A 57,250-nucleotide genomic window follows, 5' to 3' on the forward strand; every position below is an offset into this window, starting at 1 on the left:
GCCATGGGCGTCGGCTACCCGGATACCCCCGGCATCTGGAACGATGAGCAGGTGCGTGGCTGGAACAACGTCACCAAGGCCGTGCATGCCGCCGGCGGGCGCATCTTCCTGCAACTGTGGCACGTTGGCCGTATTTCCCACCCCAGCTACCTGAACGGCGAGCTGCCGGTTGCCCCTAGCGCGATCCAGCCCAAGGGCCATGTAAGCCTGGTGCGCCCGCTAAGTGACTATCCCACCCCGCGCGCGCTGGAAACCGAGGAAATCAACGACATCGTCGAGGCCTACCGCAGCGGTGCCGAGAACGCCAAGGCTGCCGGTTTCGATGGTGTAGAGATTCACGGCGCCAACGGTTACCTGCTCGACCAGTTCCTGCAAAGCAGCACCAACCAGCGCACCGACCGCTATGGCGGGTCGCTGGAAAACCGTGCACGCCTACTGTTGGAGGTGACCGATGCGGCCATCGAAGTTTGGGGCGCGAACCGCGTAGGCGTGCACTTGGCGCCGCGTGCCGATGCTCACGACATGGGTGATGCCGACCGCGCCGAAACGTTCAGCTATGTGGCTCGCGAGCTGGGCAAGCGGGGCATTGCCTTTATCTGCTCGCGGGAGCGGGAAGCGGATGACAGCATCGGCCCATTGATCAAAGAAGCGTTCGGCGGCTTGTACATCGTCAACGAGCGGTTTGACAAAGCCAGCGCCAATGCGGCCCTGGCCAGTGGCAAGGCCGATGCGGTGGCGTTTGGCGTGCCGTTCATCGCCAACCCCGACCTGCCGGCGCGGCTGGCGGCGGATGCGCCGTTGAACGAGGCGCGGCCTGAGACTTTCTATGGCAAGGGGCCAGTGGGGTATATCGATTATCCGCGGTTGTAATCACGATTGCCGGGGCCGCTTTGCGGCCCTATCGCGACGCTCCTACAGGGGAACGCGATCTCCGGTAGGAGCGGCCTTGTGTCGCGATAGGAGGGCAACGCCCTCCCCTGCCATGTCAGGGCCTGGCACTGATCTGCTGCTGCAAGTTCTGGATCTGGCTCTGCAAGGTATTCAGGTTGCGGGTCATCTGCGCCCGGAAGGCATCGAACTCCTGCACCGACGCACCACCGGACGCTGCCGCAGCCGGGCGGTTGTCGATCTGGCTCTTCAACACCAGGATATCCTGTTCCAGGCCCTGGATTGCCGCGCTCGGGTTGCCCTGCTTCTTCAGTGCCGCCACTTCGCTGCCCAGGCTCTTGAGCTGCCCGTCCAGCTTGCCGCCATCCACCTGCGCGGCTTTCAGCGCGGCAACCTGCTCGTTCAGGCCTTTGAACTGAGCATCCAGCTTGCCGCCATCAACCTGACCCGAACGCAACGCGGCCAGCTCGCCGTTCACCAGCTTCAGCTGCGCCTGCAGCTGGCTTTGCAGCTCGGTCACAGCCTTCTGCTGTTCACGGGTATCAGCCAACACTTGCTCCAGGCGTTTACCCAAGTCACCGGTCTGACCGGCCACACCCTTCTGCAACTGGCGCAACTGCAGCTTCAGCGCCTCGCTACTGCTAGTAACGCCGGATTCGCTGGCCTCCACCTTGCCACTGATCGCCTGCAAACGCCCGGCGGCTTCTTCACTGATGCGGGCAAAGCTCTCCTGGGTCGCCACCAGCTGCTGCTCCATCAGCGAGATCTGCTGGAAGCTCCACCAGCCCAGGCCCGCCAACGCGATGAACGAAGCGCCGAGCAGCGCCCACAACGGCGCCGTGCTGGCCCCGCGGGCGGCTTTCTGGCGGCTGCGCACCACGTGCGCCGGCATCAGTTCGTCATCATCAACGGTGCCCGCCCGCAAGGTAGGCACGTCATCGTAGTCATCGTGAGCATGGTTACGCATGGATACATTCAACCGCGGTAGTCGCAAAGAGGCACGAGTATAAACCGCAAGCGCGGCGTGTTGATGACCATTGTCACGCCAGCGGCTTTACTGCCCAGGCAGCAAATGCTTCCACCAACCGCAGAATTCATCCAGCGCCGTCCACAGGCTGACCTTGGGCTGGTAGTCCAGGTACTGCCGCGCACGGCTGATATCCAGGGTGAAATCACGGCTCATCACCTGCATCCCCAGGCGCGACAGGGTGGGTTGCGGGCGCCCTGGCCACAGCATGCAGGCGGCCTCGCTCACCGCGGCCAGGCTGTAGGCCAGGCCATAGGAACGGTAGCGGGTAACCTGCGGCAGCTGCATCTGGCGCATCACGTAGTTGACCACGTCCCACAGCGGCAACGGCTGGCCATTGCTGATGTTGTAGGCCTGGCCCAGCGCACGGTCATCGGCGAACAAGGCGCTGAGCAGTGCCTCGTTGAGGTTGTGCACGCTGGTGAAGTCGACTTTGTTCAGGCCGTTGCCGATGATTGCCACGCGGCCTTTGCGCTGCATCTGCATCAGCCGCGGGAAGATACTGGCATCGCCGGCACCTGTGACGAAGCGCGGGCGCAGCGCCAGCACTTCAAGGCCGAACTCCTGGGCCCCGAACACTTTTTGCTCCGCCAGGTGCTTGGTTTGCCCATAGTGGTCGTGAAAACGACGCGGCACCTGGTCTTCACGGATGTCCAGGCGCGAGCGGCCATTGAAGTAGATCGACGGCGACGACAGGTGCACCAGGCGCCGCACATGTTCCTTCAGGCAGCCCTCGACCACGTTTTCGGTGACGACCACATTGCCTTGGTAGAAGTCCTGGTAGCGCCCCCAGTTGCCCACCGCGCCGGCACAGTGCACCACAGCCTCCATGCCCTGGCACAGGCGGCGGGCCAGCTCGGGATCACCCAGGTCGCCTGGGATGAACTGGGCGCCGCGCCTGACCAGGTGCTCGACCCCTTCGGCGCGGCGGCCGCTGACCCGCACGTCCAGGCCCTGCTCCAGGGCGAAGCGCGCAAAGCGCCCGCCAATGAAGCCACTCGCGCCGGTGACCAGAATTCGCATGTAAGACTCCGTCTTGCCAAATTTCAGATGCAACTGACGCCAGCCGTGGCTACAAGGGCACCAGCCATTGCTGCGCGGTGTGCCGCAGGTGGTCGGTCAGTTGCGCGAGCAATTGCCCGCCATTGCGCCAATGATGCCAGTACAGCGGCACGTCGATGGGGGTATCGCTGCAGATTTCCACCAACTGCCCGCTGGCCAGCTGCTCCCGAGCCTGCAGTTCGGGCACCAACCCCCAGCCCAGCCCGGCCTCGGTCATGCGCAGGAAGCCTTCGGACGACGGGCACAGGTGGTGCAGGAAACCGTCCTCGATGCCCAGTGATGCCAGGTAACGATGCTGCAGGAAATCATCCGGGCCGTACACGATAGCGGGGGTGCGGGCCAGGCGGCTGGCGACAAAACCCTGGGGGAAATGCCGCGCCATGAAGCCGGGGCTGGCCAACGCCCGGTAGCGCATGGCCCCCAGCAGCAGGCTGCGCGCCCCGGCAACCGGGCGTTCACTGCCACACAGGCAGGCCGCCACCTCGCCGGCACGCATGCGTTTCAGGCCCACTTCCTGGTCTTCTACCACCAGGTCGGTCAGCACGTTCTGCTGCGCACAGAAGTTGCCCACCGCACCGGCCCACCAGGTGGCCAGGCTATCGGCGTTCAGGGCGATGCGCAGGCGCTCCGGCATGCCCTCTTCGTCCAGCGCCGGCACCTGGCGCTGCAAGTCACGTTCAAGCAGGCGCACCTGCTGCACATGGTTGAGCAACTGGCGGCCGACTTCGGTCGGGCTGGGCGGCGTGGCACGCACCAGCACCGGTTGCCCGACCCGCGCTTCAAGCAGCTTGATGCGCTGGGAGATGGCCGACTGCGACAAACCGAGCACTTGCGCGGCACGCTCGAAACCACCCTGTTCGATCACCGCCGCCAAGGCGGCGAGCAACTTGTAGTCGAACATCGATTTTCCTAATGCCTGATCAGCTTTATTTGTTTTTCTTATACAGCGCCAACCACCACAATGGCCAGCATCTTTAGTTTCCTTTATGGAGGGCACGCCATGTGGCAAAGCTATCTCAACGGCATGCTGGTGGCCTTCGGCCTGATCATGGCCATCGGCACCCAGAATGCCTTCGTCCTCGCCCAGAGCCTGCGCCGCGAGCATCACCTGCCGGTAGCGGCGCTGTGCATTGTCTGTGACGCTCTGCTGGTGGCTGCCGGGGTATTCGGCCTGGCCACGGTGCTGGCGCAAAACCCGACCTTGCTGGCCGTTGCGCGCTGGGGCGGCGCGTTGTTCCTCATCTGGTACGGCGCCAAAGCCCTGCGCAGTGCCTTTTCCAAACAAAGCCTGCAGCACCAGGAAGGCCAAGGCATGCGCTCGCGCCGTGCCGTACTGCTCAGTGCGCTGGCGGTAACGCTGCTGAACCCGCACGTCTACCTTGATACGGTGTTGCTGATCGGCTCGCTGGGCGCCCAGCAGACCGAGCCTGGCGCCTATGTGGCCGGGGCGGCCAGTGCCTCGCTGCTGTGGTTCTCGACCTTGGCGATCGGTGCGGCCTGGCTGGCACCGTGGCTGGCCCGCCCGGCGACCTGGCGCATGCTCGACCTGATGGTGGCGGTGATGATGTTCGCGGTGGCGGCGCAATTGATCTTCAACTGAGCTCTGGCCTGCATGGCCCGGCACACATCGGTTGGCCTGGAAACGACCACCACTGGTCGGTACCCGCCAACCGCTGCGGAACCTCTATTCCCTATGTTTGTTGCGTGGTTATGCGCCGGGGCTGGTGCTATGATCGCCCCCTTGCGTCGCAAAGAGTACAAACTCGCCGACGCTCAGAGGGCCGCCCGTGATCGGCCCTGCGCAAACCGCGAACTAGACCTGAATCAGGAGATCCACCATGGCTTTTGAATTGCCGCCGCTGCCGTACGCCCACGATGCCCTGCAGCCGCACATCTCCAAGGAAACCCTGGAGTATCACCACGACAAGCACCACAACACCTATGTCGTGAACCTGAACAACCTGGTCCCAGGCACCGAATTCGAAGGCAAGACCCTGGAAGAGATCGTCAAGACCTCTTCGGGTGGCATCTTCAACAACGCCGCTCAGGTCTGGAACCACACCTTCTACTGGAACTGCCTGTCGCCAAACGGCGGCGGCCAGCCTACCGGTGCCCTGGCTGAAGCCATCAACGCCGCTTTCGGTTCCTTCGACAAGTTCAAGGAAGAGTTCACCAAGACTTCGGTTGGCACCTTCGGTTCCGGCTGGGGCTGGCTGGTGAAGAAAGCTGACGGTTCCCTGGCCCTGGCCAGCACCATCGGCGCCGGTTGCCCGCTGACCAGCGGCGACACCCCACTGCTGACCTGCGACGTCTGGGAACACGCCTACTACATCGACTACCGCAACCTGCGTCCGAAGTACGTCGAGGCGTTCTGGAACCTGGTCAACTGGGCCTTCGTTGCCGAGCAGTTCGAAGGCAAGACCTTCAAGGCCTGAGTCCTTCAGCCCTGAACGTAAAGACCCGGCCATGTGCCGGGTTTTTTTATGCCTGTGCCCGCGCAGAGGCCGGCACGGTTTTGCTTGCTCAGCCCGTATACCGCGCTAACATCAAACCTCTGGAAGATTGACACAGCGCACTCAAGTTGCGGGGTCAGGCAACCGATACACTGCTCATGATCGGCCGGTAGTGTATCGTCATCGTTGATGGCAAAATGATGCCATGCGCATGGATTAAGGAAACCCCATTGAAGCTGGAATTGCGGAACAGCTTGTCGGTCAAGTTGCTCAGGGTCGTGCTGCTGTCGGCGTTGGCGGTTGGCGTCGTGCTCAGCTGTGCGCAAATTGTCTACGACACTTACAAGACCCGCCAGGCCGTGAACAACGATGCCCAGCGCATCCTCGACATGTTCCGCGACCCCTCCACCCAGGCGGTGTACAGCCTCGACCGCGAAATGGGCATGCAGGTGATGGAAGGCCTGTTCCAGGACGAGTCGGTGCGCATGGCGTCCATCGGCCACCCCAACGAAACCATGCTGGCAGAAAAGTCCCGCCCGCTGCAGGACATGTCCATGCGCTGGCTGACCGACCCGATCCTCGGCCAGGAACGCACCTACACCACGCAACTGGTCGGCCGCGGCCCCTACAGCGAATACTACGGCGACCTGAGCATTACCCTGGACACCTCATCCTACGGCGAAGACTTCCTGATCAACGCGGTGATCATCTTCATTTCCGGCGTACTGCGGGCCTTGGCCATGGGCCTGGTGCTGTACCTGGTCTACCACTGGCTCCTGACCAAGCCGCTGTCCAAGATCATCGAGCACCTCACCCAGATCAACCCCGACCGCCCCAGCCAGCACCAGATACCGCTACTCAAGGGCCACGAAAAGAACGAACTGGGCCTCTGGGTCAATACCGCCAACCAGCTGCTGGCATCGATCGAGCGCAATACCCACTTGCGCCATGAAGCCGAAAACAGCCTGCAGCGCATGGCCCAGTACGATTTTCTCACCGGCCTGCCCAACCGCCAGCAACTGCAGCAGCAACTGGACAAGATTCTCGTCGACGGCGGCCGCCTGCAACACCGTGTGGCGGTGCTGTGCGTGGGCCTGGACGACTTCAAGGGCATCAACGAGCAGTTCAGCTACCAGGTCGGTGACCAGCTGCTGCTGGCCCTGGCCGACCGCCTGCGGGCCCACAGCGGCCGCCTGGGCGCTTTGGCGCGGCTGGGCGGTGACCAGTTTGCCCTGGTGCAGGCCAATATCGAGCAGCCCTACGAGGCGGCCGAACTGGCGCAAAGCATCCTCGACGACCTGGAAGTGCCCTTCGACCTCGACCACCACCAGCAGATCCGCCTGCGCGCCACCATCGGCATCACCCTGTTCCCCGAAGACGGCGACAGCACCGAGAAGCTGCTGCAGAAAGCCGAACAGACCATGACCCTGGCCAAGGCCCGTTCGCGCAACCGCTACCAGTTCTACATCGCCAGCGTCGACAGCGAGATGCGTCGCCGGCGCGAGCTGGAAAAGGACCTGCGCGAAGCCCTGCCGCGCAACCAGCTGTACCTGGTGTACCAGCCACAGATCAGCTACCGCGACCACCGCGTGGTCGGCGTCGAGGCGCTGCTGCGCTGGCAGCATCCGGAGCTGGGCATGGTCCCGCCGGACCAGTTCATTCCGCTGGCCGAACAGAACGGCAGCATCATCAGCATCGGCGAATGGGTACTGGACCAGGCCTGCCGGCAACTGCGCGAATGGCACGACCAAGGCTTCAGCGAGCTGCGCATGGCGGTCAACCTGTCCACCGTGCAGCTGCACCACAGTGAACTGCCGCGGGTGGTCAACAACCTTCTCCAGGCCTACCGCCTGCCGCCACGCAGCCTGGAGCTGGAAGTGACCGAGACCGGCCTGATGGAAGACATCAGCACGGCCGCCCAGCACCTGCTGAGCCTGCGCCGCTCCGGGGCGCTGATTGCCATCGACGACTTCGGCACAGGCTATTCGTCGCTCAGCTACCTGAAATCACTGCCGCTGGACAAGATCAAGATCGACAAGAGCTTCGTCCAGGACCTGCTCGACGACGATGACGACGCCACCATCGTTCGCGCCATCATCCAGCTGGGCAAGAGCCTGGGCATGCAGGTGATTGCCGAAGGGGTGGAAACCGCCGAACAGGAAACCTACATCGTTGCCCAGGGCTGCCACGAGGGCCAGGGCTATCACTACAGCAAGCCGCTGTCGGCCCGTGAGCTGACCAGTTTCCTCAAGCAGGCGCAGCGGAATCAGGTTTCGATGCTCTGAGCCGGCCTGCCCGGTTACAGGCTGTGACCGGCAATTACATGAATTGCACGCCCGCCCCTTTACAGCAAATGCAAATCTTTCGCATGATGTTGCGGTTTCGCGTGCCACGGCGCACGGTCCACCCCTTGGTCCAACCACACGATGCAGGAAAACCAATAATGATTCGAATGCCTCTGGCCTCCGCCAGTCTGCTGGCCATTGCCATCGCTCTCGCCGGTTGCGGTGAAAAGGACGACAAAGCCGCCGCGCCGCAAGCCCAGGCACCTGCTGCTGCCGCCAGCACCACCGCTGCTGCGCCAGGGGCTGTCGACGAAGCCGCCGGCAAAGCCGTGGTCAAGCACTACGCCGAAATGGTCTACGCCGTGTACAGCGACTCGCTGAGCACCGCCAAGGCCCTGCAGACTGCAGTCGACGCGTTCCTGGCCAAGCCCAACGACGAAACCCTGAAGGCCGCCAAGGAAGCCTGGTTCGCCTCGCGCGTACCGTACCTGCAGACCGAGGCCTTCCGCTTCGGCAACACCATCATCGACGACTGGGAAGGCCAGGTGAACGCCTGGCCGCTGGACGAAGGCCTGATCGACTACGTCGACAAGAGCTACGAGCACGCCTTGGGCAACCCGGCCGCCGGCGCCAACATCATCGCCAACACCGAGATCCAGGTGGGCGAAGAGAAGGTCGACGTCAAGGACATCACCCCCGAGAAGCTGGCCAGCCTGAACGAACTGGGCGGTTCTGAAGCCAACGTCGCCACCGGCTACCACGCCATCGAGTTCCTGCTCTGGGGCCAGGACCTGAACGGCACCGGCCCAGGCGCTGGTAATCGCCCTGCGTCGGACTACCTGGAAGGCCAGGGCGCCACTGGCGGCCACAACGATCGCCGCCGTGCCTACCTGAAAGCGGTCACCGACCTGCTGGTCAAGGACCTCGAAGAGATGGTCGGCAACTGGGCGCCGAACGTTGCCGACAACTACCGTGCCAAGCTGGAAGCGGAGCCTGTCAACGACGGCCTGCGCAAGATGCTGTTCGGCATGGGCAGCCTGTCGCTGGGCGAACTGGCTGGCGAGCGCATGAAAGTTTCGCTGGAAGCCAACTCGCCGGAAGACGAGCAGGACTGCTTCAGCGACAACACCCACTACTCGCACTTCTATGACGCCAAAGGCATCCGCAACGTCTACCTGGGCGAGTACACCCGCCCGGACGGCACCAAGGTGGCCGGCCCGAGCCTGTCGTCGCTGGTCGCCAAGGCTGACCCGGCCGCCGACGCCACCCTCAAGGCCGACCTGGAAGCCACCGAAGCCAAGATCCAGGTGATCGTCGACCACGCCCTCAAAGGCGAGCACTACGACCAGCTGATCGCCGCCGACAACGCAGCCGGCAACCAGATCGTGCGTGACGCCATCGCCGCCCTGGTCAAGCAGACCGGTGCGATCGAGCAGGCTGCAGGCAAGCTGGGTATTGCCAACCTGAACCCGGACACCGCAGATCACGAATTCTGATCTTGCTGTAGCGGTTCTCAGAAAAGGCGGCCTTCGGGTCGCCTTTTTGGCATCTGGCCCTATCGCAGGCAAGCCAGCGCCCACAGGTACTCAACAGGTTTTGAGGCTGGTGGTTTAGCTGTAAGAGCTGGCTTGCCGGCGATAGGACCCGACCAAGCCACCACAAACACTGGCCAACTGACACCGATTTCATCCAGCAATTGCAAATTGCTCTTATTCAAACACCCCCACTTTGCTAAGCTTGCACGCCGGTTTTCGCTCACGCCCAGGATCCTTGATGTCCTCGTCGCTGTCCCGACTTTCCCCCCTGCTGCTAACCCTTGCCCTCGCCGCCTGTGACGACGCCCCGCGTTTCACCCAGGCCGAGCCCGGCGAAGCGTTGTCGGGTGGCAAGGCGACCGTGCAGCGCAGCGACCGCAACGCCTATTCATTGCCCTCAGCCAACCTCTCGCCCGAGCGGCGCCTGGACTTCGCCGTGGGCAACAGCTTCTTCCGCAACCCCTGGGTGATCGCCCCGTCCACCACCACCGCACGTGATGGCCTGGGCCCGCTGTTCAACACCAACGCCTGCCAGAACTGCCATGTGCGCGATGGCCGTGGCCACCCGCCAGAGCCGGATGACAGCAACGCGGTGGGCATGCTGGTACGCCTGTCGATCCCCGACCAGCCCTACCTGGCCAAAGTCATCGAGCGCCTCGGCGTGGTGCCGGAGCCGGTGTACGGCACCCAGTTGCAGGACATGGCCATCCCTGGCGTGGCGCCAGAAGGCAAGGTGCGGGTGAGTTACACCCAGGAAACCGTGTCATTCAAGGACGGCCACCAGGTCGAGCTGCGCAAGCCAACCCTGCAGATTACCCAGCTCGGCTATGGCGTGATGCACCCCGACACCCGTTTTTCGGCGCGGGTAGCCCCCCCGATGATCGGCCTGGGCCTGCTCGAAGCCATCCCCGAAGCCGACCTGCTGGCCAACGAAGACCCGGACGACCACAACCGCGACGGCATTCGCGGGCGGGCCAACCGGGTGTGGGACGACGCCCAGGGCAAGACCGTGGTCGGTCGCTTCGGCTGGAAGGCCGGGCAGCCCAACGTCAACCAGCAGAACGTGCACGCCTTTGTCGGCGACATGGGCCTGACCAGTACCCTGCAACCCAAGGACGATTGCACCCCTGCCCAGGCCGACTGCCTGGCCGCGCCCAACGGCGACGGTGCCGATGGCGAAAAGGAAGTCAGCGACAACATCCTGCGCCTGGTCACCTTCTACACCCGCAACCTGGCCGTACCGGCCCGCCGCGATGTGAACGCGCCGCAGGTGCTGGCGGGCAAGAACCTGTTCTACCAGGCCGGCTGCCAGGGCTGCCACACTCCGCAGTTCACCACCGCCGCCGATGCCGCCGAGCCAGAGCTGGCCAACCAGGTCATCCGCCCTTACACCGACCTGCTGCTGCATGACATGGGCCCGGGCCTGGCTGACGAACGCACCGAATTTGCCGCCAACGGCCAGGACTGGCGGACCCCGCCCCTGTGGGGCGTGGGCCTGAACGAAACGGTCAGCGGCCACAGCCAGTTCCTGCACGACGGCCGCGCCCGCAACCTGCTTGAAGCCGTGCTCTGGCATGGTGGCGAAGCCGACGCGGCACGCAACTTCGTACTCACTTTCAATGCCGAGCAGCGCGCCGCGTTGCTGGCGTTCCTGAACTCACTTTAAAACGCGCAAAGGAGCCGGGCATGTTCCGACCCAAACTGTTGTTCACCAGCCTCGCCGCACTCGCCCTCGGTGCCTGCTCGCCGCAGGATCCGCAAGCAGTGACCTCTGCCGCCATCGCCAAACAGGTCATTCTGCCCACCTACAGCCGCTGGGTCGAAGCCGATCGCGCGCTGGCCGCCAGCGCGCTGGCCTACTGCGAAGGCAAGGAAAACCTGGACAAGGCCCGCGCCGACTTCCTCAACGCGCAAAAGGCCTGGGCCGAGTTGCAGCCGCTGCTGGTCGGCCCGCTGGCCGAAGGCAACCGCGCCTGGCAGGTACAGTTCTGGCCCGACAAGAAGAACCTGGTCGGCCGCCAGGTCGAACAGCTGGTCAATGGCGACAAGCCGGTCGATGCCACGACCCTGGGCAAGTCCAGCGTGGTGGTTCGTGGCCTGTCGGCCTACGAGTACATCCTGTTCGACAGCAAGCCGGACATCGCCACGGCCGAGCAGAAAGCCCGCTACTGCCCGCTGCTGGTGGCCATCGGTGAACACCAGAAGGTCCTGGCCGAGGAGATCCTCAAGGGCTGGAACAGCACCGACGGCATGCTTTCGCAGATGACCAAGTTCCCGAACCAGCGCTACGCCGATTCCCACGAGGCAATCGCCGACCTGCTGCGCTCCCAGGTCACCGCCCTGGATACCCTGAAGAAGAAGCTGGGTGCGCCGATGGGTCGCCAGAGCAAGGGCATCGCGCAGCCGCTGCAAGCCGAAGCCTGGCGCAGCCACAACTCGCTGAAAAGCCTGGAGGCCACCCTCAAGGCCGCCGAAACCGTTTGGGTCGGGGTCGACAACCAGGGCCTGCGTGGCCTGCTGCCCAGCGATCAGAAAGCGCTGGCGGACAAGATCGACGCCGCCTACGCTACCTCGCTCAAACTGCTGGCCGACAATCAGAAAACCCTCGGTGAGCTGTTGGCCGACGACGCTGGCCAGCAAACCCTCAACCAGATCTACGACAGCCTCAACGTCGTCCACCGCCTGCACGAAGGCGAGCTGGCCAAGGCGTTGAACATCCAGCTGGGCTTCAATGCCAACGACGGTGACTGATCATGCTGCGACGCCAGGCACTCAAAATCGGTAGCGTATTGCTCAGCGCCCTCACCTTGGGCGGCTGGAGCCTGTTCCGCAACAAAGGCAGCGAACCCTTGCTGCTCTCGGCGCGTGACGATGGCGACGGCAAGCACTATGCCGTCGGTTTCCGCCTGGACGGCACCCAGGTGTTCAGTACCCAGGTCGCACAGCGTTGCCATGCCATCATCCACCACCCCGAGCAGCCGATCGCCCTGTTCGTCGCCCGTCGCCCAGGTACCGAAAGCTACCTGGTCGACTTGCGCGACGGGCGCCTGCTGCAAACGGTAGCCTCGCAGCCGAACCGGCACTTCTACGGCCACGCCGTGGTGCACAAAGGCGGCGAATGGCTGTATGCCACCGAGAACGACACCACCGACCCGGGCCGGGGCGTGCTCGGCGTGTACCGCTTCGAAGGTGAACGCCTTGTACACACCGGCGAGATCCCGACCCACGGCATCGGCCCGCACGAGGTGGCCTGGCTGCCCGATGGCGAAACGCTGATCGTGGCCAACGGCGGTATTCGCACCGAAGCCGAAAGCCGGGTGGAGATGAACCTTGACGCCATGCAGCCGAGCCTGGTGCTGATGCAACGCGACGGCACCCTGCTGAGCAAGGAAACCCTGGCCCAGCAGATGAACAGCGTGCGCCACCTGGCGGTGGGCAGCGATGGCACCATCGCCGCCTGCCAGCAGTTCATGGGCGATGCCGATGAAACTGCCGAGCTGCTGGCGATCAAGCGCCCGGGAGAGCCGTTCAAGGCCTTCCCGGTGCCAGAGCGGCAGTTGCAGGCCATGGCCCAGTACACCGCAAGCGTTGCCATCCACAGCGAACTGCGGCTGGTGGCACTGACCGCGCCCCGGGCCAACCGCCTGTTTGTCTGGGACCTGGACAGCGGCGCAGTTCGCCTGGATGCACCCATGCCTGATTGCGCAGGGGTTGGCGCGGTGAAAGACGGCTTTATCGTCACCTCCGGGCAGGGCCGTTGCCGGTTCTACGATTGCCGCAAGGCCGAACTGGTCGGGCAACCGATGAACCTGCCATCCGGCTTCTGGGACAACCATCTGCATCTCGTCTGATTCCCACAGGCACACTCGGTCGTTGTAGGAGCGGCCTTGTGCCGCGAATGGGCCGCAAAGCGGCCCCAGGATTTCTGCATCTGCGTGTTGCTTTCCGGGGCCGCTATGCGGCTCATTCGCGGCGCAAGGCCGCTCCTACAAGGGGCTGTGCAGGCCGCGCCATCGCAATCCATTTCCCGGCCAGCCAAAAACAGTCAATACTTCCCCCATCCACACGTGGGCAGGATCGCCCGTTGTCGTGTCCAGGCTAATAACAACCGTATCCAAGGAACCGGACCTATGCTGCGCCGCCGCATGCTGATCATGTTGGCCGTGGTTCTGCTGATCGTGCTGGCCCTGGGGGGCTACAAGGCTTTCTCGATCTATCAGCAGATCCAGATGTTCACTGCCCCCAAGCCGCCCATCACCGTAGCGGCAGCCTTGGCCGAACAGCGCCAGTGGCAAGAGCGCCTGCCCGCCGTCGGCAGCCTCAAGGCACTGCAAGGTGTGGAGCTGAGCCTGGAGGTGGAAGGTATCGTCAAATCCTTGCACTTCGACTCGGGCCAGCAGGTCAAGGCCGGGCAACTGCTGCTGCAACTCAACGACGAGCAGGAAACTGCCCTGCTCGGCACCGCCCAGGCAGACCTGGGCCTGGCCAAGGTGGATTTTGGCCGTGGCAGCCAACTGGTCGGCGACTCGGCCATCTCCCGTGGCGAGTTCGACCGCCTTAGCTCCCAGTACCGCCGAAACCAGGCGGTGGTCGAGCAGCTCAAGGCGCAGAAGATCAAGAAGAGCATCAATGCCCCGTTCAGCGGCACTATCGGTATCCGCCAGGTGGACATCGGCCAGTACTTGGCCGCCGGCACGATGATCGCCACCCTGCAGGACACGTCCAGCCTGTACGTAGACTTCAATGTGCCGGAGCAGGCCCTGCCGAAGTTGAGCCTGGGCCAGCAGGTGCTGTTGCAGGTGGCCGCCTACCCGGGCCAGACCTTCCCCGCCAGCCTCAGTGCCATCAACCCCAAGGTCGAGGAAACCACGCGCAACCTGCTGGTGCGTGCCACCTTGGCCAACCCCGACGGCAAGCTGCTGCCCGGCATGTTCGCCAACCTGCTGATCCTGCTGCCCAACCCGCAACCGCAAGTGGTAGTGCCGGAAAGCGCCATTACCTACACCCTGTACGGCAACTCGGTGTACGTCGCCGCGCCGAAGAAGGACAAGGACGGCAAGCCAGAAAACGACGACAAGGGCCAACCCCAGCTGGTCGCCGAACAACGCACGGTCCAAACCGGCGAGCGCCGCGACGGCGTGGTGGTGGTCAGCAAGGGCCTGCAAGCGGGCGAACAGGTGGTCACCGCCGGGCAACTGAAGCTCACCCCCGGCGCCGCGATCCGCATCGGCCAGGACAAAGCCCTCAAGCCCGAACAGGGCGCGGCGGGCAAGGACTGACAGGAGGCTGGCATGGCGTTTACCGATCCGTTCATCCGTCGCCCGGTACTGGCCAGCGTGGTCAGCCTGTTGATCCTGCTGCTGGGCTTCCAGGCCTGGAACAAGCTGCAGATCCGCCAGTACCCACAAATGGAAAACGCCCTGATCACGGTAACCACCGCTTACCCCGGGGCAAACGCCGAGACCATCCAGGGCTACATCACCCAGCCACTGCAGCAAAGCCTGGCAAGTGCCGAAGGCATCGACTACATGACCTCGGTGAGCCGGCAGAACTTCTCGATCATTTCCATCTACGCGCGCATCGGTGCCGACAGCGACCGGCTGTTCACCGAGTTGCTGGCCAAGGCCAACGAAGTGCGCAACAAACTCCCTCAGGACTCCGAAGACCCAGTGCTGAGCAAGGAGGCCGCCGATGCCTCGGCGCTGATGTACGTGAGTTTCTACAGCAAGGAAATGAGCAACCCGCAGATCACCGACTACCTGTCACGGGTCATCCAGCCCAAGCTGGCCACGTTGCCAGGCATGGCCGAGGCGGAGATTCTCGGCAACCAGGTGTTTGCCATGCGAATCTGGATCGACCCGGTGAAGCTGGCCGGCTTCGGCCTGTCGGCCACCGACGTGACCAATGCCGTACGCCGCTACAACTTCCTCTCTGCTGCCGGTGAGGTGAAAGGCGAATACGTGGTTACCAGTATCAACGCCAGTACCGAGCTGAAGTCAGCCGAAGCGTTCGCCGCCCTGCCGGTCAAGACCAGCGGCGACAGCCGCGTGCTGCTGGGCGATGTGGCGCGGGTAGAGATGGGCGCAGAAAACTACGACACGGTCAGCTCGTTCGACGGCACGCCATCGGTGTATATCGGCATCAAGGCCACCCCGGCCTCCAACCCGCTGGAAGTGATCAAGGAAGTGCGGCGTATCATGCCTGAGCTGGAAAGCCAGTTGCCCTCGGCGCTGAAGGTGTCGATCGCCTACGACGCCACGCTGTTCATCCAGGCCTCAATCGACGAAGTGATCAAGACCCTCGGTGAAGCGGTATTGATCGTGATCGTGGTGGTGTTCCTGTTCCTCGGTGCCCTTCGCTCGGTGCTGATCCCGGTGGTGACCATTCCCCTGTCGATGATCGGCGTGCTGTTCTTCATGCAGATGATGGGCTACTCGCTGAACCTGCTGACACTGCTGGCGATGGTGCTGGCCATCGGCCTGGTGGTGGACGATGCCATTGTCGTGGTGGAGAACATCCACCGGCACATGGAAGAAGGCAAGTCGCCGTTCGACGCGGCACTGGAGGGCGCCCGCGAGATCGCCATGCCGGTGGTGTCGATGACCATCACCCTGGCCGCCGTGTATGCACCCATCGGCTTCCTCACCGGGCTCACAGGGGCCTTGTTCAAGGAGTTCGCCCTGACCTTGGCCGGGGCGGTGGTCATCTCCGGCATCGTGGCCCTCACCCTGTCGCCGATGATGTGCGCCCTGCTGCTGCGCCAGGAGCAGAACCCCAGCGGCCTCGCCCATCGCCTGGACAAGATCTTCGAGCACCTGAAGGTGCGCTACCAGCGCCTGTTGCACGCCACCCTGGATAGCCGCCCGGTGGTGCTGGTGTTTGCGGTGATCATCCTGTGCCTGATCCCGGTGCTGCTCAAGTTCACCCAGAACGAACTGGCGCCCAACGAAGACCAGGGCGTGATCTTCATGATGAGCAGCTCGCCGCAGCCGGCCAACCTCGATTACCTCAACGCCTATACCGACGAGTTCACCACGCTGTTCAAGGCCTTCCCCGAATACTACTCATCCTTCCAGATCAACGGCTTCAATGGCGTGCAGACGGGTATCGGCGGCTTCCTGCTCAAACCCTGGAACGAGCGCGAGCGCACACAGATGGAGCTGTTGCCACTGGTGCAGGCCAAACTGGAGGAAATCGGCGGCCTGCAGATCTTCGGCTTCAACCTGCCCTCCCTGCCCGGTACCGGTGAGGGCCTGCCGTTCCAGTTCGTGATCAATACCGCAGGTGACTACCCGGCACTGCTGGAAGTGGCCCAGCGCATCAAGACCCGCGCCCAGGAGTCGGGCAAGTTCGCCTTCCTCGACATCGACCTGGCCTTCGACAAGCCCGAAGTGGTGGTCGACATCGACCGGGCAAAAGCAGCGCAGATGGGGGTGTCGATGGACGCCTTGGGCGGCACGCTGGCAACCTTGCTGGGCGAGGCGGAAATCAACCGGTTCACGCTGGAAGGACGCAGCTACAAGGTGATAGCCCAGGTCGAGCGGCTGTACCGTGACAACCCCGGCTGGCTGAACAACTACTACGTGAAGAACGACCAGGGCCAACTGCTGCCGCTGTCGACCCTGATCACCCTCACCGACCGCGCCCGCCCGCGCCAGCTCAACCAGTTTCAGCAGTTGAACTCGGCGATCATCCAGGGCGTGCCCATGGTCAGCCTGGGCGAAGCGCTGAAGACGGTGCAGGACATCGCCCGCGAAGAGGCCCCGGAAGGCTTTGCCTTCGACTACGCCGGCGTGGCCCGCCAGTACGTTCAGGAAGGCAGCGCGCTGTGGGTTACCTTCGGCCTGGCACTGGCGATCATCTTCCTGGTGCTGGCAGCACAGTTTGAAAGTTTCCGCGACCCACTGGTGATCCTGGTGACGGTGCCATTGTCGATCTGCGGGGCGCTGCTGCCGCTGTTCCTGGGTATATCGAGCATGAATATCTACACCCAGGTCGGGCTGGTGACCTTGATCGGGCTGATCAGCAAACACGGCATCCTCATCGTCGAGTTCGCCAACCAGCTGCGTGAGGAACGCGGCCTGAGCGTGCGCGAGGCGATCGAGGAAGCGGCGGCGATTCGCCTGCGGCCAGTGCTGATGACAACGGCGGCAATGGTGTTCGGCATGGTGCCGCTGATTCTGGCGACCGGCGCCGGGGCGGTCAGCCGTTTTGACATCGGGACGGTGATCGCCACCGGGATGTCGATTGGCACGCTGTTTACCTTGTTTGTGCTGCCTTGTATCTACACCCTGTTGGCACACAGGGCGGTGGCTAAAGAACCTGCTGTAGCCTGATCCGGCCCCTTCGCGGGTAAACCCGCTCCCACAGGTACTGCACAGGTTCCGTACCTGAGCTTTACCTGTGCGAGCGGGTTTACCCGCGAAGAGGCCGGTGAGGCAGACACAAAAATGCCAGAGGCCCCGCGATTGCGGGGCCTCTGGCGTTTCTAGCTCACACCGGGTTCAGCCAAATGGCCGCAACCCTTGACGCAGACCGAACAGGAACAACAAAAGGTCCTGATCCGGCGCGACCTTTGCCTGCTGCTGCGGTTTCGCTTCCCGCGGCAACGCGCACTGGTCGGCCATCTCAGCCTTGCTGAACACGGTCGGCCTCGGCTCTTCCCAGGCAGCCACCGCCACGGTGGTCACGGCCAGGCCAGCTACCAGGAACAAAGCTCGAGCTATTTCTAGTTTCATTACCCTAACCCTTTGACAGCGCTGCCAAACGCCATCTTGTAAAAGTAGAGCAGCGTCTGCCATTCCGCGTCATTGAGCGACGAATGGCGGCGCAGCTGGCGCAGGTCGTTACCTGCCGCACGCTGACAACTGATACGCCGCCGGCACTTTTCCAGGTCCAGCAGCGCCACTTCGACGCGCGCTTGCTCGCCTTCGCCAATCACCTTGATGAATACGTGCTTGCCATACAGGCAGCCGTGCTGCCAGTGCCCCAGGTGCATGCGCGCAAGGTTGTCCGCCAGGTCCTTGAGCATGCGCTCATGCACCACCTGCGGGTAACGCTCACGGGCACCTTCGGCATGCCAGTTGTCGAGTTCGATAAACCCGTCCAATGCTTCGCTCACCAGCAGCGCACGCCATTGGTGGTCGGCATCGCGTTCGGCACCACAGAAGACGATGCGCGGTACACGCACGCCCAGTTGCTCGAAGCTGTTCAGCGCATCGAGTTCACGCAATACGGTCGGCCGGCCAAAAGGGTGCAGCAGGCTGCGGTAGATATGCCCGACCTGACGCTTGGCATACAACAGCTTGCCATTGGCATCGTTGAGACGTTGCACACCACTTTCGCCACCGCGGCGCTGGTTAGGTTCCTCCACCCACTCGCCTTGCTGGCGCCAGTAAAAATCGAACCGCGACTCCCCTTTCTGGGCTACAGCCATCAAACACTACCCCTTACGCAATACGTAAACCCGCCACATGGCATAGAACGGCAGGAAGTCGAGGCGTTCCTGGATTCTGAAGCCTGCGGCCCTGAATTCTTCTTCGACCGTTTCGGCCGGTAACACAAAACGGTTCTGGTAATTGTCCTGGTCAGCCTTGGCACTGCGACGCTCTTCGAGTTTTTTTCGGCGCCAGGCCTTGAAGTTGCCATCCACCCACAGGGACAGAATCACACTATCACGGCTAACCCGCTGAAATTCCGAAAGAATGGTCTTTCTGTGGGCGGATTCGCCAATGTGGTGGAACAGTCGCATACAGAAAATGCTGTCCACCGAGTTGTCCGGCAGGTCAATGGCAAACGCAGAAGTCTGCAAAGGGCGTACCCGTGCCACCACTTCTGGCGGTTGGGCGGCGCACGCTGTCTCGATCATCGCCTCGGAGTTGTCGGCGCCGATGATTACCCGATTGGTTTTTTCCGCTAGCAGCGGCCAGAAACGGCCAGCACCGCACGGCAGGTCCAGTACCAGGCCAGGTTCGCCAGCCAATGCCAGGGCGCGACGCGCCAGTTGCTCATCTCGCTTGTGGGAAAGGCGTCGCGCCAGGCCGTCCTGGTGCTTGAGAAAGTACTCACGCGCATGGTCTTTGTCGTACTTCTCGGAAAATTCAAGCTTGATGGGGCTACGCATTGGGCATCTCCTGACTCCAGTGCCGCTCACCTTAGGTAAGCAAGCGTCGGAATCAGGTCATGCCAATGTGAAAAAAATGTTGCGCGCCAATTGACCTGTTACAAACCATTACTCGGCCATGCCGTCGCCTTTGGCAGCGGTATTGCTCAGGTCGACCTGGAAGCGGCAACCATGCGGCAAGGTAGACGTGAGGGTAACGCGCCAGCCCTGGTCATCACAGATCCGCTGCACCAGCGAAAGCCCCAGCCCCAGGCCCTCGCCGCGCCGCTCGTCGCCGCGTACAAATGGCTTGAACATGGCTTCGCGCTGCTCCTCGGGGATGCCCACACCGCTGTCCTCCACACTGAAGCCGTTGGCTTCCAGGCTCAGGCGGATATAGCCGCTGTCGGTGTAGTGCGCAGCATTGCGCAGCAGGTTGCCCATCACCGACTGCAGGAAAGTGGCGTTGTACAGCACCGGGCTCGCGCTGACGCGGCCATCGAAGTACAGGGTCAGGCCCTTTTGCTCAATGGTGTCGCGCCACACGCCGATCAGTTCGTCGGCCACTTCGCGAAGGGTCGCCTGCGAGGCCACCGCGCCCTCATCACGCTGCGCCCGCGCCAGCATCAGGAAGGTCTTGACCAGCTCGCGCATCTCTTCCGTGGCCCGCGCCACGCGCTCCACCTGGCTGCGCGCGCGGGTGTCGAGGTTGGGGTTTTCCATAAGCAGTTCGCAGGACGTTGCCAGCACCATCAACGGCGTGCGCAGCTCATGGCTGACGTCACTGGTGAACAGCCGTTCGCGGGTCAGCGCGTCGCGCAGGCGACCCAGGGTATCGTCGAAGGCCACTGCCAACTGGCCGACTTCGTCTGCGGCATAGTCCGGTGCCAGCGGCGGGGCCAGGCCCAGCAGCTGGTCGCGGTGACGCACCTGGCGGGCCAGGCGGATCACCGGCGCCATCACCCGGCGCGCCACCAGCCAGCCGAGGATGACGGCCAGCACCAGGCTGAGCACGAAGCCCACCACCACCACCGCGAACAGCACGCGCTCGCGCTCTTCGAAGTCGCTCTGGTCCTGCAGCAGTACATACCGGCGGCCATCGACGATCTCGACCATGGCGTGGTACGAGAGCTGGTCGCGAAACACCTCGTGGAAGCCCCGGTCGAGGTGGCGCAGATCCTTGGGCAGCTCGAAGTCGTCACGCCCGCCGCTGAAGTAGAACAGCTGATCGGGGCGTGGCCGGTGGCTCCAGTCGCTGACGCTGTCCATGCGCAGCAGGCGCTGCAGGTCACCGCCCAATACCGAGGAAATCAACCGTTCTTCGACCAGGTGCACAGTGGCAACGATTCCGAAGGCGAACGCCCCGGCCACCAGCGCGCTCATCAAGGCAAAGGCGATGATGATGCGCTGGGCAAGGCTTTGCTTAAACTCCATCGCGGCCCTCGGCGAGGCGATAGCCGACGCCATGGACGGTATGCAGCAACGGTTTTTCAAACGGTTTGTCGATCACCTGACGCAGCTGGTGCACATGGCTGCGCAGGCTGTCGCTGTCAGGGCAGTCGTCGCCCCACAAGGCTTCCTCCAGCACTTCGCGGCGCAGCACGTGCGGGCTTTTCTGCATCAACACTGCCAGCAGCTTGAGGCCGACAGGGTTGAGCTTGAGCAGGCGCCCCTGGCGGGTAACCTCCAGGGTGTCGAGGTCGTAGCTGAGGTCGGACACCTGCAGCGTACGGCGCCCGCCGCCTTGGGCACGGCGCAGCACCGCTTCGATGCGCGCCGCAAGCTCCGACAGCGCGAACGGCTTGAGCAGGTAGTCGTCGGCCCCGGAGCGGAAACCTTGCAGACGGTCGTCCAACTGGTCGCGGGCGGTAAGCATGATCACCGGCGTGTCGCGGCGGGCGTCTTCACGCAGGCGCTTGCACAGGGTGTAGCCATCGATGCCGGGCAGCATGATGTCCAACACGATCAGGTCGTAGTGTTCGGTGGCAGCCAGGTGCAGGCCGGACAAGCCATCCTGGGCGCAGTCAACGGTGTAGCCCTTCATGCCCAGGTAATCGGCCAGGTTGGCCAGGATATCGCGGTTGTCTTCAACCAAAAGAATGCGCATCGGTTTCTCCTGTGCGGCGCTTCTCGCTGTGGTGCGCGGCAGGCGCAGCTTAAGGCCTATACCTGCACGGTGCCAGCCCCCGGAAAAATTCACCGCACTTGACGGTTTTTTCACTGATCCTTCACGGACACAGGATAGCGGGCAGCCGACAATGCCCGATCTTTTTCGTGCCCTGGAGCCGTCATGCCGCAACGAACCCGCCCTCGCCCGATCAACCACTGGCTGTACCTGGGCATACCCTTGGCGACCGCGCTGGCCTTGATCCTGCTGGAGCTGACTTCGGTCGACATGGATGTGGCCAACCTGTTCTTCGACCCCGCTGCCGGACAGTTCATTGGCCGCCACAGCTACCTGCTGGAAAACATCCTGCACGACCGGGTCAAGCAGGTGGTGATCTTGCTCGGGGTGTTGTCGCTGCTGGCGTTTGCCGCCAGTTTCTTCTGGAAGCGCCTGTTCGGCTGGCGCCGCGAGCTGGGCTGCCTGGTGCTGGCACTGGGCCTGTCCACGGCGTTTGTCACGCCGCTGAAAAAAGTCACCCAGGTGCAGTGCCCATGGAGCCTGACCCAGTTTGGCGGCACCGAAACCTACAGCAAGTTGCTGGAGCCGCGGCCAGCCACCGACAAGCCAGGGCTGTGCTGGCCGGGTGGGCATGCAGCGACCGGGTTCTGCCTGTTCGGCCTGTTCTTCATGCTGCGTGATCGCAAGCCACGGTTGGCGCGGGTGGCGCTGGTGGTGGCGTTTGTCGCCGGGTCGGTGCTGTCGGTGGGCAGGATGATGCAGGGGGCGCACTTCCTGTCGCACAATGTGTGGACGGCGGTGTTCTGCTGGTTGATCGGGTTGGGGTCGTATTACCTGGTTCTGTATCGGCGGGGCGTGGTGGAAGCGCCAGCTGTCGAGCGTAGCGTCGCCTGACAGAGGGGCCGCTTTGCGGCCCATTCGCAGCACAAGGCTGCTCCTACAAGGGTACGCGTCGGTGCCGGACTGTACGCGATACCTGTAGGAGCAGCCTTGTGCTGCGAACAGGCCCTCCCAGAAAACAAAACAGCCCCGGTTCTCACGAACCGGGGCTGTTTTATGGTGCAGGGGGTAAGGCTGGCTTACATCATGCCGCCCATGCCACCCATGCCGCCCATGTCTGGCATGCCGCCGCCAGCTGGGGCTTCGCTCGGAGCGTCAGCAATCATGGCTTCGGTGGTGATCATCAGACCGCCAATCGAAGCAGCAGCTTGCAGGGCCGAACGGGTGACCTTGGCTGGGTCCAGGATGCCCATCTCGATCATGTCGCCGTATTCGCCGGTAGCAGCGTTGTAACCGAAGTTACCCGAACCTTGCTTGACCTTGTCAGCGACAACGCTTGGCTCGTCGCCGGCGTTGGCAGTGATCTGGCGCAGCGGCGCTTCAACAGCGCGACGCAGCAGGGCGATACCGACGTTCTGGTCTTCGTTGTCGCCTTTCAGGTCAACGATCGCGTTCAGGGCGCGAACCAGTGCAACACCACCGCCAGGCACCACGCCTTCTTCAACGGCTGCACGGGTAGCGTGCAGGGCGTCTTCAACGCGGGCTTTCTTCTCTTTCATTTCAACTTCGGTGCCGGCACCGACCTTGATCACGGCAACACCGCCAGCCAGCTTGGCCAGACGCTCTTGCAGCTTCTCACGGTCGTAGTCCGAGGAAGTCTCTTCGATCTGGGCACGGATCTGCTTGACGCGAGCCTGGATGTCATCTTCAACGCCAGCGCCGTCGATGATGGTGGTGTTTTCCTTGGACAGGATGACGCGCTTGGCGTTACCCAGGTGCTCCAGGGTAGCGGTTTCCAGGGACAGGCCGATTTCTTCGGAGATGACCTGGCCGCCGGTCAGGACAGCGATGTCCTGCAGCATGGCCTTGCGGCGGTCGCCGAAGCCTGGTGCCTTGACAGCTGCAACCTTGACGATGCCGCGCATGTTGTTGACTACCAGGGTAGCCAGCGCTTCACCTTCAACGTCTTCGGCAACGATCAGCAGTGGGCGGCCGGCCTTGGCAACGGCTTCCAGAACTGGCAGCAGCTCACGGATGTTGGAGATTTTCTTGTCGACCAGCAGCAGCAGCGGGCCTTCCAGCTCGGCAACCATGGTGTCCGGCTTGTTGACGAAGTACGGCGACAGGTAGCCACGGTCGAACTGCATGCCTTCTACGACGGACAGTTCGTTATCCAGGCCCGAGCCTTCTTCAACGGTGATCACGCCTTCTTTACCGACTTTTTCCATGGCTTCGGCAATGATGTTGCCGATGGAGTCGTCAGAGTTGGCGGAGATGGTGCCTACCTGGGCGATGGCCTTGGAGTCGGCGCATGGCTTGGACAGGTTCTTCAGCTCGGCAACAACGGCGGCGGTAGCCTTGTCGATGCCGCGCTTCAGGTCCATCGGGTTCATGCCGGCAGCGACGGCTTTCAGGCCTTCGTTGACGATGGCCTGAGCCAGAACGGTAGCGGTGGTGGTGCCGTCACCGGCAGCGTCGTTGGCCTTGGAAGCAACTTCCTTGACCAGCTGGGCGCCCATGTTTTCGAAGGCGTCTTTCAGCTCGATTTCTTTGGCGACGGAAACGCCGTCCTTGGTGATGGTTGGCGCGCCGAAGCTCTTGGCCAGTACCACGTTACGGCCTTTCGGGCCCAGGGTCGCTTTTACCGCGTCAGCCAGAACGTTGACGCCAACCAGCATTTTCTTACGAGCGGAATCGCCAAATTTTACGTCTTTAGCAGCCATGATCGTTTAATCCTTGGAATTCTTTGGAGTAACGGGAAGTCGGGGAAATCAGCCTTCGACAACGGCGAGGATTTCGTTCTCGGCCATGACCAGCAGGTCTTCGCCATCGACTTTCACGGTGTTGCTGCCCGAGTAAGGGCCGAATACCACTTTGTCACCCACTTTCACGGCCAGCGCGCGAACTTCGCCGTTGTCCAGGATGCGACCGGTGCCGACGGCAACAACTTCGCCGCGGTTTGGTTTTTCAGCGGCCGAACCCGGCAGGACGATACCGCCAGCGGTTTTCGATTCTTCTTCGCTGCGACGGATGACTACGCGGTCATGCAGAGGACGAAGCTTCATTGTCGATCTCTCCCAAATTGTGGTTTTCATCGGCCGGTATCGACACCGGCGGGTTGATGCTGTCCGGCGTTGCCGGGAAGTGGCCCGCGATGGGCGAACCACTTGTGTAATGTCTGGCGTTGCCACCAGAAACCTTGCGGTGACCACATACATGAGGCCGCCAGATTCAATTACAAGGCTTGATATACAAAATTTTTGATCCGGCTGAAAAGATCGGGGCCGCTTGCGCGGCCCCGGAGGTTTTACTTGTCGCGGCGCTCATACTCGCCTTCGATCACGTTTGGACGGTGGCCCCCCTCACGCGGCTGCGCCTGGAACGGGTCATCCTGAAACGCACGCTGGCGCATGGCCTGCGCCTCGGCACGCTCGCGCATCTTGCGCGCGGCCAGGCGGCGGGTGAACGGCAGCAGGCACAGCAGGCCCAGCACGTCGCTGATGAAGCCTGGCAGCAGCAGCAGGCCGCCACCGACGGCCAGCATCATGCCCTGGAACATGTCCTCGGCGGGCAACTCGCCGCGCTGCAGGCTTTCACGGGCGCGCAGTGCGGTGGCCAGGCCGGCCACCCGCATCACCAGCACACCCAGGGCGGAGCCAGCGATGATCAGCAGCAGAGCCGGGAAGAAACCGATTGCCGCGCTGACCTTGACGAAGACGAAAAGCTCCAGCACAGGAAAAACCAGAAACAGCAGTAGAAAAGCACGCATCAAGGGTTCCTCGACGGAAGATAACCTTCCAATAAGACCTCAAATGGATGCCGGCGCTCCGGATTTCAACCCTCGACTTGCGTCGCAAGCGGCCATTGGTCGGCCCGAGCCAGCAAAACCAAGGCTTCCCGGACTTGTGTCGGCGTGTTGCAAGTGGCCGGAAAAGGCAGCCAGTGCACGGCCTGACCAATGCGAAGGTGCATGCCTTCGCTGTCTACCCCAGCCATCTGCGCCGGTGCATGCCGTGGCAAGTCGGTCAGTTCGACGTAATGAGCAATAGCGTTGGCGTGATCGCTGTTCATATGCTCGACCATGCTCGCCTCGGCCTTGCCGGCGAACGGGTTGGCCAAGGTCACCTGATCGAGCCAGTGGATCGCGCCAAAGCCACCAATGTAGCGGTGACGCACTGGCTGCAGCACCCAGAAGTCGAAGTCGTGGGCCTTGTGGTAGTTGGCGGCGTCCGGGAAATAGCGGTAGTAGCGCTCGGCAGCCGCTTCGACAGCAGCCTCGTCGACCAGCTTGTGCGCTTCGGCCATCACGGTCAGGCGCCCTACGGCCTGCACATCCTCAGCCTCGCGCTCACCCACCAGCAGCGAACACTTGGGGTCTTTCTGCAGGTTGTGGGTGTGCTGGGCGATACGGCTGATGAGGATCAGCGGGTTGCCGTTGGCATCGAGGCAATACGGCACGACCGAGCCGAACGGGTAGCCGGGCATCGACTTGGAATGGGTCGAGAGCACGCCGCGGTATTCCTTGAGCAGCAATTCCCGGGCTGGGCGGATGGCGTTGGTACTCACTTGAGGGCGGCTCCTGGCGGCAGACTGGATGGGCACAAGATAGCATTATCAGGCCCACTGCCAATGGGGCTGCTGCGCTGCCCTTTCGCCGGCAAGCCAGCTCCCATAATGACCGCGAAATGGCCAAGCCTGTTCGGTGCCTGTGGGAGCTGGCTTGCCGGCGAAAGGGGCGCAAGGCGCCCCCGGCGATCTACCAGGTAACGCCGAACCCTGCGGTGTAGCGGGTCTTGTCCAGGTCACTTTCACGCGTGCCGGTAATGATGTCCTTCTCGGCCTTGAGGTTGAGCGAGGCCCACTCGGTGACCTTGTAACGCAGGCCAACCTCGGCATCCAGCGAGTAGTCGGCTACGCCGCCCAGCGGCTTGGCGAACTCGCCATTGGTGAACAGCTGCACGTTCTTGCCGATCAGGTAGCGGGTGTAGTCCCACTTCACCGCCGCGGAATAGAAGTTGTCCTTGCCGCCATCCTGGTATTCGAAGTCGGTACGGTTGATCAGCGAGCCCAGCGAGAACGCCCCCAGCTCATCGTCCCAGAACTGGTAACCCGGGCCGGTACCGACGGTGCGCTGGCGGGCCAAGTCTTCGATGCGGTCACGCTTGTATTCCGCACGCCCCTGCCAGAACCACTTCTCGGTGATGAAGCGGTCCAGGGCGTACTCGGCGCTCCAGTTGTCGGTGGTGGTGACGTCGTCCTTGGTCTCGCGGTTGTATTCACCTTCGGCATTGTGCCGCCAGCGGCCATGGCGAGCGGTGGTCTTGAACCCTACGTCGTAATCGTCGGTGTCGTTCTCGGCACGCTTGTAGTCCAGCGCCACATCGACGTTGCCTTTCCACACGAAGTCCTCGACCAGCGGCTTGGGCTTCATGATCTGCTCGATGCTGGCCAGTTCCACGGTCTTGGGCGCTTCGCCATTGGCCAGCGTTACCTTGCCAGGCTCGGCGGCTTTCAGCGACTTGGCTTTTTCACCGGTGTAGGCGTCTTGCTTGACCAGCATCTCCTGGTCGCTTTCCAGGGTCTGGACCTCTTTCCAGTCCAGCGCGATGGAACCGCCATAGGGGGTTTCCAGCAGCAGCTTACCGCCGTCGAAGACTTTGATCTTGCCGCTGAGCCGGTCACCGTTCTTCATCCACACGGTATCGGCCAACACCGGGGAGGCGCACAAGGAGGCAGCTAGCAGGCACAACAAGGATCTAGAATACATAGGCGGACTACGGGTTCGTTTTGACAAAAAAGCCGGGCATTATCCAGATACCGACGACCAGAGCAAGGACAGACCGGGCATAAGGCGTTGAGTTCAACTCTCATTTGCCGGACCATCGGTCCAGTTTCATCTACAGCCCAAGGGGGGCGTGATGTCTGATGGATACGAGCACGCCCTGGACAGCGCCGAGGGCCGACGAACGGTGCTGTATTCGGTACTCGGCCAAGTGCCGCCCGGCAAGGTGGTGAGCTACGGCCAGCTGGCCGAGCAGGCGGGACTGGGCCGCGCGGCACGCTGGGTTGGCCGCACGCTTGGTCAGTTGCCGGCAGATACCCGGCTGCCCTGGCACCGGGTGCTTGGCGCAGGTGGGCGGTTGAGCCTGGCATCAGGGACGCCGTCAGGGGATGAACAACGGGCGCGTTTACGCGCGGAGGGTGTGAATGTAACCAACAATCGTGTGGATATGACGCGCCATGGCTGGCGCCCAATGGAGCACAGCGGTTAGAGTGCGCGCTTTGTTTTCGCAAACTTGAGGCAGATGTTGGCCCATGCCCCGTAAAACCTGGCGCGCTGCGCTTGCTGCCTATGCCAGCCCGTCAACCTTGGTACTTTTGCTGCTTGGTTTCGCCGCCGGCCTGCCCTACATGCTGGTGTTCTCGACCCTGTCCGTGTGGTTGCGCGAAGCTGGCGTTGCCCGTGAGACCATTGGTTACGCCAGCCTGATTGGCCTGGCTTACGCCTTCAAGTGGGTGTGGTCGCCGCTGCTCGACCAATGGCGCCTGCCACTGCTCGGCGGCCTGGGCCGACGGCGGTCGTGGTTGCTGCTGTCGCAAGCGCTGGTGGTGGTCGGGCTGGTTGGCATGAGCCTGTGCGACCCGCAACAGCACCTGTCGTGGTTGATCGCCATGGCGGTGCTGGTAGCGTTCGCCTCCGCCACCCAGGATATCGCCGTCGACGCCTATCGCCTGGAAATCGCCGACGACCAACGCCAGGCCGCGCTCGCCGCCAGCTACATGGCCGGCTACCGGGTGGCAGCGTTGCTCGCCACGGCCGGCGCGCTGTTCTTTGCCGAGTGGTTCGGCTCCACCGGTTTCAGCTACCTGCACAAAGCCTGGGCCGGCACTTATGTCATGTTCGGGGTGATGATGCTCCCCGCCCTGTTCACCACGCTGGTGATGCGCGAGCCGCCAGTGCCCATGCGCACGCAGTTGTCGGCAGCGCGCTACGGCCTGGTGCACCAGTTGGCGTCGGTGTTCGTGCTGATCATCCTCTTGGTGTCGGTACCGGCCAGCTTCACCCAGATGTTCAATACCGGCTGGTCCAGCGTCATTTCCGGTGATGCCACGCCGCTCGACCTGCTGCTGGAAGATCGCGCCTTCCTGCGCCTGATCCTTTATGTGCTGCTGAGCTGGGCGTGCCTGTCCAGCCTGGGCCGTCGCGGCCTGGCCCCGGTGCTGACCCCGGTCAACGACTTCATCACCCGCTACCGCTGGCAGGCCCTGTTGCTGCTTGGCCTGATCGCCACGTATCGCATGTCGGACACCGTGATGGGCGTTATGGCCAACGTGTTCTACATCGACATGGGCTTCACCAAGGACCAGATCGCCAGTGTCAGCAAGATCTTCGGCCTGATCATGACCCTGGTCGGCGCCGGGGTCGGCGGCCTGCTGATCGTGCGCTTCGGCATCATGCCGATCCTGTTCATCGGCGGTGTCGCCTCGGCCGGTACCAACATCCTGTTCCTGATGCTGGCCGACATGGGGCCGAACCTGGAAATGCTGGTGGTGACCATCTCGCTGGACAACTTCAGCTCGGGCATGGCCACGTCGGCCTTTGTGGCCTACCTGTCGAGCCTGACCAACCTGAAGTTCTCGGCGACGCAGTACGCGCTGCTCAGCTCGATCATGCTGCTGCTGCCGCGGCTTATCGGCGGGTATTCAGGGGTTATGGTGGAGAAATTCGGCTACCACGACTTCTTCCTGATCACCGCATTGCTGGGCGTGCCTACGCTGATCCTGATCGCCCTGCAGTGGCGTCAGGAGGCTGGTCGGGGTACGCCGGTGGCAGAGGACAGTTCAGCGGCCGAGCGGCCCTGAAAGGCTTCTATAGCCTGTACCGGCCTCTTCGCAGCGCAAGGCTGCTCCTACAAGTACACCACAGCGTTCAAAACCTGTGACGTGCTTGTAGGAGCAGCCTTGCGCTGCGAAGAGGCCGGGACAGGCAATCAAACATTACTGCGCGACAGCCCCCTCATCAGGCCGCCCACCTACCACAAACCACAGCGGCCACAACGCCAATGCCCCCGCCACACCCGCCGCCAGGGCAAAGTGCAGCAAGCTGGCCCCGGCGCCGATCATCGCCAGCACCGCTCCGCCCAACCCCAGCAAGGCAATGGTGATCATCCCCAGCATGGCCGAGACCAGGCCTTTGCTCTGCTCGCTGGAGAACAGCGTCATGCGGTACAGCACCGCGTTGGCCACACCCAGCCCCAGCGCGTACAGCGACATGCCCGCCACCACACTGGTAACGCTCGGCCAGTACCAGGTCGCCAGCACCATCAGGCACAGGCCGGCCAGGTAGGGCCACAGCGCGCCCCGCACCAGGGCAGGCAGCGGGTAGCGATCGGCGATGCGGTTGATGATCAGGTTACCGAGGATCAGCCCGCCAAATACCGGCAGCTGCCACAAGGCGTAAGCCATCGTGCTCAGCCCCTCATCGTGAATGAGCAGCACCGGCGACAGGCCGATCCAGCCAATCAGCGGCAAACCGACCAGGCCCAAGGCAGCGCTGCCCGCGACAAAACGGCGGTTGGCCAGCAACTGACCATAGCCAGCCAGCAGTGGCAGCAGGTGAATCGGCGTAAACGCCAGGCGCGAGCCGTCACGGCGTTCCACACCGAGGGTTTCCGGCATCAGGCGGTACAACAGCCCCCAGACCAGCACTGAGCCGATTGCAAAGGCCACGAACAGCCAGCGCCAGTCCAGCCACTGCAGCAGCAAGGTGCCCACTAGCGGCCCGAGCAGGGGTGACAGCAAGGCGATATTGGCCAGCAAAGCCATCATGCGCACGGCGTCAGCCTCGCTGAAAGCTTCGTTCAGGGCGGGATAGCTGACTGTGACCACAAAGCCCAGGCCGATGCCCTGCAGCAGGCGCAGCAGGTTGAACAGGCCAATGTCGTGGACCCAGAAGCTGGCCAGGCAGGCCAGGCCGAAGAATGCGCAGCCAACCAGCAGGAGCGGGCGCCGGCCATACCGGTCGGCCAGCGGGCCGATCAACCATTGCAGTACCACGCCCCCCAGCAGGTACAGGTTGAGGGCATGGGGAATGTATTCGGGGCTGGCGTTCAGGTCGCTCACCACCACCGGCATGGCGGGCATGACCGCGTCGCTGGCCAGGTAGGTGAGCAGTTCGAACAGGGCCAGGGTCAGGCCGAACAGCAAAGCGCGCAGCGGGGTGATGTACAGCAGTGGTTTCATGATGGCATATCGGGTGTGGCAGGTGGGGCCAGGGTATATGCCAGAAAAGCCGAGCAATTGCTGTGAACAAGTGTAAAAACTGGGGCCGCTTCGCGCCCCTTCGCGGGCTTGCCCGCTCCCACACGGATTGCGGAATCTCTGTGGGAGCGGGCAAGCCCGCGAAGGGGCGCGAAGCGGCCCCGGTCGATGACAAAGCGGTATTACTGCGCTGCAGTCTCTTGCACCACACGGATCACCCGCTGTGGAAACGGAATGTCGATCCCTTCGGCCTTCAACCGGTCACGCGCATGCTCGTTGAGCATGAACATCACGTCCCAGTAATCGGACGTCTTGGTCCACAAGCGCAGCGAGACGGTAATCGAGCTGTCGCCCAGCGTCGCCACTACAGCCTGCGGTGCCGGGTCGGGCAGGACACGCGGATCCTTGGCCAGCTCCAGCAGCACGTTGCGGGCCTTTTGCAAGTCGGCCTCGTAGTCCACACCCACATCGAACACCACCTTGCGCGTCGGCTGGCGGTTGGTGTTGGTGATGATGCCGTTGGACAGGCTGCCGTTAGGCATGATCACAGTCTTGTTGTCACCGGTACGCAGCACGGTGTGGAAGATCTGGATGCTGTCGACGGTGCCGGCAACGCCCTGCGCCTCGATCCAGTCACCGATACGGAACGGGCGGAACATCAGAATCAGCACACCGCCGGCGAAGTTCGCCAGGCTGCCCTGCAAGGCCAGGCCGATGGCCAGACCAGCGGCACCGATGGCGGCAACGAACGAGGTGGTCTCGATGCCGATCATCGACGCCACGCTGACCATCAGCAGCACCTTCAGCACGATGTTCGCAAGGGTGCTGATGAAGCCCTGCAGCGCCAGGTCGGCGTTGCGCAGGCCAACCAGCTTGCCGAGGCGGGCGCTGACCTTGTTGATGATCCACCAGCCGACCGCCAGGGTCAGCAGCGCCAGCAGCACGCGGCTGCCGTACTCCATGATCAACGGGATCCAGGTCTGGGATTGGCGGACGAGCTGATCGACTTCAGCGTTCAAATCCATATTCATCTCCTGATGCCGAGCGGCAAGTACACGGTAGAACAGGCTGCGCGCATTTACACAGTCCCGGCCCCCATGGACATCATTACGCCATCGGGGTTCCGGGCAGCACCTGCATTAGTCGCGGAAGTTGTTGAACTGCAGCGGCATGTCGAATTCCTTGGTGCGCAGCAGAGCAATGGCTTCCTGCAAGTCGTCACGCTTCTTGCCAGTTACACGCACCTGCTCGCCCTGGATGGCGGCCTGTACTTTCAGCTTGCCATCCTTGATGGTGGCAACGATCTTTTTCGCCAGGTCCTTGTCGATGCCTTCGCGGAACTTGGCTTCCTGCTTCTTTTCCTTGCCGGATGGGTACGGGTCCTGGGTTTCCAGGCATTTCACGTCGATCTTGCGCTTGACCAGTGCAAGGCGCAGGATTTCCAGCATCGCTTCGAGCTGGAACTCTTCCTCGGCGGTCAGCAGAACGGTCTGATCTTTTTCCTTGAACTCGAAGGTGCCCTTGCCTTTCAGGTCGTAACGGCGATCAAGTTCCTTGATGGCGTTATCAACGGCGTTCTGCACTTCGTGCTTGTCCAGTTCCGATACCACGTCGAACGAAGGCATGGTTGTTCTCCAAAAAATAAAGCGCGCTCGGTCTGAAGATGGAGCACGCTGAGTTAGACGGTTAAAATGCGGGCTCATTATAACGGGTTGCGAAACGCATATGAGCAGCACCTGGCATATTCTCGGCGCCGGCAGCCTCGGTAGCCTGTGGGCCTGCCGCCTGGCGCGCGCGGGTAAGGCCGTGCGCCTGATCCTGCGTGACGGGCAACGCCTGCACGCCTATCAGCAGTCCGGCGGCCTGACCCTGGTCGAACAGGACCAGCCCCGCCACTACGCCATCCCCGCCGAAACCGCCCAGGCGCAGGGCCCCATCCACCGCCTGCTGGTGGCCTGCAAGGCCTACGACGCGGCGCAGGCCATTGCCGGTGTGGCACCGCGGCTGGCCGAGGGTGCCGAAGTGCTGTTGCTGCAGAACGGCCTGGGCAGCCAGGACGAAGTGGCCGACCTGGTACCCCACGCACGCTGCATCTTCGCTTCCAGCACCGAAGGTGCCTTTCGCGAGGGGGAGTGGCAGGTGCGCTTTGCCGGCCACGGTTTCAACTGGCTGGGCGACCCACGCAACCCTGCAATGCCCGCCTGGTTCGATGACCTGCACGAAGCCGGTATCCCTGCCGAATGGACGGTGGACATCCTCACCCGCCTATGGCGCAAGCTGGCCCTCAACTGCGCCATCAACCCGCTGACCGTGCTGCACGAATGCCAGAACGGCGGCCTGCTGGGGCACCTGGGAGAAGTCGATGCGCTGTGCGCCGAACTGGTCCAGTTGCTGCGGCGCTGCGGCCAGCCGGAAGCGGCAGATGAGCTGAGCGAAGAAGTACAGCGGGTGATCCTTGCCACCGCGGCCAACTACTCTTCCATGTACCAGGACGTCCGCGCGGGCCGACGCACCGAGGTGCACTACCTGCTCGGCCATGCCTGCCGAGCGGCCGGGCGCCATGGCCTGCAATTGCCACTGCTGGAACGCTTGCAACAGCGCCTGGTCGATAACTTGCGCACGCGTGGCTTGCCCTGCGACTGACGCGGCCCTTTCAACCGGATACGGACATTGCCTAGCCCATGACCTTGCGCCAACGCCTGGAAAACCTCCCGGTCGGGCAGAAGCTGCTGGCGGCCCTGCTGGTATTGCTGGTGACCATCCTGCTGGTGGCCAACCTCACCTTCATCAGCGCCGCCTACTGGATCACCCAGGAAAGCATGGCCCCCCAGGCACTGCAGACCATCGGCCGGCTGGTAGCCAACCCGCAGCTTGCCGCCCGCGCCGGCGACACCCCGGAAACCGCCAGCGCCCTGCTCAAGGAACTGGACAGCTACACGCCACTACGCGCCGCCGCCGTCTACGGCGGCGATGGGCGTATGCTGGCGCAGTTGCAGCATGGCGAGCCGCTGGCCCTGCCCAAGCGTTTTCGCAACATCGACGGCTGGCGCCTGATGGAGTTTCGCAGCACCCAGCTGATCCGCATACCGCGCGACGCCAACCCGCCGGCGCACATGCTGCTGGTGGCCAGCAGCGAGCTGCCCACGGCGTTCTACACCGGCACCCTAAGCGCCAGCATGGGCATCCTGGTGTTCAGCATCCTGCTGTGGATTGTGGTCGCCCGGCAGATAAAGCGCCTGATCACCCAACCGATCAACCAGCTTGAAGAGCTCAGCCGCCAGGTTACCCGCGAAGAGAGCTATGCCCTGCGCGCCAAGCGCGGCAACGACGACGAAATCGGCAGCCTGGCCGAAGCCTTCAACACCATGCTCTCGCGCATCGAAGGCCGCGAGCAGCAGCTGAAACGCGCGCGGGACGAATTCCAGAGCGCCTACGACCAGGCCCAGGGCCTGGCCGAGGAAACCCGCCATACCAACCGCAAGCTTGAGCTGGAAGTGCAGGTGCGCAGCAAGATCGAGAAAAAACTCACAGGCTTCCAGAACTACCTCAACAGCATCATCGACTCGATGCCCTCGGCGCTGATCGCCCTCGACGAACAGCTTTACGTGACCCAGTGGAACCACGAAGCCACGGTGCTTTCCGGTACGCCACTGGACGAAGCGCTGAACCAGCCGGTGTTCATCGCCTTCGAGCCGCTCAAGCCGTTTTTGCCGCAGTTGAAGGAAACCGTGGAAAAGCACCGGGTAGCGAAGATCGAGCGGGTCACCTGGGCCAAGGGCGATGACCTGCGCCACTACGCCCTGACCTTCTACCCGCTGACCGGCGGCGGTGGGCGCGGGGTGGTCATCCGCATCGACGACATTACCCAGCGCCTGTCGCTGGAAGAGATGATGGTGCAATCCGAGAAGATGCTCTCGGTCGGTGGCCTGGCAGCAGGCATGGCCCACGAGATCAACAACCCGCTGGGCGCCATCCTGCACAACGTGCAGAACATTCGCCGGCGCCTGTCGCCCGAGTTGCCGCGCAACCAGGAGCAGGCCGAAGAACTGGACATCGACCTGGCCACGGTCAACCGCTACCTGGAAAGCCGCGAGGTGCCACAACTGCTCGATGGCATTCAGCAGGCAGGCGCCAGGGCAGCGAAGATCGTCACCCACATGCTCAGCTTCAGCCGCCGCAGCAACCGCCAGCTGGCGCCGTGCGACCTGCCGGCACTGATCGACCAGGCGGTGGACATTGCCGGCAATGACTTTGACCTGACCATCGGCTTCGACTTCAAGGGCCAGGCCATCGTGCGCCAGTTCGACCCTGAACTGGGGCCCGTGCCCTGCACGGCCAACGAACTGGAACAGGTACTGCTCAACCTGCTGAAAAACGCGGCGCAGGCCATCCACGTGCGGCCACAGCCCTGCGAGCCCGGGCGCATTACCCTGCGCACCCGGCTAAACCCGCCATGGGCGGAAATCCAGGTTGAGGACAACGGCGTCGGCATGCCCGAGGCCGTGCGCAAACGCACCTTCGAGCCGTTCTTCACCACCAAGGAAATCGGCCAGGGCACTGGCCTGGGCCTGTCGGTTTCGTATTTCATCATCACCAACAACCACAAGGGGCAGATGGAAGTGCAGTCCACGCCCGGCCAGGGCACCTGCTTTACCCTGCGCCTGCCCCTCGTCCAGCCGGCGACGCCGGCCAACACGGAGAAGTGACATGGGCTATCGCCTGTCGAAGATCTACACACGCACCGGCGACAAGGGCGAAACCGGCCTGGGCGACGGACGCCGGGTGCCCAAGGACCACCCACGGATCGAGGCGATTGGCGAGGTGGACAGCCTGAACAGCCAGTTAGGCCTACTGCTGGCGGGCCTGGACGAGCAAGGCCTGGACGAGGTGAGCACCGTGCTGGTGCCGTGTCAGCACCGCTTGTTCGACCTGGGGGGTGAGCTGGCGATGCCGAGCTACCAGGCGTTGACCCTGGCAGAGGTGGAGCGCCTGGAGGCGGCCATCGATGTGTGGAACGAAGAGCTGGGGCCGTTGAAGAACTTCATCTTGCCCAGTGGTTCGGCGCTGGTGGCGCAGGCGCATGTGTGCCGCAGCCTGGCGCGCAGTGCGGAGCGGCGGTGCCAGCAGTTGAATGCCGTGGAGCCACTGGAAGGCGTTGGCTTGGCGTATATCAACCGGCTTTCCGATCTACTGTTCGTGGCGGCGCGGATCATCGGGCGGCGCCAGGGGGTGGCTGAGGTTTTGTGGCAGCCTGCGCCAAAGCCTGAGGGCTGATATTACCGGGGCTGCTTTGCAGCCCCCTTACTCAGGCCTCGGGCCAGAACGCCCGGATACCGGCTACACCCTGTGCACCGGCTTCCCAGGCATGCTCGCGCTCACCCGGCCCTACCCCACCCAGCAGGTAAACCGGCTTGTTGAACCCGGCAATCAACCGCTGCGCCTCATCCCATCCCAACGGCACCGCCTCTGGGTGAGTCTGAGTCGCCTGCAACGGCGACAAAGTGACAAAGTCCACGCCCATCTGTTCAGCAAGCGCCAGCTCCTCGGCGCTGTGGCAGGACGCCGCCAGCCAGCGCTCCTTGGGGAACGGCCGGCCCTTGGCAGCGTACTTGCGCAACTGCGCTGCCGTCAGGTGCCAACCGGCCGACGGGAAATCACCCAGCCATTCCAGCGGCCCCTTTAGCATCAGTTGCGCCTTGCCCCCACACAACCCCACGGCATCCACCGCCACATCACGGTACTTGGGGTCGTACATGTCCGGCGCCCGCAACTGGATCAGGCGAGTACCATTGGCCACCGCCTTCTGGATGCCCTTGAGCATCTGTGGCACTTCCAGGCCATCCGGGGTAATCAGGTATTGGTCCGGCAGACGCGCGGCAGCCACGATCGGCTTGTTGGCCTCGGGGAACTCGTATTGCGCCAGGTCCCGTGGCGACACCCACTCCAGCGGCTGCCCTTCTGCGCCATGAGGCTCGCCCGTGAACGCTTCGACTTCGCGCACGTCCAGCAGCACCTGTTTATCCGGGTAGTCATGGCTGACCTTGATCAGCGCACGCGAGCGGGTCACCTCGATGCCCAGCTCCTCGCGTAGCTCACGGGCCAGCGCCGCTTCCACGCCTTCACCCTCTTCCACCTTGCCACCGGGAAACTCCCACAGGCCGCCCTGGTGCTGGGTATCGGCCCTGCGTGCAATAAGAATGCGGCCATAAGTACCGCGAATGACCGCCGCTACAACATGTATCCGTTTCACCCTTCACGCTCCGCCAGGCCGGCCTGCTGCCACGCCTGGAAGGCTGGCCACTGATAAATGGTTTCGATGTAGGCTGCCGCCTCTGCCGGCACCTCCACGCGGTAGGTGCGCAGGCGCACGGCCACCGGGGCGAAGAAGGCATCGGCCAGGCTCGGCTTGCCGAACAGGAACGGGCCGCTGTCGTTGGCCACCACGCGGCATTCGGACCACAGCGCGACGATACGGTCGATGTCGACCTGCACGTCCAGCGGCATATTGTCCAGGGCCTGGTCACGCGACAGGTCGAACGGCATGGCACCGCGCAGGGCGAAGAAACCGCTGTGCATCTGCGCGCAAGCCGAACGGGCCTGGGCGCGGGCGGCTGCGTCGACAGGCCACAGCTGGGCCTCGGGGTGCTGTTCGTTGAGGTATTCGGCGATGGCCAGGGAATCGGCGATCACACCGTGCTCGCTCTTGAGCAGCGGCACCTTGCCGGTGGAGGAAAAAGCGAGGATGCGCTGGCGGGTATCAGGCTGGTTCAGCTTGATCAGGGTTTCTTCGTAGGGCACGCCAGCCAGCTCGAGGGCCAGGGCGCCACGCAGCGACCAGGAGGAATACAGCTTGTCGCCGATGATCAGGTGATAGCTCATTGTTCGGCTCCATCGGTTTGGAATGCTGGGGCTGCTTTGCAGCCCCATTTTCGATCAGGTACGGTACTCGGCGTTGATCTTCACGTACTCGTGGGACAGATCGGTGGTCCAGATGGTTTCGCTGCACTGGCCACGGCCCAGCTCGATGCGGATGGTGATCTCTTCCTGGGCCATCACTGCCGAACCCTGCGCTTCGGTGTAGCTCGGGTTGCGGCCGCCTTTGCTGGCGATGCATACGCTGTCCAGGTACACGTCGATCAGGCTGACATCCAGCTCCGGCACGCCAGCGCGGCCAACGGCGGCCAGAATGCGGCCCCAGTTCGGGTCGGAGGCGAACAGTGCGGTCTTGATCAGTGGCGAGTGGGCCACGGCATAGCCGACGTCCAGACATTCCTGGTGGTTGCCACCACCGTTGACCTGCACGGTCACGAACTTGGTCGCGCCTTCGCCGTCACGGACGATGGCCTGGGCCACCTCCATGCACACTTCGAACACGGCCTTTTTCAGGGCTTCGAACAGCGCGCCGCTGGCTTCGGTCACTTCCGGCAGGTTGGCCTTGCCAGTTGCAATCAACATGCAGCAGTCGTTGGTCGAGGTGTCGCCGTCGATGGTGATGCGGTTGAACGACTTGTTGGCGCCGTCCAGCATCAGGTCCTTGAGCACTGCCGGGGCAACCTTGGCGTCGGTAGCGATGTAGCCGAGCATGGTGGCCATGTTCGGGCGGATCATGCCTGCACCCTTGCTGATGCCAGTGACGGTAACAGTCACGCCATCATGCTGGAACTGACGGCTGGCACCCTTGGGCAGGGTGTCGGTGGTCATGATGCCGGTGGCAGCTTCAGCCCAGTGGTTTTCCGACAGGTTGTCGAGGGCGGCCTGCAGTGCACCTTCGATCTTCTCGACCGGCAGTGGCTCGCCGATCACGCCGGTAGAGAACGGCAGTACAGACTCGGCCGGCACGCCAGCCAGCTCGGCCAGCTTGGCGCAGGTACGTTCGGCGGCGGCCAGGCCTGGCGCGCCGGTGCCTGCGTTGGCGTTACCGGTGTTGGTCAGCAGGTAGCGCACGGTGCCCTGTACACGCTGCTTGGACAGGATCACCGGCGCTGCGCAGAAGGCGTTGAGGGTGAACACGCCAGCCACGCTGGAGCCTTCGGCACAGCGCATGACCACCACATCCTTGCGCCCCGGGCGCTTGATGCCGGCAGAAGCGATGCCGAGTTCAAAACCCGGAACCGGGTGCAGGGTAGGCAAAGGACCAAGACCAACAGCCATTAGAGCGCTCCTAGAAAAACGGTGAAGTGATGATGGAAGAGCGGGGCCGCTTCGCGCCCCATTCGCGGCACAAGGCCGCTCCTACAGGGGCATCGCAACCATTGGGTCGGGCGCGGTCCCTGTAGGAGCGGCCTTGTGCCGCGAATGGGCCGCAAAGCGGCCCCCGGTTTGTGACGTTACAGCAAATGAATCAGATCACTCGATCTGCCCGTGGCAATGCTTGAACTTCTTGCCCGAACCGCACCAGCACGGCTCGTTGCGGCCCAGCTTCTGGTCGTTGCGCACTGGCGCTGCGACGACCGCCGCTTCGGCGCCCTCCTCGCTCAGTTGCTCGCTTTCCAGACCCGGGGCAGGGGCATGCTGGAACTGCATGCGGCTGGCCAGTTCCTCGGCCTCGCGGCGCAGGCGGGCTTCTTCTTCGATCGGATCTTCGCGGCGAACCTGAACGTGCGACAGCACGCGGATGGTGTCGCGCTTGATCGACTCGAGAAGCTCCTGGAACAGGCTGAACGACTCGCGCTTGTACTCCTGCTTCGGGTTCTTCTGCGCATAGCCACGCAGGTGAATACCGTGACGCAGGTGGTCCATGGTCGACAGGTGGTCTTTCCACAGGTCGTCCAGCACGCGCAGCAGAATCTGCTTCTCGAAGGTACGCAGGGCGTCGATACCGGCCTGGTCTTCCTTCTCGGTGTAGGCGGTGGTGATCTCGTTCAGCAGCTTCTCGCGCAGGGTCTCCTCGTAGAGGTGATCGTCCTCGTCGAGCCACTGCTGGATCGGCAGCTTAATGGCGAAATCGCTGGCCAACGCAGCTTCCAGGCCGACCACATCCCACTGCTCGGGCAGCGACTGCGGCGGGATGTGCTGGCTGATGGTAGCGTCCAGTACTTCCTGGCGGAATTCTGCGATGGTGTCGCCGATGTTCTCGGCGGCCAGCAGGCTGTTGCGCATGTGGTAGATCACCTTGCGCTGCTCGTTGGCCACGTCGTCGTATTCGAGCAATTGCTTACGGATGTCGAAGTTACGGCCTTCGACCTTGCGCTGGGCCTTCTCGATGGCGTTGGTGACCATGCGGTGTTCGATGGCCTCGCCCGACTGCATGCCCAGTGCCTTCATGAAGTTCTTCACCCGGTCAGAGGCAAAGATGCGCATCAGGCTGTCTTCCAGCGACAGGTAGAAGCGGCTGGAACCCGGGTCACCCTGACGGCCCGAACGGCCACGCAGCTGATTGTCGATACGGCGCGATTCGTGGCGCTCGGAAGCGATCACGTGCAAGCCGCCCGACTCGATCACTTGCTGGTGACGTTTCTGCCAGTCCGACTTGATCTGGGCGATCTGCTCGGGTGTCGGGTTTTCCAGGGTGGCCACTTCAGCCTCCCAGTTACCGCCCAACAGGATGTCGGTACCACGACCGGCCATGTTGGTGGCGATGGTCAGTGCGCCTGGCGCACCGGCCTGCGCGATGATCTCGGCTTCCTTCTCGTGGTACTTGGCGTTCAGTACCTTGTGCTCGATGCCTTCCTTGAGCAGCAGGTTCGACATGTGCTCGGAGGTTTCGATGGTGGCAGTACCCACCAGCACCGGGCGGCCGTGGGTCATGCTTTCCTTGATGTCGGCGATGATCGCGGCGTATTTCTCGTCGGCAGTCAGGTACACCAGGTCGTTGAAGTCTTTACGTGCCAGCGGCTTGTTCGGCGGGATCACCATCACGTTGAGGCCGTAGATGGACTGGAACTCGAACGCTTCGGTGTCGGCGGTCCCGGTCATGCCGGACAGCTTGGTGTACAGGCGGAAGTAGTTCTGGAAGGTGGTCGAAGCCAGGGTCTGGCTCTCGGCCTGGATATTCAGGTTCTCTTTCGCCTCGATGGCCTGGTGCAGGCCCTCGGACAGGCGACGGCCTGGCATGGTACGGCCGGTGTGCTCGTCAATCAGCAGGACCTGGCCGTCCTGGACGATGTATTCGACGTTGCGGTGGAACAGCTTGTGCGCGCGCAGGCCAGCGTAAACGTGGGTCAGCAGGCCCAGGTTGTGCGAGGAATACAGGCTCTCGCCCTCGGCCAGCAGGCCGGCCTGGGTGAGCATCTCTTCGATGAACTGGTGACCGGCTTCGTTGAGCTCGACCTGGCGGCTCTTCTCGTCGATGGTGAAGTGGCCTTCCTGGGTGACCTGGCCTTCGACTTCTTCGATGTGCTGGGTCAGGCGCGGGATCAGGCGGTTGATCTCGATGTACAGCTTGGAGCTGTCTTCAGCCTGGCCGGAAATGATGAGCGGGGTGCGCGCCTCATCGATGAGGATGGAGTCGACTTCGTCGATTACCGAGAAGTTGAGTTCACGCTGGAACTTCTCTTCCTGGCTGAACGCCATGTTGTCGCGCAGGTAGTCGAAACCGAATTCGTTGTTGGTGCCGTAGGTAATGTCGGACGCATAGGCGGCGCGCTTTTCTTCCGGCGGCTGGAAGGCCGAAACGATACCTACCGACAGGCCGAGGAATTCGTACAGCGGGCGCATCCAGTTGGCGTCACGGCGAGCCAGGTAGTCGTTGACGGTGACCACGTGCACGCCCTTGCCGGACAGTGCGTTGAGGTACACGGCCAAGGTACCGACCAAGGTCTTGCCTTCACCGGTACGCATTTCTGCGATCATACCCTCGTGCAGGGTCATGCCACCGATCAGCTGCACATCGAAGTGGCGCATGCCCATTACGCGCTTGCCGGCCTCTCGGGCCACGGCGAAGGCTTCAGGCAGCAATTGGTCCAGTGTCTCGCCTTTGGCCAAACGCTCCTTGAACTCTGCGGTCTTGCCCCGCAGTTGCTCGTCGGAGAGGGCCACCATCTTCTCTTCGAAGGCATTGACGATACTCACCGTCTTGAGCATGCGTTTCACTTCACGCTCGTTCTTGCTTCCAAAAAGTTTTTTTAACAAAGGCGCAAACATATCGGCAGGATCTTCCACACGTAGGGATGGAGGGCGGCCCCATGAGTCGCCCGTGCAGCCCTGAGGCCGCATGCGAACGAGCATTCTACCCGGAAACGATGGTGAGGAAAGTGGTGGATTTCCACGATGCTATTACAGCGTTTTGGCAGGGGCCTGTCTTAGATAGGGGCATTTTCCCTGAGTTCAAGCCTTGGCAACATGAAAGCTATCGAGAATTAGTCTTATCTTCTATTGCCCGCGAAGAGGCCGGCACAGGCTATAGAGGTGTTAAACTGCTGCCCTTGCAACCTCATGCGTACCCCATGGCCTACAAACCCTCCCCTGCCCAGCCACCCTCCGCACTGCTGCGCCAGGTGCGCCCGTTGCGCCTGCTGCTGAACCAGGCCGAACGCCTGGAGCACCTGCAGCGCCTGCTGGAAAGCCAGCTGCAACCAGCTGCCCGGGAGCACTGCCATGTGGCATCGTGGCGCGATGGCACTTTGTTGCTGGTGGTTACCGACGGCCATTGGGCAACCCGCCTGCGCTACCAGCAGAAGCGCCTGCTGGCAGCATTACAAGCCATGGAAGCATTCGGCAACCTCAGGCGCATCCTCTACAAGGTGCAGCCACCGCTGGTGCCAGCCAAGCGAGGTGGGCATGCTGCAGAGCTGTCGATCAGCGCCGCCGAAAGCCTGCGCGACACCGCCGAGGGCATCACCGACCCCAAGCTGCGCGCAGCGCTGGAACGGTTGGCCGCCCACGCCAGGAACAAGCCATAAAAAAGGCCACCCGAAGGTGGCCTTAATGAACTAGAGAGTGTTCGAACTTACACGGCCGCAACAGGGCGCATGTACGAGATCGGTGCCGTGCTGGCATCTTCGAAAGTGACCACTTCCCAGGCATCGGTTTCTGCAATCAGCTTGCGCAGCAGCTGGTTGTTCAGCGCGTGGCCGGACTTGAAGCCCTTGAACTCGCCAATCAGGCTGTTGCCCAGCAGGTAAAGGTCGCCAATGGCGTCGAGGATCTTGTGCTTGACGAACTCGTCTTCGTAACGAAGGCCGTCCTCGTTGAGCACGCCGTCCTCATCGACCACGATGGCGTTCTCGACACTGCCACCCAGCGCAAGGTTGTGCTTGCGCAGGTACTCGATGTCACGCATGAAGCCGAAAGTACGCGCGCGGCTGACTTCTTTCACAAACGAGGTGCTGGAGAAATCGACGCTGGCGCTCTGGGTCCGGTTGCGAAGCACCGGGTGATCGAAGTCGATCTCGAAGCTCACCTTGAAACCTTCGAAAGGCAGGAACGTGGCGCGCTTGTCGCCCTCTTCCACGGTTACCTCACGCAGGATGCGGATGAACTTCTTGGCTGCGTCCTGTTCTTCCAGGCCGGCAGACTGAATCAGGAATACAAAGGGTCCGGCGCTGCCATCCATGATCGGCACTTCCGAGGCGGAGAGCTCGACGTAGGCGTTATCGATGCCCAGGCCCGCCATGGCGGAGAGCAAGTGCTCGACCGTATCGACCTTGACGTCACCGTTGACCAGCGTCGTCGACATGGTTGTCTCGCCGACGTTGGCCGCACGCGCAGGGATTTCGACCACAGGGTCGAGATCGGCGCGGCGGAAGACGATGCCGGTGTCAACAGGTGCAGGCTTGAGGGTCAGGTAAACCTTCTCCCCGGAGTGCAGACCGACACCTGTGGCACGGATGGTATTCTTCAGGGTGCGTTGTTTAATCATGGCATTGGCCGCTTCAGCGCAAATTGCGAACAGGTATCAACAAAGGCTGGGGATGATAACAGACCCAACCTTTGATGAATACCAATCACCTTTATACCCCTGATAAATTCCATTAATCAGCCTGACGACGCAGGAATGCCGGGATATCGAGGTAGTCCAGGTCATCCTGAGGGTTCAGTTTAGCGGCTGCGGCAGCACCTGCATGCGCCTGGTTGCGCATCACGGTCGGGCGCTCCAGGTCGCGGTAGTTGACCGCTGGCTGCTCCTGGCGAACCGGTGCAGGATTGGACGCTTCGTACGCTTGCTGGGCAGTCTGCAGGGTATTGTCGACCACCTTCACAGGCTTCTCGATGCGCGCGCCCAGGCCAGTGGCCACAACGGTCACGTGCAGTTCGTCGCGCATGTCCGGGTCGATCACGGTGCCGACCTTGACCATGGCGTGGTCAGAGGCGAAGGCTTCGATGATGCTACCCACATCGGAGTACTCACCCAGCGACAGGTCCGGGCCTGCGGTGATGTTCACCAGGATGCCACGGGCGCCCTGCAGGTTGACGTCTTCCAGCAGCGGGTTGCGAATCGCCGCCTCGGTGGCTTCACGCGCACGGTTCGGGCCGCTGGCACAGCCAGTACCCATCATCGCCATGCCCATTTCACCCATCACGGTACGCACGTCGGCGAAGTCGACGTTGATCATGCCAGGGCGTTTGATGATGTCGGAGATACCGCGAACGGCACCGGCCAGTACATCGTCGGCCTTGGCGAAGGCGGACAGCAGGCTGGCATCCTTGCCCAGGATTGTCAGCAGTTTCTCGTTGGGAATGGTGATCAACGAGTCGACGCTTTCAGCCAGCATGCGGATGCCTTCATCGGCGATCTGCATACGTTTGCGGCCTTCGAACGGGAACGGACGGGTCACCACGGCTACGGTGAGAATGCCCATTTCCTTGGCCACTTCGGCAATGATCGGCGCTGCACCTGTACCGGTACCGCCACCCATGCCAGTGGTGATGAACACCATGTTGGTGCCCTGCAGCACTTCGGCGATGCGCTCACGGTCTTCCAGCGCAGCCTGACGGCCGACTTCCGGATTGGCACCGGCACCCAGGCCCTTGGTCACACCAGTGCCCAATTGCAGGATGGTGCGCGCGCCAATACTTTTCAGCGCCTGGGCATCAGTGTTGGCGCAGATGAATTCCACGCCTTCGATGCTGCTCTTGACCATGTGGTTGACGGCGTTGCCGCCACCACCACCAACGCCGATCACCTTGATGACCGGACTTTGCGGGACGTTGTCTACGAGCTCGAACATTTTCCCTCTCCTTACAGTTCTCTAGTTGTTGCGCCTACCACTACTGCTTTGAAACTTAGAAGTTGCCCTGGACCCACTTCTTGAAGCGCTCAAGCACTGGGGCCTTCGGTTCATCGCCATAGCTGTTGTTGCTGCTGTTGGTGTTACCGGTCAGGATCAGGTCCTCGGACTGCTTCAGCAGACCGTAAGTGAGCAAGCCCACACCGGTGGAATAGATCGGGTTGCGAACCACGTCGCTCAGCCCCCGAACGCTGTGCGGTACGCCCAGGCGTACCGGCATGTGGAAGATTTCCTCGGCCAGTTCCACGGCACCTTCCATCTTCGCGGTGCCGCCGGTGAGGACGATGCCGGCTGGCACCAGGTCCTCGTAGCCGCTGCGGCGCAGCTCGGCCTGGATCAGGGTGAAGAGCTCGTCGTAACGTGGCTCCACCACCTCGGCCAGGGCCTGGCGCGACAGCTCGCGCGGTGGGCGGTCGCCCACGCTCGGCACCTTGATGGTCTCGCCGGCGCCAGCCAGTTTGGCCAGGGCGCAGGCGTAGCGGATCTTGATTTCTTCGGCGTACTGGGTAGGGGTACGCAGGGCCATGGCGATATCGTTGGTCACCTGGTCGCCAGCAATCGGGATGACTGCGGTGTGACGGATGGCGCCCTCGGTGAAGATGGCGATGTCAGTGGTGCCGCCACCGATGTCCACCAGGCACACGCCCAGTTCTTTTTCATCGTCGGTCAGCACCGAGTAGGCCGAGGCCAGCTGCTCAAGGATGATGTCGTCGATTTCCAGGCCGCAGCGGCGTACGCATTTCTCGATGTTCTGCGCCGCGTTGACTGCGCAGGTGACCACGTGGACCTTGGCTTCCAGGCGCACGCCGGACATGCCCAGCGGCTCGCGCACGCCTTCCTGGTTGTCGATCACGTAGTCCTGCGGCAGGGTGTGCAGCACACGCTGGTCGGCCGGAATCGCCACGGCCTGGGCGGCGTCGAGTACACGTTCCAGGTCGGCCAGGCTGACCTCGCGGTCGCGGATGGCGACGATGCCGTGGGAGTTCAGGCTGCGGATGTGGTTGCCGGCTACCCCGACGAAGGCCGAGTGGATACGGCAGCCGGCCATCAGCTGCGCCTCTTCCACGGCGCGCTGGATCGACTGCACGGTGGACTCGATGTTCACCACCACGCCTTTCTTCAGGCCGCGGGACGGATGGGTGCCGATCCCGACGATTTCCAGGGTACCGTCTTCGCCCACTTCGCCCACCAGCGCCACCACCTTGGAGGTGCCAATGTCCAGCCCGACGATCATTTTGCCGCTATGCGCGTTTGCCATGGTCCTGCCTCTCTCTAATTCTTCGCAACGGCGGGTTGGGCCGTCGTCGGTGCAATCGGTTCCCGCCAACCAACGGCAAGTCCGTTGGAATAACGCAGATCAATGCGGGCGATAGTGGTGATCTGGTCTTTGAGTGTCTTGTCATAAATGGCAATGAAACGGCGCATCTTCTCCACCAGATGGTCACGCCCCAACAGCAGCTCGATGCCTGGCCCGGCGCTGCTTGCACCGGTGGTCAGGAACCAGCTGCCTCGCTCGCGCAGCTCCAGGCGAGCAATGGAAAAGCCCATGGGGCGCAGCATCTGGCTCAATACCTGGTACTGCTGCATGACTTGTTGCTGAGCACGCTGGGGCCCGGCCAACTGCGGCAGGTGCTCGTAGTTGGCCAGTTCGCGCGGGGTGAAGGCCTGGCCCTGGTTGTTGAGCAAGGCTTCGTCACCCCAGCGCGCCACCGGCAGCTGTTCTTCCAGGCGGATCACCACCTCGTCAGGCCACACCCGGCGCACTTCGGCGTGGGCGATCCATGGCATCTGTTCGAGCTCCGCACGCATCGCTGGCAGGTCGACGCTGAAGAAGCTTGCCGCCACGTAGGGCGCGATGCGCTGCTGCACCGACTGCTGGCTGATGTAGCTGAGGTCGCCTTGCACGTCGATCTTGGTGATCGGCCGGTCGGCATACGGCATCAGGCGAATGGCGCCTTCGTAGGCACCAAAGCCGGCCGCCACCAGCAGCACCGGCCACAGCAGGCGCTTGAGGCCTCCCAGGCTTGGCCGCGGCAGGCGCGCCGATACGGGCTCGTCGGCCACCAGCCGGCTGGCACCACGCGGCACCGGCTTGCTACGGCCGGTAACGGGTTGCTGCTGACGTATCATCGCGCCTTGCATGGTTGTTAACCTCGCGTCGTCACGCTTTCAGCCAGGATTGCCAGCACCAGTTGCTGGAAGTCCAGGCCAGCCGCGCGGGCCGCCATTGGCACCAGGCTATGATCAGTCATGCCCGGTGCGGTGTTGACTTCGAGCAGCCAGAACCGGCCCTGCTCGTCCTGCATCACGTCCAGCCGCCCCCAGCCTTCGATGCCGATGGCATCACAGGCGCGTGCGGTCAGGTCGATCAGTTCCTGTTCCTTGACGCTATCCAGGCCGCACGGGATGCGGTACTGGGTATCGTTGGCGATGTACTTGGCGTCGTAGTCGTAGAACACGTGCGGCGTACCCAGGGCGATCGGCGGCAGCACCTGGCCGCGCAAGACCGCGATGGTGAACTCCGGGCCGTGGATCCACTGTTCCACCAGTACCTGGGAATCGTATTTGGCGGCGTCCTGCCAGGCGGCGACCAGTTCCTGGGCGCTGTTCACCTTGGCCATGCCGATGCTAGAGCCTTCATGGGCGGGTTTGACGATAAGCGGGAAGCCCAGTTCCGTACTGGCCAACAAACAATCGTTTTCGCTCGCCAACACCGCGTGACGCGGGGTCGGAATGCCCAGGCTCTGCCACACCTGCTTGGTGCGCAGCTTGTCCATGGCCAGCGCCGAGGCAAGGATGCCACTGCCGGTGTAAGGGATGCCCAGGCACTCCAGCAGGCCTTGCATGCTGCCGTCTTCACCGCCACGGCCGTGCAGGATGATGAAGGCGCGGTCGATCTTTTCGCTTTGCAGGCGCGTGAGCAGGTCGTCACCGACGTCGATGGCGACCACGTCGACACCGGCAGTGGTCAGCGCGTCGATCACCGCCGCACCGGACTTCAGCGACACTTCACGCTCGGCGCTTTTGCCACCGTACAGCACGGCGACGCGGCCGAACGCCTTGACGTCCAGGGTCGAGTGCAGTTTTTCGTAGGCGCTGGTCATTTCGACTTCTCCTGCTTGGCGCCAGCGAACAGCGGGCTTTTCATCAATTGCGGGGCCAAGCCGCCGACATCGCCGGCACCCTGGCAGATCAGGATGTCGCCAGCGCGCAGCAGTGGCTTGACCAGCGGTGCCAGCTCGGCGCCGCGCTCGATGTAGATCGGGTCCAGCTTGCCGCGCTGGCGGATGCTGTGACACAGCTGACGGCTGTCGGCACCCGGGATCGGCTCTTCGCCCGCCGGGTAGACCTCCATCAGCAGCAGCACGTTGGCATCGCCCAGCACCTGGACGAAATCGTCGTACAGGTCGCGGGTGCGGCTGTAGCGGTGGGGCTGGTAGACGATCACCAGGCGGCGGCTTGGCCAGCCACCGCGCACGGCCTTGATCACCGCAGCCACTTCGGTCGGGTGGTGGCCGTAGTCGTCGACCAGCATCACGCTGCCGCCTTCCACCGGCAGCTCGCCGTACACCTGGAACCGGCGACCGACACCCTGGAAGCCGGACAGGCCCTGGACGATGGCTTCGTCGCTGATGCCTTCGTCGGTGGCGATGGCGATGGTGGCCAGTGCGTTGAGCACGTTGTGGTTGCCAGGCATGTTCACCGACACTTCCAGCGGCTCGCAGTCACGGCGCAGCACGGTGAAGTGGGTCTGCATGCCCTGCTGGCGCACGTTGATGGCGCGAATGTCGGCCTCTTCGCTGAAGCCGTAGGTCACCGTCGGGCGTTTCACCTGTGGCAGGATTTCGCGCACCACCGGGTCGTCCAGGCACATCACCGCCAAGCCGTAGAACGGCAGGTTGTGCAGGAACTCGACGAAGGTTTTCTTCAGCTTGTTGAAGTCACCTTCGTAGGTCGCCATGTGGTCGGCGTCGATGTTTGTGACCACGGCCACCATCGGCTGCAGGTGCAGGAAGCTCGCATCGCTTTCGTCTGCTTCGGCGATCAGGTAGCGACTGGTGCCCAGCTGGGCATTGGTACCGGCAGCGGTCAGGCGGCCACCGATAACGAAAGTCGGGTCCAGGCCACCGGCAGCGAACACCGACGCCAGCAGGCTGGTGGTGGTGGTCTTGCCGTGGGTACCGGCAACGGCCACACCATGACGGTAGCGCATCAGTTCGGCGAGCATTTCGGCACGCGGCACTACCGGAATGCGTCGCTCGAGGGCGGTAGCCACTTCCGGGTTGGCCGGGTTGATGGCACTGGACACGACGAGCACGTCAGCGGTAGCGGCGTTCTCGGCGCGGTGGCCGACGAAGATCTCGGCGCCGAACGATTCCAGGCGCTCGGTCACCGGCGAAGCTTTCAGGTCCGAACCGGACACTTCATAGCCCAGGTTCAGCAACACTTCGGCAATGCCGCACATGCCCACGCCGCCGATACCGACGAAGTGAATACGGCGGATACGGCCCATCTTCGGATGGGGCATGGCTTTCTGGCTTTCAACCATGGGCCACCTCCAGGCAGATATCGACCACGGTGCTGGTTGCAGCAGGTTTGGCCAGGCGCCGTGCGGTGCCTGCCATGACGTTGAGTTTCTCGGGTTGCATCAGCACCTCGTTCAGGCGTTCAGCGAGCTGCGCTGCGCCAGTTGTCGCTTGTGGCATCAGGAAGGCAGCGCCTTCGCGGGCCAGATATTGGGCGTTGTGGGTCTGGTGGTCGTCGATGGCGTGGGGCAAAGGCACCAGCATCGAAGGCAGGCCTGCTGCCGCCAGCTCGCTGACGGTCAGGGCACCGGCCCGGCACACCACCATGTCGGCCCAGCCATAGGCTTGAGCCATGTCCTTGATGAAGGGCTCTACCTGAGCCTCGACGCCCGCCTCGTGATAACGCTCGGCGGTGATTGGCGCGTGTTGCTTACCGGCCTGGTGGAACACCTCTGGCCGCAGCGCGGCAGGGACCTCGGACAGGGCCTTAGGCAACAATTTGTTCAATGGTTCCGCACCCAGGCTGCCACCGAGCACCAGCAGGCGCGCACGGCGCTGGGCCAGGGGCGCGCGTTGTGCATCCATGAACAGCTCCGGGCGCACCGGGTTGCCGGTGGTGCGACGCTTGTCGCTGGCCTCGAAGGTGTTCGGGAAAGCTTCGCAGACCCGCGCCGAGAGTGGCACCAGCAACCGATTGGCGGTACCGGCACGGGCGTTCTGCTCGTGGATCACCAGCGGCACGCCGCACAGCCGCGCGGCCACACCGCCGGGGCCGGTCACGTAGCCGCCAAAGCCCAGCACGCAGACCGGCTTGAGCTGGCGAATGATGCGTCGCGCCTGCAGCACGGCCTTGATAAGGGTGAATGGCGCCTTGAGCAATGACAGTTTGCTTTTGCCGCGCAGGCCGCTGACCTGGATCAGGTGCAGTGGCAGGCCAGCCTGTGGCACCAGCTCGTTCTCGATGCCACGCGGGGTGCCCAGCCAGTGCACGGTAAAACCACGCGCCTGGAATTCACGGGCGCAGGCCAGGGCCGGGAATACGTGGCCCCCGGTGCCGCCCGCCATGATCAGTATGTTCTTGCCGTCAGCGGCCATGACTGGTCTCCTCGGCAAAATCGCTTTCGCTGAACTCGTGTTCCTCGCTGCCCAGGTGCGTGCGGCTCTCCCACTCGATACGCAGCAACAGGCCTACGCAGGCGCAACAGATCACCAGCGAACTGCCCCCGTAACTGAGGAACGGCAGCGTCAGGCCCTTGGTTGGCAGCAGGCCGACGTTCACCCCGATGTTGATCAGGAACTGGCCGATCCACAGGAACGCCAGGCCGAAGGCCACATAGGCGGCAAAGAACTGCTTGGCCTTCTCGGCCCACAGGCCGATGTACAGGGCACGCACGGTCACGAACACGAACAGTGCAATGGTCAGCAGCGAACCGACCACACCCAGCTCTTCGGCCAGTACCGAGAACACGAAGTCGGTGTGCGCTTCGGGCAGGTAGAACTGCTTCTGCACGCTGTTGCCCAGGCCAACACCCAGCCACTCGCCACGGCCGAAGGCGATCAGCGCCTGGGTCAGCTGGTAACCCGAGCCGAACTGGTCGGACCACGGGTCGGTGAAGGTGATAAGCCGCGCCATCCGGTAGGGCTGCGCCTGTACCAGCACAAACACCGCCAGCACCGCCAACACCACCATGAGGCTGAAGCGGAACAGCCCAACCCCGCCGAGGAACAGCATGGCCGCCGCCGCGCCCATCATCACCACGGTGGCACCGAAGTCCGGCTCCATCAGCAGCAGGGCGGCCATGGGCAGCAGCACGATGAACGGCTTGAAGAAGCCCATCCAGGTTTCGCGCACTTCGGTCTGCCGGCGCACCAGGTAACCCGCCAGGTAGACGACCACGAACACCTTGGCGATTTCCGAAGGCTGGACGTTGAAGAAGCTGAAGCCGATCCAGCGCATGGAGCCGTTCACTTCGCGACCGATACCCGGCACCAGCACCAGCACCAGCAGGCCGAAGGCGCCCAGCAGCATCATGAAGCCCATGCGCTGCCAGGTGGCGATCGGCACCAGCATGGTCGCGCCGCAGGCAACCAGGCCAAGGAACACGTAAACCAGGTGGCGGAACATGTGGTAAAGCGGGTTGCCCGACTGCACCGCGGCCACTTCCGAGGACGCCGAGGTGATCATCACCAGGCCCAGGCCAAGCAAGGCCAGGCAGCCGGCGAGCATCGGGAAGTCCAGGTCGATGCCACGACCGCTGATCAGCGGCGACGGGTAGGGCTTGAAGATGCCGAAGATCATGCAAGACCTCCCGCTGCCTGGGCAAACAGGCGCCCGCGCTCTTCAAAGTTCTTGAACATGTCGAGGCTGGCGCACGCCGGCGACAGCAGCACCGCATCGCCGGCCAGGGCCAGTTCGGCACACTGCTGCACGGCGTCCTCGAGGGTCTTGACCCGTACCAGCGGCACGTCATTACCCAACGCTTCGGCCAGGCGCTCGGCATCACGGCCAAGCAATACCACGGCGCGGCAGAAGCGCTTGACGGGCTCGCGCAACGCAGTGAATTCAGCACCTTTGCCGTCGCCACCGGCGATCAGCACCAACTTGCCTTCGATATCGGCACCCAGGCCTTCGATGGCGGCCAGGGCAGCACCGACGTTGGTGGCCTTGGAGTCGTCGTACCAGTTCACGCCATTACGCTCGCGCACCCACTGGCACCGGTGGGCCAGGCCACCGAACTCACGCAGGGCTTCGAGCATGGGCTCGAACGGCAGGCCAGCGGCATGCCCCAGGGCCAGTGCCGCCAGGGCGTTGGACTGGTTGTGGGCACCGCGAACCTTCAGCTCGCGCGCCGGCATCAGCGCCTGGAATTCGAACGCCAGGTATTTTTCACCGTCCACTTCACGCAGGCCAAAGGCCTTGAAGTCGGGTTGGTTGAGGCCGAAGGTCCAGCATGGGCGGCCTTCCACCGGCAGTGGCCGGCTCAGGGCGTCCTGGCGGTTGACCACCACCTGGCGGGCACCGCGGAAAATCCGGTGCTTGGCCAGGTGGTAGGCCGGCAGGCCGCTGTAGCGGTCCATGTGGTCTTCGCTGATGTTCAGCACAGTGGCCACTTCTGCGTTGAGCTGGTCGGTGGTTTCCAGTTGGAAACTGGACAGCTCCAGCACGTACAGCTCGACGTCATCAGCCAGCAAGTCCAGCGCCGGGGTACCGAGGTTGCCGCCCACCGCCACGCGCTTGCCGGCCTTGGCGGCCATTTCGCCGACCAGAGTGGTCACGGTGCTCTTGGCGTTGGAACCGCTGATGGCAACGATCGGCGCCTTGGCGTGCCGGGCGAACAGCTCGATGTCACCGGACAGCTTCACGCCACGCGCGGCTGCCTGCTGCAGGGCCGGGGTGGCCAGGGCCAGGCCAGGGCTCACGTACAGCTCGTTGGCGCGGCACAGGAAGTCCACGTCCAGCTCGCCACAGCGCACTTCCACCTGCGGGTAATCACGGCGCAGGGTGTCCAGTTCCGGCGGTAGCTCGCGCGTGTCGGCGACCGCAAAGGCAATGCCCCGGTTCGCCAGGAAGCGAACCAGGGACATGCCGCTCTTGCCGAGGCCGACAACGATGCGGAATTGGTCGGAAGCGATCAAAGACACGCTCATCTACCTCAGTTTCAGGGTTGCAAGGCCAATCAGCACCAGAATCACGGTGATGATCCAGAAGCGGACGATCACCCGAGGCTCTGGCCAGCCCTTGAGTTCAAAATGGTGGTGGATCGGCGCCATGCGGAACACGCGCTTGCCGGTCAGCTTGAAGGAGGCGACCTGGATCACCACCGACAAGGTTTCCACCACGAAGATGCCGCCCATGATGAACAGCACGATTTCCTGGCGGACGATCACGGCGATGGTGCCCAGCGCGGCGCCCAGCGCCAGCGCGCCGACGTCACCCATGAAGACTTGTGCCGGGTAGGTGTTGAACCACAGGAAGCCCAGGCCGGCACCGATCAGCGCGCCGCAGAACACGATCAGCTCGCCCGAGCCCGGTACGTAAGGGATCAGCAGGTATTCGGCGAACTTCACGTTACCCGACAGGTAGCAGAAGATGCCCAGGGCGCCGCCGACCATCACCGTCGGCATGATTGCCAGGCCGTCGAGGCCATCGGTAAGGTTGACCGCGTTGCTGGAGCCGACAATGACGAAGTAGGTCAATACGACGAAGCCGACGCCCAGCGGGATGGTGACATCCTTGATGAACGGCAGGATCAGCGTGGTCTCGACGCTGGTCGGCGCGGTCTTGTACAGGAACACGGCTGCAGCCAGGCCGAACACCGACTGCCAGAAGTACTTCCAGCGGCTTGGCAGCCCACGGGAGTTCTTTTCGATCACCTTGCGGTAGTCGTCAACCCAGCCGATCGCGCCGAATGCCAGGGTAACGATCAGCACCACCCACACATAGCGGTTGGACAGATCAGCCCACAGCAGTGTGCTGATGGCGATGGCCGACAGGATCAGAGCACCACCCATGGTCGGGGTGCCGGACTTGGACAGGTGCGATTGCGGGCCGTCGTTACGCACGGCCTGGCCGATCTGGCGAATTTGCAGGGTACGGATCATCCACGGCCCCAGCCACAGCGCCAGGGACAACGCGGTCAGTACACCAAGGATCCCGCGCAGGGACAGGTACTGGAAGACCGCGAAGCCTTTGTGGAACTGTTGCAGATACTCGGCCAACAGCAGCAGCATTAATGTTTCTCCCCGCTGGCACCGCACAATGCCGCCACGACGTTTTCCATCGCAGCGCTGCGCGAGCCCTTGATCAAGATAGTGGTATCGCTGGCATTTTCGGCGCTAACCGCGTCGATCAGCTCAGCTTGAGTAGCGAAATGACGGCCATTGGCGCCGAACGCCTTGACCGCATGTGTCATGTTGGAACCCACTGCGTACAGGGCGTCGACCTTGCCACGCGCGTAGTCACCCACCTGACGGTGGCCTTCTTCCGCCCATTGCCCTAATTCGCCGATATCCCCAAGCACCAGGACGGTGCGTCCGGAAAAGCCGGCGAGTATATCAATGGCTGCGCACATGGAGGTGGGATTTGCGTTGTAACTGTCATCGATCACCCGCACGCCGTTAGGCGCGATCTGCGCCACGGTGCGGCCCTTGACCGGCTGCACGGCATTCAGGCCGGCGGCGATGCCGCTCAGGCTCAGACCAACGGCATGGGCCGCGGCTGCGGCGGCCAGGGCGTTGCTGACGTTGTGCTCACCCAGCACGTTGAGTTGCACAGCCACCGAGTCACCGGCGCCATGCAGCGTGAACGACGGGCAGCCACGGGCATCGCGACCAATGTCGCTGGCGTAGAAGTCAGCCTTGATATCGCTGCGGGCGAAACTGATGACCTTGTGCGCACCGGCACGGGCTTTCCAGGTATCGAAAGCCTTGTCGTCCAGATTCAGAATGGCCGTACCGCCCTCGCCCAGGCCTTCGAGGATTTCGCCCTTGGCTTCGACGATTTTTTCTGGGCCGCCGAACTCGCCGACATGGGCGGTACCGGCGTTGTTGATAATGACCACCTGTGGCCGGGTAAGGCCGACGGTGTAGCGAATTTCACCAATGCGCGACGCACCCAGCTCGATCACCGCAACGCTGTGCTCCGGGGCGATTTCCAGCAGGGTCAGCGGTGCGCCGAGGTCATTGTTCAGGTTGCCGCGGGTGGCGTGCACCAGGCCACGGGTGCGCAGGATGCTGGCAAGCATTTCCTTCACCGTGGTCTTGCCACTGGAACCGGTAATGGCCACTACGGGCTTGTCGAAAGCAGCGCGGTTCAGGGCACCGAGCTGACCCAGTGCTACCCGGCAATCCTTGACCAGCAGTTGGGGCAGGTCGACACCGGCCACTTCACGCTCGACCAGCGCAGCAACCGCGCCCTTGGCTTTAACGTCAGCCAGGTAGTCATGGCCATCGAAACGTGGGCCGGCCAAGGCGACGAACAGCTGCCCGGTGCTGACGCTGCGGCTGTCGATGCTGACGCCGGTGAAGGTGGCGTCGGCACCGACTTGTTGACCACTCAGTGCTGTGGTCAGCTGGCTGAGTGTCATCGGCTTAAGCATGTGGAGCCTCCCAGGCTTCAAGGGCCTTCTCGGCTTCGATCAGGTCGGAGAAGTCATGGCGCTCGCCATTGATCTCCTGGTAATCCTCATGCCCCTTCCCGGCCAGCACGATCACATCGTTGGCAGCGGCTGAGGCGATCAGGTGCGCAATGGCTTCGCCACGGCCGGCGACGAACTCGACGTCGTCAGGCTTGGTGAAACCGGGGCGGATGTCATCGAAGATGCGCAGCGGGTCTTCCGTGCGCGGGTTGTCGTCGGTGACCAACACGCGGTCGGCCAGGCGCTCGGCGACTTCAGCCATCAAAGGGCGCTTGCCGCGGTCACGGTCGCCGCCGCAGCCGAACAGGCACAACAGCTTGCCGTGAGCATGCGGGCGCAGGGCTTCAAGGACTTTTTCCAGGGCGTCCGGGGTGTGTGCGTAGTCGACCACCACCAGCGGCTTTTGGCCGCCACCCAAGCGCTGCATGCGGCCTACCGGCCCTTGCAGTCGCGGGGTGACCTCCAGGATTTCGTCCAGCGCGTAATCCAGCGCCAGCAGGGTTGCCACGGCGGCCAGCATGTTGCTCAGGTTGAAGCGGCCCAGCAGCTGGCTGCGCAGGGTGCGCTCACCCTGGGCGGTGACCAGCGTGGCGCGCACGCCATCGTCAGTGAACACGGCTTCGCGGCAGAACAGCGAGGCTTCCGGGTTTTCCAGGCTGTAGCTGAGCAGCCGGGTCTCGACAAGGTCGACACTCGGGCGGCAAGCAAAGTCTTCGGCCAGGCGACGACCAAAGTCGTCATCCAGGTTGACCACCTGGCAACGCAGGTTCGGCCAGGCGAACAGCTTGGCCTTGGCCGCCTCATAGGCTTGCATGCTGCCGTGGTAGTCCAGGTGATCACGGGACAGGTTGGTCATGACCGCGATGTCGAACGCCAATGCGGCGACACGCCCCTGCTCCAGGGCGTGGGAGGAAACCTCCATGGCCACGGCCTTGGCGCCCTGCTTTTTCAGGTCGTAAAGGGTCGACTGCACGGCAATCGGGTCTGGCGTGGTAAGCCGACCACTTTGCAGGTCACCGTAGAAACCGGTACCCAAAGTGCCAATAAGGCCGCAGCGCTGGCCAAGCACATCAAGCGCCTGGGCTACCAACTGGGTGACGCTGGTCTTGCCGTTGGTACCGGTCACGCCCACCAGGTTCAGCTGGCGGCTGGGCTCGCCATAGAAGCGCCCGGCGATGTCCGACAGCTGCGCGATCAGGCCCTTGACCGGAATCAGCGGCACATCGGTCAACGGCAGAACGTTGGCGCCATGCTCTTCATAGGCCACGGCGGCAGCGCCACGGGCCAAGGCATCGGCGATATGCTCGCGGCCATCGACCTTGGCACCCGGCACGGCCAGGAACAGATCGCCCGGGCGCACATTGCGGCTGTCCAGGGTCAGTTCACGAATCAGCGGGTCGCGGCTGGCGTGAGCGAAAAGTTTGCTTAATGGCATTGTCATCATCCACGCCCTCCCTTGGCGGCTGCTGCATTGACTTGCGACTGTTCGGCGGGTGCTGGTGGCGGCAGGTTGTCTGGCGGCACGTTCATCAAACGCAGGGTGCCGGACATGACCTTGCTGAAGACCGGCGCCGAAACCAGGCCACCGAAATAACCACCCTTGCCCGGCTCGTCGATGACCACGACGATGGCGTAGCGCGGGTCACTCATTGGCCCGAAGCCTGCAAACAGCGAGCGGTAG

At 63.1% G+C, this 57,250-nt stretch carries 50 protein-coding genes (2 of these 50 cut by a window edge); 17 read left to right on the top strand and 33 right to left on the bottom strand.

Annotated features, from left to right (window positions below; translation table 11 throughout):
• Positions 1 to 870: the 3' portion of an alkene reductase gene (locus tag SB765_RS09480; protein WP_016498089.1), read on the top strand. It extends 180 nt beyond the left edge of the window; only the last 870 of its 1,050 coding nucleotides appear in the window; the start codon falls outside the window, past its left edge; it ends in the stop codon at positions 868 to 870.
• A gap of 115 nt (positions 871 to 985) precedes the next feature.
• Here the strand turns inward: SB765_RS09480 and SB765_RS09485 are convergent, their stop codons facing one another.
• The 3 genes from SB765_RS09485 to SB765_RS09495 form a co-directional block, all read right to left on the bottom strand.
• Positions 986 to 1,855 (bottom strand): ATPase, encoded by an 870-nt coding sequence (locus tag SB765_RS09485; protein ID WP_341796692.1) that lies wholly within the window; start codon positions 1,853 to 1,855, stop codon positions 986 to 988.
• 87 nt (positions 1,856 to 1,942) lie between these two features.
• On the bottom strand, positions 1,943 to 2,938 hold the full coding sequence (locus SB765_RS09490) for an NAD-dependent epimerase/dehydratase family protein (RefSeq protein WP_410931237.1): 996 nt from the start codon (positions 2,936 to 2,938) through the stop codon (positions 1,943 to 1,945).
• A gap of 49 nt (positions 2,939 to 2,987) precedes the next feature.
• On the bottom strand, positions 2,988 to 3,878 hold the full coding sequence (locus SB765_RS09495; RefSeq protein WP_016498086.1) for a LysR family transcriptional regulator ArgP: 891 nt from the start codon (positions 3,876 to 3,878) through the stop codon (positions 2,988 to 2,990).
• Between the two features lie 99 nt (positions 3,879 to 3,977).
• Between SB765_RS09495 and SB765_RS09500 the strand changes: the two genes are divergently transcribed.
• The 9 genes from SB765_RS09500 (at position 3,978) to SB765_RS09540 (ending at position 17,586) form a co-directional block, all read left to right on the top strand.
• The gene (locus tag SB765_RS09500; RefSeq protein ID WP_049273246.1) at positions 3,978 to 4,577 is read left to right on the top strand and encodes a LysE/ArgO family amino acid transporter; all 600 of its coding nucleotides are present in this window, start codon (positions 3,978 to 3,980) and stop codon (positions 4,575 to 4,577) included.
• A gap of 238 nt (positions 4,578 to 4,815) precedes the next feature.
• Positions 4,816 to 5,412, top strand: coding sequence for a superoxide dismutase (locus SB765_RS09505; protein ID WP_341796694.1), 597 nt, complete (start codon positions 4,816 to 4,818; stop codon positions 5,410 to 5,412).
• A 248-nt stretch (positions 5,413 to 5,660) separates the two neighbouring features.
• Positions 5,661 to 7,715: a putative bifunctional diguanylate cyclase/phosphodiesterase gene (locus SB765_RS09510; protein ID WP_016498084.1), complete on the top strand. Its 2,055-nt coding sequence runs from the start codon at positions 5,661 to 5,663 to the stop codon at positions 7,713 to 7,715.
• A 158-nt stretch (positions 7,716 to 7,873) separates the two neighbouring features.
• Positions 7,874 to 9,211, top strand: coding sequence for an imelysin family protein (locus SB765_RS09515; RefSeq protein WP_341796695.1), 1,338 nt, complete (start codon positions 7,874 to 7,876; stop codon positions 9,209 to 9,211).
• A gap of 277 nt (positions 9,212 to 9,488) precedes the next feature.
• Positions 9,489 to 10,916: a di-heme oxidoredictase family protein gene (locus SB765_RS09520; RefSeq protein WP_016498082.1), complete on the top strand. Its 1,428-nt coding sequence runs from the start codon at positions 9,489 to 9,491 to the stop codon at positions 10,914 to 10,916.
• Between the two features lie 20 nt (positions 10,917 to 10,936).
• Entirely contained in the window at positions 10,937 to 12,001 is a 1,065-nt protein-coding gene (locus SB765_RS09525; protein WP_341796696.1) for an imelysin family protein, read from the top strand.
• Between the two features lie 2 nt (positions 12,002 to 12,003).
• Positions 12,004 to 13,101, top strand: coding sequence for a DUF1513 domain-containing protein (locus SB765_RS09530; RefSeq protein WP_341796697.1), 1,098 nt, complete (start codon positions 12,004 to 12,006; stop codon positions 13,099 to 13,101).
• A gap of 279 nt (positions 13,102 to 13,380) precedes the next feature.
• Positions 13,381 to 14,529 (top strand): efflux RND transporter periplasmic adaptor subunit, encoded by a 1,149-nt coding sequence (locus tag SB765_RS09535; RefSeq protein ID WP_341796698.1) that lies wholly within the window; start codon positions 13,381 to 13,383, stop codon positions 14,527 to 14,529.
• Between the two features lie 12 nt (positions 14,530 to 14,541).
• Positions 14,542 to 17,586: a multidrug efflux RND transporter permease subunit gene (locus SB765_RS09540; protein WP_341796699.1), complete on the top strand. Its 3,045-nt coding sequence runs from the start codon at positions 14,542 to 14,544 to the stop codon at positions 17,584 to 17,586.
• A 168-nt stretch (positions 17,587 to 17,754) separates the two neighbouring features.
• Here SB765_RS09540 and SB765_RS09545 read toward each other — a convergent pair whose 3' ends face one another.
• The 5 genes from SB765_RS09545 to colR all read right to left on the bottom strand — a co-directional run bounded on the left by SB765_RS09545 (position 17,755) and on the right by colR (position 21,459).
• Positions 17,755 to 17,988, bottom strand: coding sequence for a hypothetical protein (locus SB765_RS09545; RefSeq protein ID WP_341796700.1), 234 nt, complete (start codon positions 17,986 to 17,988; stop codon positions 17,755 to 17,757).
• Positions 17,988 to 18,686, bottom strand: coding sequence for a lipopolysaccharide kinase InaA family protein (locus SB765_RS09550; RefSeq protein WP_016498075.1), 699 nt, complete (start codon positions 18,684 to 18,686; stop codon positions 17,988 to 17,990). The genes SB765_RS09545 and SB765_RS09550 overlap by 1 nt, the downstream gene beginning before the upstream one ends.
• Positions 18,687 to 18,692: 6 nt before the next feature.
• The gene (locus SB765_RS09555; RefSeq protein ID WP_410931238.1) at positions 18,693 to 19,373 is read right to left on the bottom strand and encodes a class I SAM-dependent methyltransferase; all 681 of its coding nucleotides are present in this window, start codon (positions 19,371 to 19,373) and stop codon (positions 18,693 to 18,695) included.
• 108 nt (positions 19,374 to 19,481) lie between these two features.
• The gene (locus SB765_RS09560) at positions 19,482 to 20,786 is read right to left on the bottom strand and encodes a sensor histidine kinase (protein ID WP_084966573.1); all 1,305 of its coding nucleotides are present in this window, start codon (positions 20,784 to 20,786) and stop codon (positions 19,482 to 19,484) included.
• Positions 20,776 to 21,459 carry a two-component system response regulator ColR gene (colR, locus tag SB765_RS09565; RefSeq protein WP_016488935.1) on the bottom strand — a complete coding sequence of 228 codons (684 nt, stop codon included), beginning with the start codon at positions 21,457 to 21,459 and terminating at the stop codon, positions 20,776 to 20,778. Before colR ends, SB765_RS09560 begins: the two co-directional genes overlap by 11 nt.
• Before the next feature lie 183 nt (positions 21,460 to 21,642).
• Here colR and SB765_RS09570 point away from each other — a divergent pair, with 183 nt between their 5' ends.
• On the top strand, positions 21,643 to 22,371 hold the full coding sequence (locus SB765_RS09570; RefSeq protein ID WP_341796703.1) for a phosphatase PAP2 family protein: 729 nt from the start codon (positions 21,643 to 21,645) through the stop codon (positions 22,369 to 22,371).
• A 185-nt stretch (positions 22,372 to 22,556) separates the two neighbouring features.
• On the opposite strand, the gene groL is transcribed toward SB765_RS09570, so the two are convergent.
• The 5 genes from groL to SB765_RS09595 form a co-directional block, all read right to left on the bottom strand.
• A complete protein-coding gene (groL, locus tag SB765_RS09575) occupies positions 22,557 to 24,200 on the bottom strand; it encodes a chaperonin GroEL (RefSeq protein WP_016498071.1) in 1,644 nt (547 codons plus the stop codon).
• A 48-nt stretch (positions 24,201 to 24,248) separates the two neighbouring features.
• The gene (locus SB765_RS09580; protein ID WP_016488938.1) at positions 24,249 to 24,542 is read right to left on the bottom strand and encodes a co-chaperone GroES; all 294 of its coding nucleotides are present in this window, start codon (positions 24,540 to 24,542) and stop codon (positions 24,249 to 24,251) included.
• A gap of 242 nt (positions 24,543 to 24,784) precedes the next feature.
• A complete protein-coding gene (locus SB765_RS09585; RefSeq protein ID WP_341796704.1) occupies positions 24,785 to 25,246 on the bottom strand; it encodes an FxsA family protein in 462 nt (153 codons plus the stop codon).
• Positions 25,247 to 25,311: 65 nt separating this feature from the next.
• Complete coding sequence (locus SB765_RS09590; RefSeq protein ID WP_410931239.1) at positions 25,312 to 26,043, bottom strand: HugZ family protein; 732 nt, start codon at positions 26,041 to 26,043, stop codon at positions 25,312 to 25,314.
• A 190-nt stretch (positions 26,044 to 26,233) separates the two neighbouring features.
• Entirely contained in the window at positions 26,234 to 27,244 is a 1,011-nt protein-coding gene (locus SB765_RS09595; RefSeq protein WP_041167566.1) for a DUF481 domain-containing protein, read from the bottom strand.
• Between the two features lie 151 nt (positions 27,245 to 27,395).
• Between SB765_RS09595 and SB765_RS09600 the strand changes: the two genes are divergently transcribed.
• On the top strand, positions 27,396 to 27,749 hold the full coding sequence (locus SB765_RS09600; protein WP_016498067.1) for an MGMT family protein: 354 nt from the start codon (positions 27,396 to 27,398) through the stop codon (positions 27,747 to 27,749).
• 43 nt (positions 27,750 to 27,792) lie between these two features.
• Positions 27,793 to 29,340 carry an AmpG family muropeptide MFS transporter gene (locus tag SB765_RS09605; RefSeq protein ID WP_016498066.1) on the top strand — a complete coding sequence of 516 codons (1,548 nt, stop codon included), beginning with the start codon at positions 27,793 to 27,795 and terminating at the stop codon, positions 29,338 to 29,340.
• Between the two features lie 135 nt (positions 29,341 to 29,475).
• On the opposite strand, the gene SB765_RS09610 is transcribed toward SB765_RS09605, so the two are convergent.
• From SB765_RS09610 to SB765_RS09620, 3 genes are all read right to left on the bottom strand, one after another.
• A complete protein-coding gene (locus SB765_RS09610) occupies positions 29,476 to 30,720 on the bottom strand; it encodes an MFS transporter (protein ID WP_341796705.1) in 1,245 nt (414 codons plus the stop codon).
• Positions 30,721 to 30,920: 200 nt separating this feature from the next.
• Complete coding sequence (locus tag SB765_RS09615) at positions 30,921 to 31,763, bottom strand: mechanosensitive ion channel family protein (RefSeq protein WP_016498064.1); 843 nt, start codon at positions 31,761 to 31,763, stop codon at positions 30,921 to 30,923.
• A 114-nt stretch (positions 31,764 to 31,877) separates the two neighbouring features.
• Entirely contained in the window at positions 31,878 to 32,363 is a 486-nt protein-coding gene (locus SB765_RS09620) for a YajQ family cyclic di-GMP-binding protein (RefSeq protein WP_016498063.1), read from the bottom strand.
• Positions 32,364 to 32,463: 100 nt separating this feature from the next.
• Here SB765_RS09620 and SB765_RS09625 point away from each other — a divergent pair, with 100 nt between their 5' ends.
• Genes SB765_RS09625 through SB765_RS09635 form a run of 3 tightly spaced genes read left to right on the top strand, consistent with a single transcriptional unit; the run spans position 32,464 to position 36,012 of the window.
• Entirely contained in the window at positions 32,464 to 33,381 is a 918-nt protein-coding gene (locus SB765_RS09625) for a putative 2-dehydropantoate 2-reductase (protein ID WP_410931240.1), read from the top strand.
• A 38-nt stretch (positions 33,382 to 33,419) separates the two neighbouring features.
• Positions 33,420 to 35,444 (top strand): ATP-binding protein, encoded by a 2,025-nt coding sequence (locus tag SB765_RS09630; RefSeq protein ID WP_341796707.1) that lies wholly within the window; start codon positions 33,420 to 33,422, stop codon positions 35,442 to 35,444.
• Position 35,445: 1 nt separating this feature from the next.
• A complete protein-coding gene (locus tag SB765_RS09635; RefSeq protein WP_016498060.1) occupies positions 35,446 to 36,012 on the top strand; it encodes a cob(I)yrinic acid a,c-diamide adenosyltransferase in 567 nt (188 codons plus the stop codon).
• A gap of 31 nt (positions 36,013 to 36,043) precedes the next feature.
• Here the strand turns inward: SB765_RS09635 and SB765_RS09640 are convergent, their stop codons facing one another.
• From SB765_RS09640 to secA, 4 genes are all read right to left on the bottom strand, one after another.
• Entirely contained in the window at positions 36,044 to 36,988 is a 945-nt protein-coding gene (locus SB765_RS09640) for a Nudix family hydrolase (RefSeq protein ID WP_410931241.1), read from the bottom strand.
• Positions 36,985 to 37,617 carry a glutathione S-transferase family protein gene (locus SB765_RS09645; protein WP_410931242.1) on the bottom strand — a complete coding sequence of 211 codons (633 nt, stop codon included), beginning with the start codon at positions 37,615 to 37,617 and terminating at the stop codon, positions 36,985 to 36,987. The genes SB765_RS09640 and SB765_RS09645 overlap by 4 nt, the downstream gene beginning before the upstream one ends.
• Before the next feature lie 54 nt (positions 37,618 to 37,671).
• Positions 37,672 to 38,889, bottom strand: coding sequence for a bifunctional glutamate N-acetyltransferase/amino-acid acetyltransferase ArgJ (gene argJ / locus SB765_RS09650; RefSeq protein WP_132842384.1), 1,218 nt, complete (start codon positions 38,887 to 38,889; stop codon positions 37,672 to 37,674).
• Between the two features lie 195 nt (positions 38,890 to 39,084).
• On the bottom strand, positions 39,085 to 41,820 hold the full coding sequence (gene secA, locus SB765_RS09655; RefSeq protein WP_341796710.1) for a preprotein translocase subunit SecA: 2,736 nt from the start codon (positions 41,818 to 41,820) through the stop codon (positions 39,085 to 39,087).
• 302 nt (positions 41,821 to 42,122) lie between these two features.
• Between secA and SB765_RS09660 the strand changes: the two genes are divergently transcribed.
• Positions 42,123 to 42,578: a DUF721 domain-containing protein gene (locus SB765_RS09660; protein WP_043198044.1), complete on the top strand. Its 456-nt coding sequence runs from the start codon at positions 42,123 to 42,125 to the stop codon at positions 42,576 to 42,578.
• 47 nt (positions 42,579 to 42,625) lie between these two features.
• Here SB765_RS09660 and lpxC read toward each other — a convergent pair whose 3' ends face one another.
• The 13 genes from lpxC to SB765_RS09725 form a co-directional block, all read right to left on the bottom strand.
• Positions 42,626 to 43,537 carry a UDP-3-O-acyl-N-acetylglucosamine deacetylase gene (gene lpxC / locus SB765_RS09665; protein WP_003251873.1) on the bottom strand — a complete coding sequence of 304 codons (912 nt, stop codon included), beginning with the start codon at positions 43,535 to 43,537 and terminating at the stop codon, positions 42,626 to 42,628.
• Between the two features lie 112 nt (positions 43,538 to 43,649).
• Positions 43,650 to 44,846, bottom strand: a complete 1,197-nt coding sequence (gene ftsZ, locus SB765_RS09670; protein WP_016488958.1) for a cell division protein FtsZ — start codon at positions 44,844 to 44,846, stop codon at positions 43,650 to 43,652.
• Positions 44,847 to 44,901: 55 nt separating this feature from the next.
• Entirely contained in the window at positions 44,902 to 46,164 is a 1,263-nt protein-coding gene (ftsA, locus tag SB765_RS09675; protein ID WP_016488959.1) for a cell division protein FtsA, read from the bottom strand.
• A 14-nt stretch (positions 46,165 to 46,178) separates the two neighbouring features.
• Positions 46,179 to 47,048, bottom strand: a complete 870-nt coding sequence (locus SB765_RS09680) for a cell division protein FtsQ/DivIB (protein WP_016498051.1) — start codon at positions 47,046 to 47,048, stop codon at positions 46,179 to 46,181.
• A gap of 5 nt (positions 47,049 to 47,053) precedes the next feature.
• Positions 47,054 to 48,010, bottom strand: coding sequence for a D-alanine--D-alanine ligase (locus tag SB765_RS09685; RefSeq protein ID WP_063422306.1), 957 nt, complete (start codon positions 48,008 to 48,010; stop codon positions 47,054 to 47,056).
• Positions 48,007 to 49,455, bottom strand: a complete 1,449-nt coding sequence (gene murC / locus SB765_RS09690) for a UDP-N-acetylmuramate--L-alanine ligase (protein WP_016498049.1) — start codon at positions 49,453 to 49,455, stop codon at positions 48,007 to 48,009. The genes SB765_RS09685 and murC overlap by 4 nt, the downstream gene beginning before the upstream one ends.
• On the bottom strand, positions 49,448 to 50,527 hold the full coding sequence (murG, locus tag SB765_RS09695) for an undecaprenyldiphospho-muramoylpentapeptide beta-N-acetylglucosaminyltransferase (protein WP_059395143.1): 1,080 nt from the start codon (positions 50,525 to 50,527) through the stop codon (positions 49,448 to 49,450). Before murG ends, murC begins: the two co-directional genes overlap by 8 nt.
• Positions 50,517 to 51,731 carry a putative lipid II flippase FtsW gene (ftsW, locus tag SB765_RS09700; RefSeq protein WP_016488963.1) on the bottom strand — a complete coding sequence of 405 codons (1,215 nt, stop codon included), beginning with the start codon at positions 51,729 to 51,731 and terminating at the stop codon, positions 50,517 to 50,519. The genes murG and ftsW overlap by 11 nt, the downstream gene beginning before the upstream one ends.
• The gene (murD, locus tag SB765_RS09705; protein ID WP_341796712.1) at positions 51,728 to 53,074 is read right to left on the bottom strand and encodes a UDP-N-acetylmuramoyl-L-alanine--D-glutamate ligase; all 1,347 of its coding nucleotides are present in this window, start codon (positions 53,072 to 53,074) and stop codon (positions 51,728 to 51,730) included. The genes ftsW and murD overlap by 4 nt, the downstream gene beginning before the upstream one ends.
• 6 nt (positions 53,075 to 53,080) lie before the next feature.
• The gene (gene mraY / locus SB765_RS09710) at positions 53,081 to 54,163 is read right to left on the bottom strand and encodes a phospho-N-acetylmuramoyl-pentapeptide-transferase (RefSeq protein ID WP_016498046.1); all 1,083 of its coding nucleotides are present in this window, start codon (positions 54,161 to 54,163) and stop codon (positions 53,081 to 53,083) included.
• A complete protein-coding gene (locus SB765_RS09715) occupies positions 54,163 to 55,530 on the bottom strand; it encodes a UDP-N-acetylmuramoyl-tripeptide--D-alanyl-D-alanine ligase (protein WP_341796713.1) in 1,368 nt (455 codons plus the stop codon). The genes mraY and SB765_RS09715 overlap by 1 nt, the downstream gene beginning before the upstream one ends.
• Positions 55,523 to 57,013 (bottom strand): UDP-N-acetylmuramoyl-L-alanyl-D-glutamate--2,6-diaminopimelate ligase, encoded by a 1,491-nt coding sequence (locus SB765_RS09720; RefSeq protein WP_410910906.1) that lies wholly within the window; start codon positions 57,011 to 57,013, stop codon positions 55,523 to 55,525. Before SB765_RS09720 ends, SB765_RS09715 begins: the two co-directional genes overlap by 8 nt.
• On the bottom strand, positions 57,010 to 57,250 hold the 3' portion of the coding sequence (locus SB765_RS09725) for a peptidoglycan D,D-transpeptidase FtsI family protein (protein WP_162471779.1). It continues 1,499 nt past the right edge of the window; 241 of the gene's 1,740 nt are visible here — the last part of the coding sequence; its start codon lies off the right edge, out of view; it ends in the stop codon at positions 57,010 to 57,012. The genes SB765_RS09720 and SB765_RS09725 overlap by 4 nt, the downstream gene beginning before the upstream one ends.

The organism is Pseudomonas sp. SIMBA_067 (assembly GCF_046534675.1).
Classification (GTDB): domain Bacteria; phylum Pseudomonadota; class Gammaproteobacteria; order Pseudomonadales; family Pseudomonadaceae; genus Aquipseudomonas; species Aquipseudomonas putida.

What these genes read in the sequence shown, in the direction of transcription:
- SB765_RS09485 (WP_341796692.1), bottom strand. Translation starts at nt 1,855, where the DNA reads ATGCGTAACCATGCTCACGATGACTACGATGACGTGCCTACCTTGCGG.
- SB765_RS09490 (WP_410931237.1), bottom strand. Translation starts at nt 2,938, where the DNA reads ATGCGAATTCTGGTCACCGGCGCGAGTGGCTTCATTGGCGGGCGCTTT.
- SB765_RS09495 (WP_016498086.1), bottom strand. Translation starts at nt 3,878, where the DNA reads ATGTTCGACTACAAGTTGCTCGCCGCCTTGGCGGCGGTGATCGAACAG.
- SB765_RS09500 (WP_049273246.1), top strand. Translation starts at nt 3,978, where the DNA reads ATGTGGCAAAGCTATCTCAACGGCATGCTGGTGGCCTTCGGCCTGATC.
- SB765_RS09505 (WP_341796694.1), top strand. Translation starts at nt 4,816, where the DNA reads ATGGCTTTTGAATTGCCGCCGCTGCCGTACGCCCACGATGCCCTGCAG.
- SB765_RS09515 (WP_341796695.1), top strand. Translation starts at nt 7,874, where the DNA reads ATGATTCGAATGCCTCTGGCCTCCGCCAGTCTGCTGGCCATTGCCATC.
- SB765_RS09520 (WP_016498082.1), top strand. Translation starts at nt 9,489, where the DNA reads ATGTCCTCGTCGCTGTCCCGACTTTCCCCCCTGCTGCTAACCCTTGCC.
- SB765_RS09525 (WP_341796696.1), top strand. Translation starts at nt 10,937, where the DNA reads ATGTTCCGACCCAAACTGTTGTTCACCAGCCTCGCCGCACTCGCCCTC.
- SB765_RS09530 (WP_341796697.1), top strand. Translation starts at nt 12,004, where the DNA reads ATGCTGCGACGCCAGGCACTCAAAATCGGTAGCGTATTGCTCAGCGCC.
- SB765_RS09535 (WP_341796698.1), top strand. Translation starts at nt 13,381, where the DNA reads ATGCTGCGCCGCCGCATGCTGATCATGTTGGCCGTGGTTCTGCTGATC.
- SB765_RS09540 (WP_341796699.1), top strand. Translation starts at nt 14,542, where the DNA reads ATGGCGTTTACCGATCCGTTCATCCGTCGCCCGGTACTGGCCAGCGTG.
- SB765_RS09545 (WP_341796700.1), bottom strand. Translation starts at nt 17,988, where the DNA reads ATGAAACTAGAAATAGCTCGAGCTTTGTTCCTGGTAGCTGGCCTGGCC.
- SB765_RS09550 (WP_016498075.1), bottom strand. Translation starts at nt 18,686, where the DNA reads ATGGCTGTAGCCCAGAAAGGGGAGTCGCGGTTCGATTTTTACTGGCGC.
- SB765_RS09555 (WP_410931238.1), bottom strand. Translation starts at nt 19,373, where the DNA reads ATGCGTAGCCCCATCAAGCTTGAATTTTCCGAGAAGTACGACAAAGAC.
- SB765_RS09560 (WP_084966573.1), bottom strand. Translation starts at nt 20,786, where the DNA reads ATGGAGTTTAAGCAAAGCCTTGCCCAGCGCATCATCATCGCCTTTGCC.
- colR (WP_016488935.1), bottom strand. Translation starts at nt 21,459, where the DNA reads ATGCGCATTCTTTTGGTTGAAGACAACCGCGATATCCTGGCCAACCTG.
- SB765_RS09570 (WP_341796703.1), top strand. Translation starts at nt 21,643, where the DNA reads ATGCCGCAACGAACCCGCCCTCGCCCGATCAACCACTGGCTGTACCTG.
- groL (WP_016498071.1), bottom strand. Translation starts at nt 24,200, where the DNA reads ATGGCTGCTAAAGACGTAAAATTTGGCGATTCCGCTCGTAAGAAAATG.
- SB765_RS09580 (WP_016488938.1), bottom strand. Translation starts at nt 24,542, where the DNA reads ATGAAGCTTCGTCCTCTGCATGACCGCGTAGTCATCCGTCGCAGCGAA.
- SB765_RS09585 (WP_341796704.1), bottom strand. Translation starts at nt 25,246, where the DNA reads ATGCGTGCTTTTCTACTGCTGTTTCTGGTTTTTCCTGTGCTGGAGCTT.
- SB765_RS09595 (WP_041167566.1), bottom strand. Translation starts at nt 27,244, where the DNA reads ATGTATTCTAGATCCTTGTTGTGCCTGCTAGCTGCCTCCTTGTGCGCC.
- SB765_RS09600 (WP_016498067.1), top strand. Translation starts at nt 27,396, where the DNA reads ATGTCTGATGGATACGAGCACGCCCTGGACAGCGCCGAGGGCCGACGA.
- SB765_RS09605 (WP_016498066.1), top strand. Translation starts at nt 27,793, where the DNA reads ATGCCCCGTAAAACCTGGCGCGCTGCGCTTGCTGCCTATGCCAGCCCG.
- SB765_RS09610 (WP_341796705.1), bottom strand. Translation starts at nt 30,720, where the DNA reads ATGAAACCACTGCTGTACATCACCCCGCTGCGCGCTTTGCTGTTCGGC.
- SB765_RS09615 (WP_016498064.1), bottom strand. Translation starts at nt 31,763, where the DNA reads ATGGATTTGAACGCTGAAGTCGATCAGCTCGTCCGCCAATCCCAGACC.
- SB765_RS09620 (WP_016498063.1), bottom strand. Translation starts at nt 32,363, where the DNA reads ATGCCTTCGTTCGACGTGGTATCGGAACTGGACAAGCACGAAGTGCAG.
- SB765_RS09625 (WP_410931240.1), top strand. Translation starts at nt 32,464, where the DNA reads ATGAGCAGCACCTGGCATATTCTCGGCGCCGGCAGCCTCGGTAGCCTG.
- SB765_RS09630 (WP_341796707.1), top strand. Translation starts at nt 33,420, where the DNA reads ATGACCTTGCGCCAACGCCTGGAAAACCTCCCGGTCGGGCAGAAGCTG.
- SB765_RS09635 (WP_016498060.1), top strand. Translation starts at nt 35,446, where the DNA reads ATGGGCTATCGCCTGTCGAAGATCTACACACGCACCGGCGACAAGGGC.
- SB765_RS09645 (WP_410931242.1), bottom strand. Translation starts at nt 37,617, where the DNA reads ATGAGCTATCACCTGATCATCGGCGACAAGCTGTATTCCTCCTGGTCG.
- argJ (WP_132842384.1), bottom strand. Translation starts at nt 38,889, where the DNA reads ATGGCTGTTGGTCTTGGTCCTTTGCCTACCCTGCACCCGGTTCCGGGT.
- secA (WP_341796710.1), bottom strand. Translation starts at nt 41,820, where the DNA reads ATGTTTGCGCCTTTGTTAAAAAAACTTTTTGGAAGCAAGAACGAGCGT.
- SB765_RS09660 (WP_043198044.1), top strand. Translation starts at nt 42,123, where the DNA reads ATGGCCTACAAACCCTCCCCTGCCCAGCCACCCTCCGCACTGCTGCGC.
- lpxC (WP_003251873.1), bottom strand. Translation starts at nt 43,537, where the DNA reads ATGATTAAACAACGCACCCTGAAGAATACCATCCGTGCCACAGGTGTC.
- ftsZ (WP_016488958.1), bottom strand. Translation starts at nt 44,846, where the DNA reads ATGTTCGAGCTCGTAGACAACGTCCCGCAAAGTCCGGTCATCAAGGTG.
- ftsA (WP_016488959.1), bottom strand. Translation starts at nt 46,164, where the DNA reads ATGGCAAACGCGCATAGCGGCAAAATGATCGTCGGGCTGGACATTGGC.
- SB765_RS09680 (WP_016498051.1), bottom strand. Translation starts at nt 47,048, where the DNA reads ATGCAAGGCGCGATGATACGTCAGCAGCAACCCGTTACCGGCCGTAGC.
- SB765_RS09685 (WP_063422306.1), bottom strand. Translation starts at nt 48,010, where the DNA reads ATGACCAGCGCCTACGAAAAACTGCACTCGACCCTGGACGTCAAGGCG.
- murC (WP_016498049.1), bottom strand. Translation starts at nt 49,455, where the DNA reads ATGGTTGAAAGCCAGAAAGCCATGCCCCATCCGAAGATGGGCCGTATC.
- murG (WP_059395143.1), bottom strand. Translation starts at nt 50,527, where the DNA reads ATGGCCGCTGACGGCAAGAACATACTGATCATGGCGGGCGGCACCGGG.
- ftsW (WP_016488963.1), bottom strand. Translation starts at nt 51,731, where the DNA reads ATGATCTTCGGCATCTTCAAGCCCTACCCGTCGCCGCTGATCAGCGGT.
- mraY (WP_016498046.1), bottom strand. Translation starts at nt 54,163, where the DNA reads ATGCTGCTGCTGTTGGCCGAGTATCTGCAACAGTTCCACAAAGGCTTC.
- SB765_RS09715 (WP_341796713.1), bottom strand. Translation starts at nt 55,530, where the DNA reads ATGCTTAAGCCGATGACACTCAGCCAGCTGACCACAGCACTGAGTGGT.
- SB765_RS09720 (WP_410910906.1), bottom strand. Translation starts at nt 57,013, where the DNA reads ATGATGACAATGCCATTAAGCAAACTTTTCGCTCACGCCAGCCGCGAC.